This is a genomic window from Brachybacterium saurashtrense (assembly GCF_003355475.1).
GTDB lineage: Bacteria > Actinomycetota > Actinomycetes > Actinomycetales > Dermabacteraceae > Brachybacterium > Brachybacterium saurashtrense.
Genome location: NZ_CP031356.1, coordinates 789,546 through 845,257 on the forward strand (window position 1 = coordinate 789,546; position 55,712 = coordinate 845,257).

Below are 55,712 nucleotides of genomic sequence, written 5' to 3' on the forward strand. Positions count from 1 at the left end.
GCCGCCCGTGAACGGGGTGCGGGCCCGCAGCACCCCGTCGACCTCCCGCAGGCGCACCCCGCGCAGCGGCCGCCCGTCCACGGTCAGCACGCCGGTCTCCGCCGTGCCGTACACGTCGTGCACCCGGGCCCGGTAGCTGCGCGCGAGATCCGCGCGCAGCACGGGTGAGAGGGCGTCCGAGCCGGAGACGATCCGCTCGATCTGCAGGGGGCGGTCCCGGCCCGACCCCTGCTCCGCGCGCAGCAGCGCCTCCAGGTGCACGGGCAGGCCCGTGAGGAGAGCGGCCCGGCTGCGGTGCAGCAGGGCGACCTGCTCGGGGACGGGCAGGTGCGTGAGGTCCACCAGCGGCGCGCCCAGGCCGAGGGCCCCCAGGGCCACCAGCAGTCCGTGGCCGTGCACCCCGGGGGCGAGGCAGGCGATGCGACGCCCCGGGCGCAGCCCGATGCGGCGACCCAGGTCGCTGAGGGTGAGCAGCTGGGAGGGACTCAGCGCGCCGTGCCGGCGCAGACGCGGCGGTCCCGAGGCGCCGCCGGTGCGCAGGTCCAGCGGCCCGTCTGCGGCCAGGGCCGTGACCAGCACCTGGCGCAGCGGCGCGGTGGGCAGGAGGTCCGCGAGGCGCACCGCCCGGGAGCCGCGGCGGGTGCGCCGACGGTGCAGGCGCACCAGGTCCAGCAGATCGGCCGCGCGCAGCTCGCCGTACCGGTCCACGAGCACCAGGGCACGGGGGCGCAGGGCGAGGCGGGCACGCAGGCCGCGCGCCGACCTCAGCACCCTCATCGCCGCGCCCTCCGCGTCCGGCCGCTCACCACGCCCCGCGCCGGTAGGCGCCCGGGTACAGGCCGCCGTCGCGCACGCCGAGCTCATGGGCGGCGCGCTGAGGCCAACCGGCCTCCCGCAGCGCCACCCGACCCAGCGCCACGAAGTCCGCGTCGCCGCGGTCCAGCACGGCCTGCGCCCCGGCGGGCTCGGTGATCAGCCCCACCGCGGCCACCGGCATCGACACCGCCTCCCGCAGGGTGCGCGCGAACCCCACCTGGTACTCGGGACCCACCGCGATGTCCGCGATCACGGCGCCGCCGGTGGAGACGTGCAGCGCGTCCACCCCCACCTGCTCGAGCTCCCGGGCCAGCTCCACGGACTGGTCCACGTCCCAGCCTCCGTCGATCCAGTCGGTGGCGCTGATCCGCACCATCAGCGGGCGCTCGGCGGGCCAGCGCTCCCGCACGGCGGCTGCGATCTCCCGCGCCAGGCGGCGGCGGCCGGGCCCGTCCCCGCCGTACTCGTCGGTGCGGGTGTTCACCAGCGGCGAGAGGAACTCGTGCACCAGGTAGCCGTGGGCGAAGTGCAGCTCGAGGGCGTCGAAACCGGCGCGCTCGGCACGCTCGGCGGCGGCGACGAAATCCTCCACCACGGCCGCGATCTCCGACCAGCTGAGAGCATCCGGGGCGTCCAGACCCGGGAAGGGCTCCGGGGTGGGGCCGACGGTGCGCCAGCCCGCCGCGAACTCGGGGACGGTGCCGCGCCGCCCGCGGTACCGCGGCAGCGCCGGCCAGGTCGAGGCCTTGCGCCCGGCGTGGGCGAGCTGCACGGCGATCCGCGCGCCCTGGTCCCGGCAGAACCCCGTGATCCGCGACCAGGCCGCCACCTGCTCCTCGTTCCACAGCCCGGTGTCGCGGGGGCTGATCCGGCCCTCGGGGGAGACAGCGGTGGCCTCGGTGACGAGCAGGCCGAATCCGCCGGCGGCGCGGGCCCCGAGGTGCACCAGGTGCCAGTCGGTGGGCACGCCGTCCTGCGCCTCCACCATGTACTGGCACATGGGCGCCAGCCAGATGCGGTTGCGCAGCTCGAGGGCGCCGAGGCGGGCGGGGGAGAGCAGCGACGGGGAGGGCGCGGCGGGATCGGGGGCCATGGGACCCCACGGTAGTCGCGGTCGCCGGATCCGGCGGGCGTGCCCGCTCCGCGGGCCAGGGGCCGGGAGCGCCCCGTCCCGGCCTGGGCGGTGGGCGCGTGACGTGGGTCTCCTGCGATACGGTGGGCGACGTCCATCCGCCCCGGTCGCACCGGGGCCCGCGAAGCAGGAGCACTGATGTCCGACGACGCCCCCGGGATCGAGAACCTCTCCCAGGAGACCCGCACCTTCTCCCCTCCCACCGAGTTCGTGCAGAACGCGGTCGCCCGTCCCTCCCTGTACGAGGAGGCGGAGCGGGACCGCCTCGCCTTCTGGCGCTCGCGCGCGAGCCTGCTGAGCTGGGAGACGCCCTTCACCGAGACCCTGGACTGGTCGAGCCCGCCGTTCGCGCGCTGGTTCGCCGACGGCACGCTGAACGTGGCCTACAACTGCGTGGACCGCCACGTGGAGTCCGGCCACGGCGCGCAGGTCGCGCTGCTGGCCGAGTACGAGGACGGCTCCGACGCGACCTTCACCTACGCCGACGTCAAGGACGAGATCTCCCGGATGGCGAACGTCCTCGCCGATCTGGGGGTGCGGACCGGCGACCGAGTCGCGATCTACTTGCCGATGATCCCCGAGGCCGTGTTCGCGATGCTCGCCTGCGCCCGCCTGGGCGCCCCGCACTCGGTGGTGTTCGGCGGCTTCAGCGCCGAGGCGCTGCGCTCCCGCATCGAGGACGCCGAGGCGCGGGTGGTGATCACGGCCGACGGGCAGAACCGCCGCGGCAAGCAGCTGCCGCTCAAGCCCGCGGTGGACGAGGCGCTCGCCGCCGGCGGCGAGAGCGTCGAGAAGGTGCTCGTGGTGCGCCGCACCGGCGGCGACGTCGAGTGGACCGAGGGACGCGACGTGTGGTGGCACGAGGCGCGCGAGGGCGCCTCGACCGAGCACGCGCCGGTGCCGGTGGAGGCGGAGCATCCGCTGTTCATCCTCTACACCTCCGGCACCACCGGGAAGCCCAAGGGGATCGTCCACACCACCGGCGGCTACCTCACCCAGGCCGCCTACACCCACCGCAACGTCTTCGACCTCAAGCCCTCCAGCGACGTCTACTGGTGCACGGCGGACGTCGGCTGGATCACCGGCCACACCTACGTGGTCTACGGGCCGATGGCCAACCGCGCCACCCAGGTGATCTACGAGGGCACCCCGGACACCCCGCACCAGGGGCGCTGGTGGGAGATCGTCGCCAAGCACAAGGTCTCGCTGTTCTACTCCTCGCCCACCGCGATCCGCACCGCGATGAAGTGGGGCGAGGACATCCCCGCGCAGCACGACCTCTCCTCGCTGCGCCTGCTGGGTAGCGTGGGCGAGGCCATCAACCCCGAGGCGTGGATGTGGTACCGCCGCGTGATCGGCGGGGACCGCTGCCCGATCGTGGACACCTGGTGGCAGACCGAGACCGGCGGCATCATGATCTCCCCGCTGCCGGGCATCACCGACACCAAGCCGGGCTCCGCGCAGGTCCCGCTGCCGGGCATCAGCGCGGACGTGGTGAGCGACGCGGGCGAGTCCGTCGCGAACGGGCAGGGCGGCTACCTGGTGCTCGACAAGCCGTGGCCGGGCATGCTGCGCGGCATCTGGGGCGACCCGGAGCGCTTCCGGGAGACGTACTGGTCCCGCTTCGAGGGGCTGTACTTCGCCGGAGACGGCGCCAAGCGGGACGAGGACGGCGACATCTGGCTGCTGGGCCGCGTGGACGACGTCATGAACGTCTCCGGGCACCGGCTGTCCACCATGGAGATCGAGTCCGCGCTGGTCAGCCACGACTGGGTGGCGGAGGCCGCGGTGGTGGGCGCCGAGGACGCCACCACCGGCCAGGCCCCGGTCGCCTTCGTGATCCTGCGCGGCGACAGCGAGGAGGAGGTCGCCGCCGCCGGCGGGGAGGACGAGGTCTCCGCGCTGCTGCGCGCCCATGTGGGCAAGGAGATCGGCCCGATCGCGAAGCCGAAGAAGGTGCTGCTGGTCACCGAGCTGCCCAAGACCCGCTCCGGCAAGATCATGCGCCGTCTGCTGCGGGACGTCGCCGAGAACCGTCAGGTGGGCGACACCCAGACCCTCGCCGACGCCTCCGTGATGGACCTGATCCAGCAGGGGCTGACCGGCCGCCGCTGACGCGGACCGCACGCCGCGCGGGCGCCCCGGCCGATGGCCGGGGCGCCCGCGTCGTCCGGGGCCGGATCCGGGGCCTGTGCTGGTGCCGGTGACGGGGTCGGGGGCGGCGTCCGGTCAGCGGGTCACGCTGACGTCGCCCAGCTCGGTGGTCACCGTCAGCGTGCCGGGCTCCCCGGCCCCGTCGCGCAGCATCGGGTCGATCTGCGTCTCGCCCAGCTCGGAGAAGGCGTCCACCTGCCAGCGGGTGTCCCCCGGCGCCGCCACCGCCACGTCCCCGAACTCCGCGTCGATCACCACCTCCGCGGCGGCGTCCGGCGGGAGCTGCAGGCGCACGGAGCCCAGCGCGGCGTCCAGGCGCACCGTGGCCGGCGCGGGATCGTCGAGCTCGACCTCCACGTCGCCCACCTCTGCCGCGGCGGTGAGCTCGCCGGACGCCGTGAGCGGTCCCAGTCGCAGGTCCCCCACCTCGCTGCGGACGTCGACGGCGCTGAACGCCCCCTCCACACGCACGTCGCCGACCCCGGTGGCGACCTCCAGCGAGAGCTCCCGCCCCGCGGGGACCAGCAGCAGCACCTCCCGGTACCCACCCGTCCAGGGCACGCCCATGCCGAGATCGGGCTGCTCGACCGTCACCGAGGCGGCGCCGTCGCCGTCGCGGCGCACGATCCTCGCCCGCACCTGCTGGCCCGCGGCGGGGAGCGTCCGCTGGCCCGGGCGCACCAGGGCCAGCGTCACCTGCTGCACCTCCGGGGAGGGGAGCACGTGCACGGAGGCCTGGTCGGTGGAGACGCTCAGCGCCTTCGGGTCGCCGAGCTCCGTCACCGCGGGGATCTCGGTGAAGCTCCGGCCGGAGAGCCAGGTCGCGGTGGTGCTCGCGCCCATGGCCAGCACCAGCAGCGTCACCGTCACCCCGCCGATCAGGGTGATCAGCACCCGCCAGGGACGATCCCGGCCGGGGGAGGGGTGCAGTCGCTGGCCCGGCTCGACCAGCGGAGCGGGGCGCGCCGACGGTGTCTCCATCGTCATCGCTCCTCGGACTCCAGGTACCGCAGCACGGCCATCACGCGCCGGTTCTCGCCGTCCACCGGAGGCAGGTCCAGCTTCGTCAGCAGGGAGGAGATGTGCTTCTCGACGCTGCCCGCGGAGACGAACAGGGCGTCGGCGATGGCCTGGTTGGAGCGGCCCTGGGCCATCAGGGAGAGCACCTCCCGCTCGCGCGGGGTGAGCGCCTCCAGGGTGCGGCGCCGGCGCGAGCGCACGAAGATCTGCTGCACCACCTCCGGATCCAGCCAGGTGCCGCCGGCGCCGACGTCCGCCACGACGCCCAGGAAGTCCTCGACGTCGGCTACCCTGTCCTTGAGCACGTAGCCGAGGCCGTGCGGGGAATCCGCGATCAGATCGGAGGCGTAGCGCTCCTCGACGTACTGCGACAGCACCAGCAGGGCGACCTCCGGATCCTGGCGGCGGATCAGCATGGCCGCGCGCACGCCCTCGTCGGTGAAGGTGGGCGGCATGCGCACGTCCACCAGCGCGAGATCGGGGCGGTGCCGGCTCACGGCGGCGAGCAGCGCGGAGGCATCGCCGACGGCGGCGACCACCTCGTGGCCCGCCTCGGTGAGCAGGTGCTCGAGGCCGGCGCGCAGCAGCACGGCGTCGTCGGCGATCACGATCCTCATCAGCGGGTCTCCTGGGGGGTGCGAGGGAGGGCGGGGCGCGGGTGCAGTGCGGTGCCGCGCAGGGGGAGGGTGGCTTCGAGGACGGTGCCGACGTCGGGCGGGCTGGCCACCGTGAGCACGCCGCCGGTGGCCCGCACGCGGTCCGTGAGCCCGGCCAGCCCCGTGGAGGGGCCGTCGCGGTGCACCCGGGCGCCGCCGCGCCCGTCGTCCTCGACCCGCACGCGCAGCGCCTCCGGATCGCGGGTGACCGTCACCGCGGCCCGGGAGGCCCCGGCGTGCCGGGCCACGTTGGTGAGCGCCTCGGCGACCACGAAGTACGCCACCGCCTCGTGCTCGCGGTCCAGCGGGGGGAGGTCGCGATCCTGCGAGGAGCCCAGGGCGACCTCGAGGTCCACCGGGATGCGCGAGCGGGCCGCCAGGGCGGAGAGCGCCGCGTCCAGGCCCCGGTCGGTGAGCACGGCCGGATGGATGCCGCGGGCCAGCTGCCGCAGATCGGTCATCGCGGACTTCGCCTCCGCATGCGCCTCGGCCACCAGGCGCTCCGCGCGCTCGGGGTCGGTGCGGATGGTGCTCCGGGCCAGGCCCAGCGTCATCGCGAGGTTCACCAGGCGCGGCTGGACGCCGTCATGCAGGTCGCGCTCGATCCGCAGCCGCTCCTGCGCGGCGGCGTCGACAGCGCCCTGGCGGCGCTCGGCGAGCTCGGCGACCTGCTCGCGCAGCTCGTCCTCCGAGCCGGAGATCAGCCCGCGGGAGAGTCCGCGGTCCGCGAGGGCGCCCAGCACGAGCATGGCGGCGGAGAGCACCAGGCTCACCGCGGCGATCGCGGCCAGCCCGCCGCGGGAGACCGTGAGCGACCCCAGCTCGACCGGCCCGTGCGACAGCGCGAGGCCGGTGCTGGTCCACGAGACCCACAGCAGCGCCGCGAAGGCGAGGAAGAACAGCCCCGAGACCAGGATCGCGAGGTGATGGTGCAGCACCCCGCGCCAGAACGCGCCGGTGCCCAGCTCGAACCAGCGGTTCTGCAGCCACCCCGCGACGCCGTGCCGTCGCGAGCGGCGCCGTGCCGGCAGGATCACGCTCAGCCCGTGGATCGCGACGGCGCGCCGCCGCTCCACCCGCACCGCCAGCTGCATCGCCAGCAGCCAGGGGACCAGCAGCAGCAGGCCGCTGCCCAGTGCGGGCAGCGAGCTCAGGCCGATGCCGAACAGGGCCAGGCTGATCCAGAACCAGGTGCACAGCAGCAGGCCGCCCACCACCACCGAGGCGAGGGCGGCGGGGGCCAGCCGGGGCCCCGCGGGCGCCGTGCGCCGAGGTGAGGTGGTCTCCATACCCCGACAGTAGGCCGCGCGGCGGTGTCGCGCCCACCGTGTCGCCCCACGGCGCCGGGCGGGGGAAAACCCCCGCCCGGCGATGCGCCGTGTCGCACATCGAGGGCCATCGGCCCGGCCCGCCGCCCCGGATGCGGTTCAATGGGGGCATGAGCAGTGACGCCACTTCTTCGGACGAGACCATCGACGCCGGCGGCGAGACCGCGGGCGCCCAGGCCCCGGGCGGCGCCGCGCCCTCGGGCGGGCAGGACCGCGGCACCCTGCGGGACGTCGCGAACTCGCTGGGCATCTCCAGCGCCGTCGCGCTGCGCGCCCTGCGCGGCGCCGACGAGATCAAGCCGGTGATGGCGCGCCGCGTGCGCGAGGCGGCCGAGCGCCTCCACTTCCCGCTCGAGGAGCTCAGCGATGCCACGGAGCACCGCGGCGTGGTCGCGGTGCTGGTCAACACGATGCGCAACACCTGGATCTCGGATCTGGTGCGCGCGATCCGCATCGAGCTGGCGGCCACCGGCCGCACCGCCGTGGTGGTCCCCACGCGGCGCCGCCTCCCCGAGTACCCGGTCGCCGCGGACATCGACGCGATCGAGGACCTGGTGCACCTGGGCGTGGACGGCTTCCTGATGGTCTCGGACCTCGCCGACATGGACCGGGTGCTGGAGGCGACCGGAAATCGCCCCTTCGTGGGCATCGGCTGCTCGCAGAGCTTCACCGGACGCTTCGACACCGTGCGCATCGACGACGAGGTGGGGCAGGGACTGCTGGTCGACCACCTGGTGAGCCTGGGGCATCGCGAGATCGCCCACGTCGGCGGCGTGGGCGCCGAGGTCGCACGGGAGCGTGCCGAGGCCTTCCGTGCGGCGATGGCGCGCCACGGCCTCTCCGAGCAGGCGCGGGTCGAGCCCGGCGACTTCACCGAGCAGGTGGGGCAGACCGCCGGGTCGATGCTGCTGCGCGGCAGCCGCGTGCCCACGGCCGTCACGTGCGCGAACGATGTCACCGCGGTGGGCGTGCTCGCCGCCGCCCGCGACGCCGGGTACTCGGTCCCCGAGCAGCTGGCCGTGGCTGGCTACGGCAACACCTCCCTGGCCGCCTCCGGCGTCTCGCAGCTCACCAGCGTGGATCCGAACTCGGACCGGCTGGGGGCGCTCGCCGCGCAGTTCCTCGTCGAGCGCGTCTCCGGCCACGAGGGGCCCACCCGCGACGTCGCCGTCGCGCCGTCGATCGTGGCCCGTCGCACCACCTCCGCGGGCCCGCGGCCCGAGACCGCCGCGCGCAAGCGGATCTCCGTGGACTGACCCACCCGCCCCGACCTGCGAGCACCCACCCCCTGCGATAGGCTCCGACCATGATCAACACCACGAACGACCCGAGCACGCCGCCCACCCAGCGGTCCATCGGTGAGCTCGTCCAGTCCATCCGCGACGAGCTCCTCGGTGTCGTCCACCACGAGATCGACATCGCGAAGAAGGAGATCACCGCCCTCGCGATCAAGGTCGGCATCATCGCCGCCTGCGCCGCGGTGCTGCTGTTCCTCCTGCTCTCCGCCTGGGTGATGCTGCTGTTCTCGGCGGCCACCGGCCTCGAGGCGCTGGGGCTGCCGTACTGGGCCTCGTTCCTCATCGTCGCCGGGGTGTTCGTCCTGCTCGGGGCGATCGCGGGCCTGATCGCGTTCCTGGTCTCCAAGAGGCTCGGCGCACCGGAGACCACGATCGAGACCGCCCAGTCCGCGGTCCAGGCCGTCCAGGGCAAGCGGCGCCGCAGCGCCGTCTCCTACGACGACACCTTCGAGGAGCTGTACGGCAAGCAGGTCAGCGCCCGCACCGAGTGACGCGCACCGGGGCCCGCGCACCGGGGACGCCGCGCGCGCGGCGCGTCCTCACCCGCGCCGACGGGCAAGTACGCTGGGGCACGTGACTCTGAACCTGCACGACACCGCCACCCGCCAGACCGCACCGCTGGGCCCGGTGCAGCCGGGGGCGGTGTCGCTGTACGTGTGCGGCCCCACCACGCAGGGCGCCCCGCACCTGGGCCATCTGCGCACCTTCCTCGCCTTCGACGTGCTGGTGCGCTGGTTGGAGCGCAGCGGGTACGAGGTCACCCACGTCCGCAACGTCACCGACATCGACGACAAGATCCTGGTGAAGTCGGCGGAGGCGGGCGCGCCGTGGTGGGCGTGGTCCCTGCGCTTCGAGCGCGAGTTCCAGGACACCCTGGACCGGATCGGCAACCGCCGCCCCACCTACGAGCCGCGCGCCACCGGGCACGTCACCGAGATGATCGCCCTCATGGAGCGGCTGATCGAGCGCGGCCACGCCTATCCGGACGGCGCCGGCTCGGTGTACTTCGACGTGGCCTCCCACGAGGGCTACGGCTCCCTGACCCGCCAGTCGCTCGAGGACATGCAGGACGCGGGCGAGGAGGCCGAGCCCGGCAAGCGCGACCGTCGCGACTTCGCGCTGTGGAAGGCCGCCAAGCCCACCGAGCCGGAGACCGCCTCCTGGGACACGCCCTTCGGTCGCGGCCGGCCGGGCTGGCACCTGGAGTGCTCCGCGATGAGCCGCAAGTACCTGGGGGAGACCTTCGACATCCATGCCGGGGGCCTGGATCTGCGGTTCCCGCACCACGAGAACGAGCAGGCGCAGTCCCACGCCGCGGGCTACGGCTTCGCGCGCCGCTGGATGCACTCCGGGGTGCTCACGGTGGACGGCCTGAAGATGGGCAAGAGCCTGGACAACTTCGTCACGGCCGCCCGCGCGCTCGCCGACCACCCCACCCCGGCGGTGCGCCTGGCGCTGGTGAGCGGCCACTACCGCGCCACCGTCGAGTACAACGCCACTGCGATGCGCGAGGCGGAGACCGTGTGGGAGCGACTGCGCGCCACGGCGGTGCGCGCGGCGGAGCGGGTGGGGGCGGATCCTCTCGCCGCGACGGAGGCGCCGCTGGCGGAGGTGGAGCTCCCGGCGGACTTCGTCGCCGCGATGGACGACGACCTCGCGGTGCCGGAGGCGCTCGCGGTGCTCCATCGCGAACAGGCGGCGCTGAACACGCTGCTGGGCGCGCGCGACGAGGCGGGGACCCACGCGATCGCCGCCTCGCTGGGGCGGCTGCGCGCGATGCTGGACGTGCTCGGTCTGGACCCGCTCGGCGCGCAGTGGCGCGGCGAGGGCGGGACCGCCACGGCAGAGCACGCCGCGCTGGACGCCCTGATCTCCGCCCAGCTGGCGGCGCGGGAGGCGGCACGTGCGGAGAAGGACTGGGCCCGTGCCGATGCGCTGCGCGATGCGCTGACCGCGGCGGGGATCCGTATCGAGGACGGCCGGGCCGGTGCCCGGTGGACCCTCGAGAACCGAGACTGAGCAGGACTGAGGAGACGTCGATGGCAGGCAACAGCTCGCGCCGCGGAGCGGTGCGCAAGGGCAAGAAGGGCGCGACCGTCGGCTCCGGCGGCGTGCGCCGCCGAGGGCTCGAGGGGAAGGGACCGACGCCGAAGGCGCAGGACCGTCCCGCCCACAAGGCGTTCACGGGATCCTCCTCGCAGTCCGGCGGGGCCCGCCGGGGCGGCGGGAAGGGAGCCCGCAAGGCGCCGGGCAGCGATCAGGTGGCCGGGCGCAACGCCGTGCTGGAGGCGCTGCGGGAAGAGGTGCCCGCCACCCAGCTGACGGTGATGATCCGGCTGGACACCGACGAGCGGGTGCGGGAGATCATGCGCCTCGCGGCCGCGCGCGGCCTCCCGGTGGCCGAGGCGTCCCGCACGGACCTGGACCGGATGACCGATCACGCCGTGCACCAGGGCGTCGCCCTGACCATCCCGCCGTACGAGTACGCGGACGTGCAGGACCTGCTGCGGATCGCCGAGGAGCGCTTCGAGCCGCCGCTGCTGATCGCGCTGGACGGCATCACCGACCCGCGGAACCTGGGCGCGATCCTGCGCTCGGCCGATGCGTTCGGCGCCCACGGCGTGATCCTGCCGGAGCGGCGCAGCGTGTCGATGACCGCGAGCGTGTGGAAGGTCGCCGCCGGGGCCGCGGGCCGTGTGCGCGTCGCCCAGGTCACCAATCTGAACCGGTCGCTCACCGCACTCAAGGCGGCGGGCGTGTTCGTGCTGGGGCTGGATGCCGACGGCGATGTCACCACGCGCGGGCTCGAGCTCGGCACGCAGCCGGCCGCGCTGGTGGTGGGCGCCGAGGGCAAGGGACTGTCGCGGCTGGCCCGGGAGATCAGCGACCAGGTGGTCTCGATCCCGATGAACGGGCCCGCGGAGTCGTTGAACGCCTCGGTGGCCGCGGCGATCGCCCTCTACGAGATCTCCGGGGTACGGGAGTCCCAGGGCCTGCGCTGAGCCGTGGGGGAGCCGGCCGGGGGCGCGGCGTCGGCCGGCTCCCGGCGGGTGCTCAGCGCCCCGAGGGGGCGTCCGGGAGCGTGGCGGGGTCGGCGCCGCCCGCAGGGTCCGGGAGCGGCCGGTCCCCGATCGAGCGCACGGGGTGGATCACGTGCGGCAGGGTCAGCTGGATGATCGGGCCCAGCCCGAGCGCGTAGACCACGGTGCCCACGCCGAGCGGCCCGCCGAGCGCCCAGCCGGTGAGCAGCACCAGCACCTCGAGCGCGATCCGCACCGGGCCGACGGGACGCGACAGCACGCTTCCCAGGCCGGTCATCAGACCGTCGCGGGGCCCGGCCCCGAGCTGAGCACCGATGTAGACGGCACCGCTGACCCCGTTGAGCACCACGGCCGCCAGCATCATCCCGACGGCGAGGGGCAGGCCGTCCGCCGCCGGGAGCACCAGCATGCCCAGGTCGATGCAGATCCCCACCCAGAGGGCGTTCGCGACGGTGCCGATCCCGATCCGTTCGCGCAGCGGGAGCCACGCCAGCAGCAGCAGGAAGCTCACGCCGATGCTCACCGACCCCACGGTGAGACCGAGCCGCTCCGCGAGCGCCGCGTGCAGCACGTCCCACGGCGCACCGCCCAGACCCGATTCGAGCAGCAGGGCCAGCGAGACGCCGAACCCGCTCAGACCGAGCATCATCTGTGCCAGTCGCAGCCCCAGCCGGTCCACCCGCAGCTGCGCGCGCAGCGGCAGATTGTCCAGGCGGGCCGGGGGTCGCCGTCGAGCACTGGCCATCTCGCGCGGGCCCTCAGCTCTCGAAGATCGGCAGCGCCGAGGTCTCGGTGGTCACCAGCGACTTCTCGTCCGGGCGGTGGATCAGCACCGTGAGGATGTAGTCCCGCACGGTGTCGTCGAGGCTCACGTCCCGCCCGGCCTGCTCGGACAGGAACCACTTGTGCTCGAGGATCTCGTGGAAGAACTCGGGCGGCTCGAGCTTGGAGCGCATCGAGCGCGGCACGGCCCGCACCACGGGCTCGTACTGACGCTGCAGCCACTCGTGGGCCACGAACTCCTCGTCCTCCATCTGCTGCTCGGTGTCCGCCCGGTACTGGTCGAGGTCGTTGAGCAGCCGGCGCGCCTGGTTCTCCTGCGCGTCGATGCCGGTGAGGCGCATCAGGCGCCGGGCATGGTGGCCGGCGTCCACCACCTTCGGCATGATCGACAGGGTGGTGCCGTCGAGGTCCGTGGTGATCTCGAGCTCGCCCACGTCGAACCCCAGGGCGTTGAGCTTCTCGATCCGGGCCGAGACCCGCCAGCGCTCCTGCGCGGAGAAGCGCTCGCGGGAGGTGAGCGCGCGCCACAGCTCCTGGTAGCGGGAGACGAGGTCGTCGCCCACCTCCACCGGATCGGCCTCGGGGTCGAAGAGATCGCCGGCCTGCAGATCCATCAGCTCGCCGATGATGTTGGTGCGGGCGAGGTCGAGGTCGTACTGGCGCTGCCCGTCGGAGAGCTGTTCGTGCAGGGAGCCGGTCTCCACGTCCACCAGGTAGGCGGCGAAGGCTCCCGCATCACGGCGGAACAGCGTGTTCGACAGCGACACGTCCCCCCAGTAGAAGCCGTCCAGGTGCAGGCGCACCAGCAGCACCGCGAGCGCGTCGAGCAGCCGATGGGCGGTGTCCCGCCGGGCCACCTGGCTGAACACCGCGCGGTAGGGCAGGGAGAACTGCAGGTGGCGGGTGATGAGCACGGCGTCGAGCTCCTCCCCGGCGGGGGTGGTGCGCCCGGAGACGACGGCGAAGGGCTCCACGCAGGGCACGTCCATCCGCCCCAGCACCCGCAGCATCTCGTACTCCCGCTGGGCCAGGTTGCGGGAGATCTCCTTGAGGGCCAGGACCCGCCCCGAGACGCGCACGAAGCGCACCACGTGGCGGGAGATGCCGCGGGGGAGGGCCGCGAGGATCTCGTCGGGCCACTGCTCGAGCGGCGTCTCCCACGGCAGGTCCAGCAGGGCCGGATCCGCGCGGGAGGCGGTGATCTCCAAGGGTGACATGACGCCATTGTCTCCTGTGAGGGACGGCTTCGCCCAGCCGGGCCGGGAATTCACGTCATCTCGACGCGAAGGGCACCGCTCGTGCACCTCCCCGGCGCACGGCGACGGGCGCCCGGCCACAGCCGGACGCCCGTCGCGCGGAACCTCGGGGGATCAGTCGCCCAGGCGCTGCCCCGTCTTGGTGTCGAACAGGTGAGCGTGCTCCGGGGCGGGGCGGAAGTGCACCGTCTCACCCTTCTGCGGAGGACGACGGGCGTCGACACGCGCGATGAACGGCTTGGCCGTCTCGTCGCCGCCGGCACGGCGGCCGTAGATGAAGGCGTCCGCGCCGAGCTCCTCGACGAGGTCGATCTCCACGGCGAGCCCCTGGCCGTCGGTGGCGATCTCCAGGTCCTCGGGGCGCACACCCACGGTGACCGTCTTCTGATCGGTCTCCGAGAGGGTGGAGCGGTCCACCGGCACCACGGCCCCGCCGAACTCGACGCCGCGGTCGGTCAGCGGCGCCTCGAACAGGTTCATCGCCGGGGAGCCGATGAAGCCCGCGACGAAGACGTTGTTCGGGTGGTCGTACATGCGACGCGGGGAGTCGATCTGCTGGAGCACGCCGCGATCGAGCACCGCGACGCGGTCGCCCATCGTCATGGCCTCGGTCTGATCGTGCGTCACGTACACGGTGGTGACGCCCAGACGGCGCTGCAGGGAGGCGATCTGGGTACGGGTGGAGACGCGCAGCTTCGCATCGAGGTTCGAGAGCGGCTCGTCCATGAGGAACACCTGCGGGGAGCGGACGATCGCACGGCCCATCGCCACACGCTGGCGCTGACCGCCGGAGAGCGCCTTCGGCTTGCGGTCGAGGTACTCGGTGAGGTCCAGGATCGCGGCGGCGTCCTCGACCCGCTTGCGGATCTCGGCCTTCGGGGTGCCGGCGATCTTCAGGGCGAAGCCCATGTTGTCGGCCACCGTCATGTGCGGGTACAGCGCGTAGTTCTGGAACACCATCGCGATGTCGCGGTCCTTCGGCGGGACGTCGGTGACGTCGCGGTCGCCGATGAGGATGCGGCCCGCGTCGATCTCCTCGAGGCCGGCGAGCATGCGCAGGGAGGTCGACTTGCCGCAGCCCGAGGGGCCCACCAGCACGAGGAACTCGCCGTCGCCGATCTCGATGTTGAGGTTGTCGACGGCCGGGCGCTCCTGGCCCGGGTAGACGCGCGAGGCGTTGTCGAACGTCACTGTTGCCATGATGATTCTCCTTCACCGGCAGGTACGTGCCGGACGGTCCGTTGTGAAGTGATGTGTGGCCGGGTCGAGGTCGTTCTCTTCCGAATTGCTCATCCGAGGTGCGTCGTCGCACCGGCTCCCGGGAGTGTAGCCCATCTCTCACAGGGAGGACGACGCGGGCCACGCCCGTCTCGACGTGCGGGACTCTCGCGCACGGGCGCCTGCGGGAAGGTGAGCCCGCGGGAAGGGGACAGGACTGCGGGATACTGGCGCGGTGGACATCAGCGACCTGACCCGGAAGATCCTCGACCGCCGTGAGGGGGAGGGGAGCCCGCTGCGGATCGTGCAGGCCGGGCACCCGGCCCTGCGCCGCCGTGCAGTGCGGGCGGCCGAACGGCTCCCCGCCGAGCTCCTGCGCGAGCTCGTCGACGCCATGGCCGTGACGATGCGGCGGGCGCCCGGGGTGGGGCTGGCGGCCCCGCAGGTGGGCCTGCCGCTGAGCCTCTACGTGGTCGAGGACTCCTTCGCGAGCGAGCCGGGCGAGGACCCGGACGACGACCTGCTCGAGCGCCGCCCGCTACCGCTGCGCGCGCTGCTCGACCCGGTGCTCGAGCCGCTCGGCGACCAGCGCGTGTACGCCTTCGAGGGGTGCCTGTCCGTGGACGGCTGGCAGTCGATCGTGCCGCGCTCGCGCCGGGTGCGGCTGCGCGCCGCGGAGCTGCTGGACGACGGCACCCTGCGCGAGGTGGACGAGGAGCACGGGGGCTGGACCGCCCGCATCCTGCAGCACGAGACCGACCACCTGGCCGGGACCCTCTGCCACGACGTGGCCGTGCCCCGCTCCTTCATCGACGCCTCCTATGCGCCGCACTACACCGACCTCGGCGAGGCGGTGCGCCGGCTGGGGCTGAGCGGCGAGATCGCCGAGCTCGGTCCCGGCGAGGTGATGACCCGCTGACCCCGCCGGGGCGCCGGGCCCCTGCGGGCCTCGGTCCCGACCCCGCCGGACGCGGTAGCGTGACCCCTGTTCACGACCCCACAGAACGGAGCACACGGTGGCCCAGAGCGACCCCACCACCCCGCCGCGAGGAGAGCACGCCCCGCACGAGGACCTCAGCGCCGGGGAGCAGATCGACGAGCGCTGGCTGTCGGTCGTCGACGGCGCCCTGAAGGCGCAGGCGCCGCTGGCCCGCAGCTACGTCACCCGGCTGCGCGCGGCGCATCCCGAGGAGACCGAGCGCCAGCTGCTCCAGCGCGTCACCTCGCGCTTCGTCGCCGTGACCATGGTGACGGGGGCCGGCATCGGCGGCGTGGCCGCGCTGCCCGGACTCGGCACCGCGGCCGCGCTGGGTCTCACCGTGGGCGAGGGCGTGACCTTCGCGGAGGCCTGCGCCTTCCTCACCCTGTCCGCGGCGGAGATCCACGGCGTGGACATGGCCGATCGCAGCACCCGCCGCCTCGTGCTGATGGCGGTGCTCAGCGGCGAGCGGGGCACGGAGATCATCGCCAAGGCGATGGGCACGCACGGCCTGCAGTGGAACGCGGTGCTCGGGGGCGGCGGAGGCTTCCTGCCCGGGCTGATCAGCAAGCAGGTCTCCCGCTACGTGCGGCGGCGCGTTGTCTCCCGGACGGGGAAGCTCTGGTTCGCCCGCCTGCTGCCCTTCGGGATCGGCGCGGTGATCGGCGCCGTGGGCGCCCGCGTGGTCGCGCGCTCGGTGGTCGAGGCGATGGAGGAGATCTTCTCCCACCGCACCGTGCTCGAGGGCGCCCCGCGTGGCGGCGCGCTCGAGGGCTGAGCGCGCCCGCTCCCCACGAGAGACCAGGAGGGCCGGCCCCGCGGGGCCGGCCCTCCTGGTCTCTCGTCCGAGAGGAGGTCCCGGCGCAGGGGCCTCCCGGAGGAGGCCCGGCGCGGAGGACCCGGGGGTGAGGCGGGCCCGCGGTGCGGGCCCGGCGGCTCACACCTCCTGGGTGAACTCGTTGGCGTGCTCGGTGCCGGCGGCGCGCTGGTAGGAGCGACGGATCTCCGCCTCCGCATCGCTGCGGCCCTCCCAGTGGGCGCCCTCGACGCTCTTGCCGGGCTCGAGGTCCTTGTAGACCTCGAAGAAGTGCTGGATCTCGAGCCGGTGGAACTCGGAGACGTCGGTGAGCTCCTGGCGGCGCACCTGGCGCCGATCGCCGACGGGCACGGCCACGATCTTGTCGTCGCCGCCGGCCTCGTCGCGCATGCGGAACATGCCCAGGGCGCGGCAGCGGATCAGGCAGCCGGGGAAGGTGGGCTCCTCGAGCAGCACCAGGCAGTCCAGCGGGTCGCCGTCCTCGCCCAGCGTCCCCTCGATGAAGCCGTAGTCATCCGGGTAGCGGGTGGCGGTGAACAGCATCCGGTCCAGCCGGATGCGCCCGTTGTGGTGGTCCACCTCGTACTTGTTGCGATTTCCGCGAGGGATCTCGATGGTCACGTCGAATTCCACGACAGCCGCTCCATTGCTCCGGCCCCGTAGGCCACTTGTACAGACCGGGACACCATATCGTGGGGACCATGAGGGGGAGAGCACTCGAGAGGATCTGGCGCATCACCGCGATCGTGATGTGCGCGGCGGTGCCGGTGAGCTTCTATGCCCTGGGCGATCTCACCGACGCCTTCCCGGGGGTGCTCACGCTCCGCACCGAGGAGCCTGCCCTCACCTTCGGGCCGCGCGCCTCCGCCGAGGACTGGGGCCGCCCGGAGAACGAGGAGCTGCTGCCCGCCTCCGGTGCGGTCGGCACCCCCGTCGATCCCGCTGACCTCGACGAACGGATGTCCGCGCTCGCGGAGCTCCCGGTGGTGGACGGAGGCCTAGCCTTCAGCGTGGTGGAGGCCGGCACCGGGACCACGCTCGCCTCCCGGGAGGCGGCCACCGCCCTGGTGCCCGCCTCCACGCTGAAGCTCCTCACCGCCGCCGCGGTGCTGCGGGAGTACGAGGGCGACGAGGTGCTCACCACCCGGGCGGTGGTGCAGGACGGCGTGATCACCCTGGTGGGCGGGGGTGACATGACTCTCAGCGAGGAGGACCTCCGCGCCCTCGCGGAGGACGCCGCCGCGCTCGCCGTCTCGCAGGGCGCCGAGGAGGTGTCGCTCGTGCTCGACGACGGCCTCCTCGTGGGCGGCCCCAACCCGGCGTGGGGCGACAACGGCACCGCCGGCGGGTGGGTGACCCCCACCGCCTCTCTCGCGCTGGACGAGGGCTGGCTCGACGGCGAGCAGTACGGACCGAAGTCCACCGATCCCGCCGGGGACGCCGCCGAGCGCTTCGCCGCCCTGCTCCGTGAGGCCGGCCTCACGGTGACCGGGGGGATCGAGGAGGGAGAGGCCCCCGTCGGCGCGCCCGCGGCGGAGGTCCGCTCCGCCCCGCTGGCCGAGCTGGTGCGGCACACCCTGCTGATCTCCGACAACACCACCGCCGAGCTGCTCGCGCACCTGGTGGCGCTCTCCCGCGGCGAGGAGACCACGCCCGCCGGCGCGGCCGCCGCCGTGGAGGCGGAGGTGAGGGAGCTGGCGGCCGCCGCCGGCATGCCCGAGTCGACGCTCGCGCAGCTCGAGATCCGCGACGGCTCGGGACTGTCGCGGCAGAACCGGGTGCCGTCCGCGCTGCTCGCCGCGGTGCTGGCGGAGGCGGCCTCCGGCACGCTGCCCGCCCTGGAGCAGATCCTGTTCGACATCCCCGTCGCCGGACTCTCCGGCACCCTCGCCGACCGCTTCGACGCCGACGGCGCCGAGGACGCCGCCGGCCTCGTGCGCGGCAAGACCGGCTACCTGGGCGGCGCGGCCACCCTCGCGGGCGTCGCCGTGCTGCCCGACGGGCGCACCGTCGGCTACTCGATCGCCGTGCACGGCTTCGACGGGGCCGACGCCCCCGCGGCCCGCGCCGCGGTGGACCGGGTCGCGGCCGAGATCGTGCAGGAGGACTGATGGCCGGCCCGCCGCCCGTCGTCGCCCGCGCTCGCACCGCCGTGCGGGTCGCCCTCGCCTCCCGCCTGGAGGACCTCGCCGATGCGACCGCCGTGGGCGACCTCGCCCCGCGCCTGGTGGTGGGGGTCAGCGGGGGAGCGGACTCCCTCGCCCTGCTGGCCACGACCGTGTGGGTGGGCGCACGGATGGGCCTGGGGACCGAAGCCGCGATCGTCGACCACGGCCTGCAGGAGGGGTCGGACAGGATCGCCGACCGCGCCCGGCTGCAGGCCGAACGACTCGGCGCCGAGGCGCAGGTGCTGCGGGTGACGGTGGACGAGGGCGCCCCGGGAGGGCTCGAGAACGCCGCCCGCGCCGCCCGGCACGAGGCGCTCGAGACGCTGCGCGCCGAGCGGGGCGCGCTCGCCGTGCTGCTCGGTCACACCCTCGACGACCAGGCCGAACAGGTGCTGATGGGCCTCGCGCGCGGAGCCGGCCCCCGAGCCCTCGCAGGGATCCCGCGCGCCCGCGGGGCGGTGCTGCGCCCCTTCCTGGGCAGCGGGCGGGACGAGACCACCGCGCTGCGGCGCGCGGACACCGAGGAGATCTGCCTCCTGCACGACCTCGACTGGTGGCAGGACCCGATGAATGCCGACGAGACGATGCTCCGCTCCCGGGTGCGCCACCGCGCCCTGCCGCTGCTGCGGGAGATCCTCGGCGCGCAGATCGACGAGAACCTCGCCCGCACCGCGGACCTCGTCGGCCCCGACGTCGACCACCTCGACGCCGAGGCGCGCGAGCTGCTCGAGGCGCTGCGGCGCGAGGGCGGGGAGCTGCGCGAGGAGCGCGACGTGCTGCTGCTGGACGTGCACGCCCTGGCGCGTGCGGCCGCCCCGCTGCGCACCCGCATCCTGCGGGACGCGACGCGTTCCGCTGAGCGCGCAATCCGCCCCGACGGCGGCGCAGGAGCCACGAAGTCCCTGCTTCGACGCCAGGTGCTCGCCGTGGACGCCCTGGTGGTCTCATGGCACGGTCAGGCAGCCGTGCAGGTTCCGGGTAGGATCGAGGTCGCTCGCCGCGACGGCCTGTTGGTGTGGCGCCGCATCGATTCGTGACCCGCGGCTCGCGCACCCACCACGTTCCATGGAGGAGATCCGCGTGCCCCAGACGCACCCCCACCCCGATGTCGACCGCGTGCTGCTGGACGAGCAGCAGATCAGCGACCGGCTCGCAGAGATCGGCGCGCAGATCGCCGCGGACTACGCGGACGAGCCGCCGATCCTCGTGGGCGTCCTCAAGGGCGCCGTGATGGTGATGGCGGATCTCGCGCGTCAGATCGACCTCTCCGTCGAGATGGACTGGATGGCCGTCTCTTCCTACGGCTCCGGCACGAAGTCCTCCGGGGTGGTGCGGATCCTCAAGGACCTCTCCGGGGACATCACCGGCCGGAACGTGCTGATCGTCGAGGACATCATCGACTCGGGGCTCACCCTGAAGTGGCTGCTGTCGAACCTGCGCTCGCGCGGCCCCAAGAGCGTGGAGATCGCGACCCTGCTGCGCAAGCCGGAGGCCGCGCGGGTGGAGATCGACGTGAAGTACGTCGGCTTCGACATCCCCAACGAGTTCGTCATCGGCTACGGCCTCGACTTCGCCGAGAACTATCGCAACCTTCCCTACGTGGGCGTGCTCGAGCGCTCCGTGTACGAGGACTGATCACGTGGCAGATTCCGCCAAGAGCTCCAGCGGCAAGAAGCGCCGCCCCTTCACCAGCATCGCGCTGTGGATCGTCGTCGCCCTGCTGCTGGGCATGGCGATGTTCTCCCTGTTCGGCCGCGACGGCTACCAGCAGATCGACACCGAGCAGGGCCTCGAGCTGCTGCAGGGCGACACCGTCGAGCAGGCCAAGATCATCGGCGGCAACCAGCAGCGGGTGGACCTGGTGCTGTCCGAGGACTTCACCGACGGCGACGAGAACAAGGGCACCCAGGTGCGCTTCTCCTACGTCGACGCGCGTGCGGAGTCCATCGTCCAGGCGGTCGAGGAGGCCGCCCCGGCGGATGGCTACACCGACGAGATCGCCAGCAGCTCCTGGTGGTCCACGCTGCTGCTGTCCTTCCTCCCGCTGCTGATCTTCATCGGCCTGTTCTGGTTCCTCATCATGAACGCCCAGGGCGGCGGCCGGGCGATGCAGTTCGGCAAGTCGAAGGCCAAGCTGTTCAACAAGGAGTCCCCGGACGTCACCTTCGCGGACGTCGCCGGCGCCGAGGAGGCCGTCGAGGAACTCGACGAGATCAAGCAGTTCCTCGTGGACCCGGCCCGCTACCAGGCCGTGGGGGCGAAGATCCCCAAGGGCGTGCTGCTGTACGGCCCTCCCGGCACCGGCAAGACGCTGCTGGCCAAGGCCGTGGCGGGCGAGGCGAACGTGCCCTTCTACTCGATCTCCGGCTCGGACTTCGTGGAGATGTTCGTGGGCGTGGGCGCGAGCCGAGTGCGCGACCTGTTCAACACCGCGAAGGAGAACGCCCCGGCGATCATCTTCATCGACGAGATCGACGCCGTGGGCCGCCACCGCGGCGCCGGCATGGGCGGCGGGCACGACGAGCGCGAGCAGACCCTGAACCAGATGCTGGTGGAGATGGACGGCTTCGAGGAGAACCAGAACGTCATCCTCATCGCCGCCACCAACCGCGTGGACATCCTCGACCCGGCGCTGCTGCGCCCGGGCCGCTTCGACCGGCAGATCGGTGTGGAGGCCCCGGACCTCAAGGGCCGCCTGCACATCCTCAGCGTGCACGCCAAGGGCAAGCCCCTGGCGCACGACGTCGACCTCGAGGCGGTCGCCAAGCGCACCATCGGGATGAGCGGCGCGGACCTCGCCAACGTGCTCAACGAGGCGGCGCTGCTCACGGCACGCTCCGGCAACCAGATCATCGACAACCGCGCCCTGGACGAGGCGATCGACCGCGTCTCCATGGGCCCGCAGCGGTACTCGAAGGTGATGACGGAGCGCGAGCGCCAGATGACGGCCTACCACGAGGGCGGTCACGCCCTCGTCGCCGCGGCCATGAACAACTCCGCGCCGGTCACGAAGGTGACGATCCTGCCGCGCGGCCGAGCGGGCGGCTACACGATGGTGGTCCCCACCCAGGACCGCAACTACCAGTCCCGCAACGAGCTGCTGGACCGCCTCGCCTACGCGATGGGAGGCTACGCGGTGGAGGAGAGCATCTTCCACGACGTCACCACCGGTCCCAGCTCCGATCTGCAGAACGCCACCAAGATCGCCCGCACCATGGTGATGCAGCTGGGCATGAGCGGCACCGTGGGTCAGGTCGCCCTCTCCGGCGACCAGGACGAGGTGTTCGTGGGCATGCAGCAGGGCCAGGCGCCGCGCTTCGGCGCGGAGACCGCGAGCCTGGTGGACCAGGAGGTGCGGGCGCTGCTCGACACCGCGCTGGACGAGGCGTGGTCGGTGATCGTGGAGAACCGCCACGTGCTGGACCGCCTGGTCGAGGAGCTGCTGGAGAAGGAGACCCTGAACGAGCACGAGCTCGCCGAGGTGTTCCGGGACGTGAAGAAGCAGCCGCCGCGTGCGGTGTGGGTCTCCAGCGAGGAGCGTCCTTCGCTGGACGCCCCCTCCGTGGGCGGCACCACCACCGGCACCGGCACGGAGTCCCACGACGCCGGCGAGCCGCTGCAGCCGAACCCGCCGGAGCTGCCCCATCCGGGCGGCGACGGGCCGCAGATCCCGGGCGCCCCCCACGGCGGCGCTCCCGGGCAGGGCGGCGGTCCGGGGCAGGGCCCCGGGTACGGCTACGACGGCACCGGGCACGGCGGCACCGGGTACGGGTACGGCGGCACCGGCGTCGACGGCCCCGGAACCTCCGGCACCGAGTCGACGGAGCGCTGAGATGGCGGTCGACCAGCCCCGCATCGAGGCCGCCGTCCGGGAGATCCTCGCCGCGATCGGCGAGGACCCGGAGCGAGACGGCCTGCTGGAGACCCCGGGCCGCGTGGCACGGATGTACGGCGAGGTGTTCGAGGGCCTCGATCAGGACGCGCGCGAGCCGCTGGCGACCACGTTCGACATCGAGCACCAGGAGTTGGTGCTGGTGCGCGACATCGCGTTCTACTCGATGTGCGAGCACCATCTGCTGCCCTTCCACGGCACCGCGCACGTGGGATACATCCCCGGCGGCGGCACCGTCACGGGGCTGAGCAAGCTCGCCCGCCTGGTGAACGTCTACGCCCGCCGGCCCCAGGTGCAGGAGCGCCTCACCTTCCAGATCGCCGACGCGCTGATGGACGAGCTGAACGCCGCCGGCGCGATCGTCGTGATCGAGGCGGAGCACATGTGCATGTCGATGCGCGGGGTGCGGGCCGCGGGCGCGCGCACCGTCACCAGTGCGGTGCGGGGCATGCTGCGGGACAGCGCCTCCACCCGCGGCGAGGCCATGGCGCTGATCCACCGGAGGTGAGGGGAGTGGAGACGACCGCTCGACGGCCCGAGGGGCTGCCTGCCCGACTCGGCGGGGACGACACCCTGGTCATGGGCGTGCTCAACGTGACCCCGGACTCGTTCTCCGACGGCGGTGCGCACGCGGACGCCCCCGCCGCGCTCGCCCACGGTCGTCGACTGGTGGCCGAGGGCGCGGCGATCGTGGACGTGGGCGGCGAATCGACCCGTCCCGGGGCGCCCCGGGTGGACGAGGACGAGGAGCTGCGCCGCGTCATCCCGGTGGTCTCCGCCCTCGCCGCCGAGGACGTGGTGGTGAGCGTGGACACCATGCGCGCCTCCGTGGCGGCCGCGAGCGTCGAGGCCGGGGCGCTGATCGTCAACGACGTCTCCGCGGGCCGGGCGGACGTGGACATGGGCCGGGAGGCGGCCCTCCTGCGCACCCGGCTGGGCACCCCGCCGGTGTTCATCGCGATGCACTGGCGCGGCCACAGCGACGTCATGAACGAGCTGGCCGTCTACGAGGACGTGGCCCGGCAGAGCACCGAGGAGCTCGCCGCCCGGCTGGACGCGCTGCGCGAGGCAGGGGTGGAGGACGACTTCCTGGTGGCGGATCCGGGCCTGGGCTTCTCCAAGACGGGGGAGCAGAACTGGGAGCTGCTGGCGCACTGGGACGCGATCGCCTCCCACGGGCTGCCCGTGCTCATCGGCGCCTCCCGCAAGCGCTTCGTGAGCGCGCTGGGGGCGGACCGCGATCTCGCCACCGCCGCGATCAGCGCGTACAGCGCCGAGCACGGGGCCTGGGCGGTGCGCGTGCACGAGATCGCACCGAGCCTCGCGGCGGTGCGCGTGGGGGACCGGCTGCGACGGAGCGGGCGACGATGAACGCGCCGCGCACGGGCGAGCCGCTGGACCGCATCGAGCTCACCGGGATCCGCGCCTGGGGCCACCACGGCGTGCTCGCCGAGGAGACCGCGCTGGGCCAGGAGTTCGTCGCCGATGTCACCCTGCACCTGTCGACCGCCCCCGCCGGCACCGCCGACGCGCTCGCCCGCACCGTGAACTATGCGGAGGTCGCCCACGCCGTGCACGAGGAGCTGCGCGGCGGCCCCCACGCCCTGGTCGAGACCCTCGCCGAGCGGATCGCCGCCCGCGTGCTCGGCGGAACCGCGCACCCGCTGGCACGGCGGGTCGAGGTGTCGGTGCACAAGCCCGCCGCGCCCGTCGGCCTGCCCGTCGGCGGCGTCGCCGTGCACATCGCGCGGGACGCCGCACCGGTGAGCGCCGTGCTCGCCCTCGGCACCAACCTGGGTGACCGCGGCCAGCACCTGCTCGACGCGCTCGCCCTGCTCGAGGAGACCGACGGGATCGCGGTGGAGTGGACCTCGCCGGTGCTCGAGACCGCGCCCGTGGGCGGACCGGACGGTCAGGGCGCGTACCTCAACGCCGTGCTGGGGGTGCGCACCGTGCTGGGCCCGTTCGCGCTGCTGGAGGCGGCGCAGCGGGCGGAGCGCGCCGCGCACCGCGAGCGGCGGGTGCGCTGGGGACCGCGCACCCTCGACGTGGACGTGATCACCTACGGGGACTGGACCAGTGAGGATCCCGCGCTGACGGTGCCCCATCCCCGCGCCCACGAGCGCGCCTTCGTGCTCGCGCCCTGGCACGCGGCGCGCCCGGAGGCGGAGCTTCCCGGCGCCGGGACCGTCGCCGCGCTGCTGGCGGTCGCACCGGATCGGGACGGACTGCGCCCCGGGCCCGCCCTGAAGGGGTTCGGGGAGTCGTGAAGCCGCTGAACATCCCCGTGTTGCTGCTGATCCTTCTGCTCGGCGCGGGGTTCGGCGCCCAGATGCTGGAGGCGATGGCGGCGCGCGGCCACTCCCTGCCGATCGCGGGCTGGCTCACCACCGCCGTGCTGCTGGTGCTGAGCGCGGTGCTGCTGGCCTACGGCATCCCGCTGCGGCGGTACATGCTCGAGAGCGCCGAACGCCGGGAACGGCCCAGCTTCGCGCCGCGCCGGCACCAGATCGACCTGCCCACCGCCTACCGCACCGTGCTGCTCGCCCGCGCCTGCGCCTACACCGGCGCGGTGGTGGGCGGCATCTTCACCGGCCAGGCGCTGTTCCTCCTGCTCACCGGCACCGGTGACCCCTTGCGGGCGATCCTGCCCACCGGCGCGGCGGCCGCGGCGGGGATCACGCTGGGCGTGCTGGGCGTGATGGTGGAGCGCTGGGGACAGCTGCCGCCCGAGGACGGCGACGGCGAGGCGGAGGGCGCCGGCGCCGGTGGCTGAGCGCCCGGGGTGGGGGTGCTCGGAGGGGTCAGCGCGCTCGGAGGGCTCGGAGCGTCGAGGGCGTCGGGAGCGCACCTGCGACCTTCGCCGATGCGGTCCGCGCCGTCCGTCGGAGGGCGCACCGGGTGTCGGGGTGACACGATGGTTCCCATGAGCACCCTCCCCGACCCCGCCTCCGCGCCCCTGGGGGCGCGGGCACAGGAGGACGGGCCCGCGCCCGCCGCCTCCAGCCTCCAGGACCCGCACCCCGCTCGCACGCTCGAGGACGACCCCGCGGGGCTGCTCGCCGCCGGCGCCCTGCGTCCCGTCTCGACCGCGCTGATCCCCGCCCGCTACGTCGCGGGCATCGTCGGCTATGTCCTCTGGGTGCTGATGATCGCCGGGGCGATCGTCGGCGCCGTGCTCACCTCCTGGTGGTGGCTCGCCCTGCTGGGCCTGCTGCCGCTGGCGCTCCTGGTGCAGAGCCTGCTGCTCACGCCGCGCCGGGTGCGCGCGATCGGCTATCTGGATGCCCAGGACGATCTCACGATCGCCCGGGGCATCATGTTCCGCACCGTGCACACGATCCCCTACGGCCGGGTCCAGTCCGTGAAGATCGACGAGGGCCCCGTGGATCGTCGGTACGGTCTCGCGAAGCTCACCGTCAGCACCGCGAGCGACGGCACCACAGTGGTCCTGCCGGGCCTGCCGAAGGAGGAGGCCGAGCGGCTGCGCGCCCTGCTCACCGCCCGCGGCATCGAGAACATGGCGGCACTGTGAACGCTCCGGAGCCGGGAGCCACCGCGGAGCGCCGCCGCACCCACCCGATCACTCCGCTGGTGACCGGCTGGAAGATCGTGGTCGGCGTGATCGCCGTGCTCACCGCGCAGAACATCGCCCGACTGGCGGAGGACTTCACCGTCCAGCGCGCGCTGATCGGGCTGGGGGTGCTGGCCGCCGCCGTCGTGATCGCGGTGGTGCTGTCCGCGGCCGGCTGGTGGTTCACCACCTATGCGGTCGACGACGCCGGGGTCTCCCTCCACCGCGGCATGATCAGCCGGTCGCGCGAGTACGCCCCGCGGGCCCGGATCGAGTCCGTCTCCGTGGAACGCCCTCTGCTGGCCCGGCTGCTGGGCCTGGCCAAGGTGCGGGTGGAGGTCGCCGGGGGCGGCGGATCCTATCTCGACATCGAGTACGTCCGCTCCGCCGACGCGGAGGAGCTGCGCCGCGGGATCCTCGCCCTCCCCGGCCGCGGTGAGGAGGCCCGCCCCGCGCACGCCGACCCTGCGGCCGACACCCCGACCTCCGCCCCCGCGGGATCGCCCGACCCGGCAGCCACCGCACCGGCCACGGACGCGGGCCGGCGCGGGCACGATCCGGCCGACGGGGGCGACGCGGCCGACGGGGCCGATCGGTCCAGCGGGTCGGTGGGCTCCGAGGGCACTGCCGGCCCCGGCGCCGACGTCGTGGCCGAGGAGCGGGCGGGGGAGCGCGCGCGACGCACCACGGCGAGCTCGCTGGACAGCTTCCTCCACGACGGTGTCACCGACGGGGAGCTGATCGCGCAGATCCCCACCGGGCGCCTGGTCCACTCCCTGCTGCGCGACCCCGGCTTCCTGCTCGCCGTGGCGATCGGCGTGCTGGGCCTGCCGGTGGCCGTCGGCCTCGCGATCTGGCAGGACGGGCTCTCCTTCGCGGTGATCATCGCGCTGCTGCCCACGATCGTGGCGCTGCCGAAGTACGTCTTCGGCCGTATCGAGTCCGGGTGGGGATTCGTCTCCCGCCTTACGGACAGCGGCCTGCGGATGCGACGGGGCCTGGCCAACACCCGCACGGACAACATCGCCGCCGGTCGCATCCAGCGTCTCGAGATGCGCCGTCCGCTGCTGTGGCGCAGCCCCGGCTGGACAGGCGTGACCGTCACCGTGGCCGGTATCGAGGACGCCGACGAGAACGGCGCCGAGAGCGTGCTGCCCGTCGGCACCCGCGAGGAGCTCGCCGCGACGCTGTCGCACCTGGCCTCGCCGCTGGGCACCGACGACGACCTGGCCGCCGTGGAACGGCTGCTCACCGCCCCCGCGCGAGAGATCGACGGGCTGCGCACCCGGATCCGCGCCTGCTGGATCGACCGCCGCACCACCGTGAGCGTCCTGCTGCCCGGAGCGCTCGTGCAGCGCCGCGGTGTCCTCGTGAAGCGTCTCGACATCATCCCTCGCGACCGCATCCAGGGACTGACCGTGGAGGACGGGCCGCTCGCCCGTTCCCTCGGGGTCCTGGACCTGCAGGTCGGCGTGGCAGGGCATACGCTGTCGCTGGCGAACCTGCCGCGCCCGGAGGTGCTCGCGCTCCATGCCGAGCTCGCGCACGACGCCGCGACGCTGCGCCGGTACCGCGACCGCGAGCGTTGGCCCCGGCCCGCGGCCGAGAGCCGGGGCGCCGTCGGGGCGACGCATGCAGGCCTCGGAGGTGGGCGATGACCGCGCCGCGCCTGGGCATCGGCGTGATCGGGGCGGGCCGGGTCGGCGCCGTGCTCGGTGCGGCCCTGCGCGCCGAGGGCCACGGGATCACCGGGGCGTACGCCGTCTCCGACGCCTCCCGCGAGCGCGCCGAGGACCTGCTGCCGGGCGTGCCGCTGCTGGACGTCCCCGCGCTCGTCGAGCGCAGCGAGATGCTGCTGCTGGCGGTGCCGGACGACCAGCTGGGCCCGCTGGCCGCCGGGATCGCCGCGACCGGTCTCGCGCCGGGAGGCCAGCTGATCGTGCACACCTCCGGTCGCTTCGGCACCGAGGTGCTCGCCCCGCTGGCGGAGGCGGGAAGCGCCACGATCGCCCTGCACCCCGCGATGACCTTCACCGGCACCCGCGCCGATCTCTCCCGCCTGATCGGCTGTCCGATGGGAATCACCGCCGCGCCCGAGCTGCTGCCGATCGCCGCGGCGCTGGTGGTGGAGCTGGGCGGCGAGGCGGAGGTGATCGCCGAGGGGGACCGCCCCCTCTACCACGCCTCCCTCGCCCACGCCGCGAATCACCTGGTGGTGCTCGTGGACCAGGCCCGCGAGTCCCTGAGCCGGATGGGCATCGACGAGCCCGGCGCGTATCTCCGCCCCCTGCTGGAGGCGGCGCTCGAGGAGTCCCTGCGCCGCGGGGCCAAGGCGCTGACCGGGCCCGTGGTGCGCGGCGACGCCGGCACCGTCGCCGCCCATCTCGAAGCGCTCGCGGACCTCGACGCCACCGGGGCGCCGGGGGAGCGCGGCGACGTGACCGACACCTACCGCGCGCTGGCCCGCGCCGCCCTCGCCCGTGCCAGACTCCCGGAGGACACCCGGTCCGCGCTCGATGCGCTGCTGCAGGACCGGCCGACCGGAGAGGACCACCCATGAGCCAGCACGCCCCGCTCCCCGCCCCCGGGCACCCCACCGCCCGGGACGGGGCCGACCGCAGCACCGCGCTGGTCACCACCCGCGCGGAGCTGACCGCACGGCGCGTGGCGATGACGGGCACGGTCGCCGCGGTGCTCACGATGGGCTCCCTGCACGACGGACATCTCGCCCTGGTGGCACGCGCCCGCGAGCTCGCCGACCACGTGATCCTCACCGACTTCGTCAACCCCCTGCAGTTCGGGCCCGGCGAGGACTACGAGGCCTACCCGCGCGACCTCGACGCCGACCTCGCCCTCGTGGAGGGCCTGGTGGACGTGGTCTTCGCCCCCGCGGTCCAGGAGATGTACCCGGTCCTCCCGCCCACGGTCTCGGTGAGCGCAGGCCGTGCGGGCACCCTCCTCGAGGGCGCCGCACGGCCCGGCCACTTCGACGGTGTGGTCACCGTGGTGACCAAGCTCCTGCATCTCACCGCCCCGCACCTGAGCGTCTTCGGCCGCAAGGACGCCCAGCAGCTCGCGATCATCCAGCGCCTGGTCGCGGACCTCGACCTGCCGGTGCGCATCGAGCCGGTCGAGATCCAGCGCGAACCCTCGGGGCTGGCCCGCTCCAGCCGCAACGCCTACCTCAGCCCGGCCGGTCGGGAGCAGGCGCTCGCCCTGTCCCGCACGATCCAGGCCGCGCTCGCCGCCGCGCCGTCCGTGCGGGGGATCCGGGCCGCCCTCGCCGACGCGCTGGAGCGGGCGGAGATCGACTGGGACTACGCCCACGCCCTGGACCCCGCGACCCTCGCCCCGATCGACGGCGAGCACCGCGGGGAGGTGCTGGTGGCGCTCGCCGGCGTGGTCGAGGGCACCCGCCTGCTGGACGCCGCTGTGGCGGTCGCGACAGCACCCTGAGCTCGACGGGCGCCCCCGCACCGGGTGATGAGACAATCGCCCCCATGAGCGAGAATCCCCCTGCCCCCGACACGACGGACACCTCCGACCAGGTCGCGGTCCGCAAGTCCAAGCGGGAGCGCCTGCTGGCGCGCGGGGAGGAGGCCTATCCCGTCTCCGTGCCGGTCACCACCACCATCGCCGCGGTGCGCGACGCCTACGGGCACCTCGAGGCGGGGGAGGAGACCGACGACGAGGTGGGCATCGCCGGCCGCGTGGTCTTCCAGCGCAACACCGGCAAGCTCGCCTTCGTCACGGTGCAGGACGGTGCCGGGCGCCGCCTGCAGATCATGGCCTCGCAGAAGGTCATCGGCGAGGAGCGCCTGGCCGCGCTCAAGGCGGACGTCGACCTCGGCGACCACGTGTTCTTCCACGGGCGCGTGGGCGCCTCCCGCCGCGGCGAGCTGAGCGTGTTCGCGGACTCCTGGCAGATGGCGGCCAAGGCGGTGCGCCCGCTGCCGGTGCTGCACGCGGAGCTCTCCGAGGAGTCGCGGGTGCGGCACCGCTACGTCGACCTCATCGTGCGCCAGGAGGCGCGGGACACGGTGCGCCGGCGTGCCGAGGTGATGCACTCGCTGCGAACCTCCTTCCACGAGCGGGACTTCGTGGAGATCGAGACGCCGATGCTGCAGGTGGTGCCCTCCGGCGCCGCCGCCCGCCCGTTCGTCACCCACATGAACGCCTTCGACCTCGACCTGTACCTGCGGATCGCCCCGGAGCTGTTCCTCAAGCGCGCTGCCGTGGGCGGGCTCGAGAAGGTGTTCGAGATCAACCGGAACTTCCGCAACGAAGGCGCTGATTCCACGCATTCGCCGGAGTTCGCGATGCTCGAGGCGTACGAGGCCTACGGCGACTACGACACCATCGGGGACCTCACCCGGCGCCTCGTGCAGGAGGCGGCGGAGCGCGCCACCGGATCGCAGATCGTCACGCTCGCCGACGGCACCGAGTACGACTTCTCCGGGGAATGGGCGAAGATCACCGTCTACGGGTCCCTCTCGGAATCCCTGGGCGAGGAGATCACCCCCGAGACCTCTCCGGACCATCTGCGGGCCATCGCCCGCTCGCTCGATCTGGATCTGGATCATCCGAAGTTCGGCCACGGAAAGCTCGTCGAGGAGCTGTTCGAGCATCGCGTGGGCGATCATCTGCACGAGCCCACGTTCGTGCGCGATTTCCCGGTGGAGACCAGCCCCCTGGTGCGCGCCCATCGCACGCAGCCCGGCGTGGTGGAGAAGTGGGACCTCTACGTGCGCGGCTTCGAACTGGGCACGGGCTACTCCGAGCTGGTGGATCCGGTGATCCAGCGCGAGCGCTTCGCCCAGCAGGCACGGCTCGCCGCGCAGGGCGACGACGAGGCGATGCGTATGGACGAGGACTTCCTGGAGGCGATGGAGTACGCGCTGCCGCCCACCGGCGGCATGGGAATGGGAATGGACCGTCTCCTCATGGCGCTCACGGGGCTCGGAATCCGCGAGACCATCCTCTTCCCGCTCGTGAAGCCGGAGGCCTGAGATGGATTCGGGGTTCTGGTTCGAGGCGGGGGCGCTGCTCCCGTCGCTCGGCGTGGGACTTCTGTTCTGGTTCGTGCTGCGATCCCTGCTGCGGGCGGATCGACGGGAACGGGAGGCCGAACGCCAGGCGGAACGCGAATACGACGATCGGCATGACAGCGATGAAGCGCGCCACGCCGAGTGAGCCGATTTCGCAATCAGATTGAAATCACGCCCTCCGCTATGGATACTGTGTGCAGAAGCGAGCTTGAATCGGGGCCGCTCATGTTTTCACCAACAGACCAGCGAGGGAGAACCCCCATGGCACGGAAGACCTACGTGGAGCTCGTCGACGATCTCAGCGGGGACAAGGCCGATGAGACGGTGAGCTTCGCCCTGGACGGCGTGGCCTACGAGATCGACCTGTCCGACGTCAACGCCTCCCGCCTGCGCGAGGAGCTCGGCACGTGGGTCGAGAAGGCCCGCCGTGTGGGAGGCCGCCGTACCCGTGGCACGTCCTCCGCCCGTCGCGGCTCCAACGACTCCGCGCGCATCCGCGAGTGGGCGCGCGAAGCCGGCTACGAGGTGCCGGATCGCGGTCGCATCTCCAGCACAATCCGCACCGCCTACGAGGAGGCGCACGGGAAGTGACCCGCGCCGATCCCGCGCGCGCCTCGGCGTGAACGGGATCCGCCCCCGGCATGATCACGGGTCCCCCACCGCACGGTGGGGGACCCGTCGTCGTGACGGGCGGGCCCGACCCGAGCTCCTCGTCGACGAGATGGCGCGGCGGAGGCCCGCCGCCCTCACCAGCCGGTCAGCGACCAGGAGGCGGAGTGCTCCGCCCCGGGGGCCAGGCGCACCACATCGGTGCCGCTGCGGAACGCATCGGGCGGGCAGGTCATCGGCTCCACCGCGAGCCCGCGTCGGTGATGCTCGGGCTCCGGCCGGTCCCCGGTGTGGATCTGCAGCCAGGGGCATTCCGTCCCGGCGGTGAGCTCCACACCGGTCCCGCCGGGCGCGGTGACGGTGACCCGCATCCGGCCCTCGCCGTCCCGCCCCAGATCGGTGAAGGCATGATCGATGAACAGGGAGCCGAGCGGTCGGGCGGAGCGGAAGTCGAAGGCGCCCCCCGGCTCCACCGAGCGGGTCCCGGTGGGCAGCAGCCTGTCCTCGGTGACCGTGAGCACGGTGCCCGCCTCCACCTGGAGCGACCACTGCTCCAGCGGCTCCTCGCCGGCCACCAGGTACGGGTGCGGGCACACCCCGTACGGGGCGTCCTGCCGGCCGAGGTTGCGGGCGGTCACGGTGGTGCGCAGCCCCTCCTGCGCCTCGAGCGTGTAGCGCACGGTGAGCAGCAGGTGGAAGGGGTAGCCGGGGGAGGGGAACAGCTCGGTGCGCAGCTCCAGCGCCTGGGCGGAGACCGAGGCGGGGGTGAAGGCCTGGAAGGAGACCAGGCCGTGGAGGGCGTTGCCGCGCTCCGGCTCGGTGAGGGCGGTGCGGAGCTCCTGCCCGTCCCACGTGTAGGTGCCGTCGCCGATGCGGTTCGGCCACGGCGCCACGATGGCGCCGCGATAGAAGAGCATCGGGCCGGTCTCGGGGCTGCGCAGCAGCAGGTCCCGTCCGTCCACGGTGAGCGACTCGAGCGTCGCCCCCACGGCGGAGACCTCCGCGCGGTATGCGCCGGCGGTCAGGGTGTACAGCTCGCCGCGATCGCGAGGGGAGGGACCGGACGCGGTCGGGACGGTGGGGGACTCTGTCATGCGGTCTGCTCCTGTGCTGTCTGCGCCGTCGTGGGGTCGGTCGGCTGTGCGGGGTCCTGCTCGGGCTCCGGCTCGATCAGCACCACCTCGAGGCGGCGCGGCCCGTGCACGCCCTCGACGCGGTCCAGCTCGATGTCGCTGGTCGCGCTGGGCCCGGAGATCATGGTCCAGGCGGCGGCCGGGTCCTCGGCCATCCGCTCGATCGCCTTGGGGACGCCGAGCACCACCTCCTCCGCCTCCACCACGACCACGTGGTGGTCGGGCACCAGGCTGATCGCGCGGCGGCCGCCGCGCCCGTCGCCGCGCAGCACCAGCGTGCCGGTGAGCGCGATCGCCGTGTGGCAGCCGGTGAGCACCGCGTCGATCGCGTCGAGCTCGCGCGGGGTCGCGGTGCCGTCGTCGAGCACCACGTCGGCGTCCACCTGCGCACGCCATGCCTCCGGCAGCGCGGGCGGGACCACCACCGAGCGGGCGCCGGCGAGCGCGGCGGCGATCACGGCCGGGGCCTCGGCCGCGGTGGTGCGGTGCACCGTCGCGGTGTAGTCCTCCAGCCGCTGCACCAGCACGCCCCGCACCTTCTCGGGGGCGGTGCGCACCTCCTGCTTGTCGTCGGCGCGCTGGTAGTCCCGGGGGACATCCGCGGCCTCGGTGACCTCGTCCCGGCGCGGCACCGCCAGGGCGGCGCGCACGCGGCCCAGGATCTCCTCCTTGGCGCTGAGGCCGGGGGTGCGGGTGGGACGCGCGTCCCGCTGCTCGTTCATGCCGTCTCCTCGTCCGTGCCGCGGTCCTTCTCGCGCTGATCCCACCAGGAGCGGAAGGACGTCCCGGGCTTGGGCAGGTCGCGGTGGTCGGTCCAGCCCGGCACCAGCGGCAGCACGCCGGGGAGGCGGCCGATGTTCGTGCCCCGCAGCACGGAGGTGAGCGGGCCCGCGGAGCGCACCGCGATGTCGTACGCGCGCGGCGAGGACATCAGCTTCCCGGCGCCCTGGAGGGCCACGTCCCAGGTGCCGTGGAAGTCGCCGCGGGTCTCGCGGCGACGGTCCACGTCCTTCGCGCGCAGGTGCACCAGGATCTCGGGGATGTTGATCTTCACCGGGCACACGTCGTAGCAGGCCCCGCACAGGCTCGAGGCGTAGGGGAGCGTGGAGTTCGGGTCGTCGTCGCCGTGCATGCCCGTCATCTGCGGGGAGAGGATCGCCCCGATCGGCCCGGGGTAGGTGGAGCCGTAGGCGTGGCCGCCGGTGCGGGCGTACACGGGGCACACGTTCAGGCAGGCGGAGCAGCGGATGCAGTGCAGGGCGCTGCGGCCCTCCGGATCCTCCAGCACCGCGGAGCGCCCGTTGTCCAGCAGCACCAGATGGAACTCCTCGGGGCCGTCGCCCTCGTGCACGCCGGTGAACAGCGTGGTGTAGGGGTTCATCCGCTCCCCGGTGGAGGAGCGCGGCAGCAGCTGCAGGAACACCTCGAGATCCTGGAAGGTGGGGACGATCTTCTCGATCCCCACCACCGAGATGAGGGTGCGCGGAAGGGTGAGGCACATCCGCCCGTTGCCCTCGGACTCCACCACCACCATCGTCCCGGTCTCGGCGACGGCGAAGTTCGCGCCGGAGATCGCCACCGAGCCCGGCATGTCCAGGAACTTCTCGCGCAGGTAGCGGCGCGCGGCCTCCGCGAGCGCGGCGGGCTCGTCCGTGATCGACGGGTCCAGGTCCGGCATCGCCTCGAGGAAGATCTCGCGGATCTCGGTGCGGTTGCGGTGGATCGCGGGCACCAGGATGTGCGAGGGGGTGTCCCCGGCGAGCTGCACGATGAGCTCGGCCAGATCGGACTCGATCGCCCGGATCCCGGCGTGCTCGAGCACCTCGTTGAGGCTGATCTCCTGGGTGGCCATCGACTTGACCTTCAGGATCTCCTCGGCACCGCGCTCGAGCGCGAGCGCCGCCACGATCTCGCCGGCCTCCTCCGCGTCGCGCGCCCAGTGCACCACGCCGCCGGCCGCCGTCACCGACTCCTCGAGCTGCTCCAGGAGCTCCGGAAGATGATCGGTGACCTGCCACTTCAATGCGCTGCCGGCGTTGCGCAGCTTCTGCCAGTCGCGCACCTCGCGCACCGCGGAGGCGCGCTTGGCCTGGATGGTGGAGGTGGCGTGGCGGAGGTTGCCGCGCAGGGTCTCGTCGCCGAGCTCCGCGCGTGCCGCGGCGGGGAAGCCCTGCGCGCCGCGCAGCGTCGAGCCCGGGGAGGCGTGCTGCGGGCGCACCGAGGGCATGCCCAGGTGCACGGTGGAGGTGCTCATCGTCCGGTCCTCTCGAGCGGGTGCCGCGCGGCGCGCGGACGGTGCGTGGTCATGACGCCCTCCCGAGGATGGTCTCCGACGGGACGAAGGGGTCCTCCTTCGTGGAGGCGAGGATCTGCGCGAGGTGGATCGACTGCGGGGCGGCCCCGGTGCGGCGCAGCTTCCCGCCGATGTTCATCAGGCACGAGGCGTCGCCGGCGACCACGAACTCCGCCCCGCTGCGCACCACGTTCGCGGCCTTGTCCGTCACCATCGCATCGCTGGTGGCGTCGTTCTTCACCGAGAAGGTGCCGCCGAACCCGCAGCAGGTGTCCGACTCCGGCAGGTTCTTCACCTCGATGCCCTCGACCGCGCGCAGCAGCTTCAGCGGCCGGGATCCCACCTTGAGGAACCGCATCGAGTGGCAGGTGGGGTGGTAGGTCACCGAGTGGGGGAAATAGGCGCCTACATCGGTCACCTTCAGCACGTCCACCAGCAGCTCGGAGAGCTCGTAGGTCTTCGCCGCGACCGCGGCGGCCCGCTGCTCGAGCCGCTCGTCGCCTTCATGCCGGGCCACCAGGGCGTGCTGGTCCCGCACGCAGCCCGTGCACGAGCCCGAGGGCATCACGATCGCGTCCACGCTCTCCAGCGCCGGCTCGAAGGTGTCCACGAAGGAGCGCACGACCGGCGCCGCCTCGGTGTAGTACCCGGAGTTGGTGTGCATCTGGCCGCAGCAGGTCTGGCGCTTGTCGAACACCACCTCGTGGCCCAGGCGCTCCAGCAGCATCACCGTGGCCCGGGCCACGTCCGGTGCCATCACGTCCACCAGGCAGGTCGTCATCAGCGAGATGCGCATCCGCAGTCCTCCGTCGTCGTCCCGCGCCGGTGGTGGGAGCCGTGGCGCGCCCCCGGGGCGGGGTCGGGGACGCGGAGCACTGCGGCGGGTCAGGTGTGGATCAGGCCCAGCGCATCGGCGGTGCGCTCCAGGGTGCGGTGCGCCTCGGCCCGGTCCTCGGAGAGCGAGCGCCCCCAGCTGGGCACCATCTGCGTGAGCATCGGCCGCCAGGCCTCGATCCGCTGCGGGAACATCCGCTCCAGCATGCCCAGCATGATGCTGGTGGCCGTGGACGCGCCGGGGGAGGCGCCGAGCATGCCGCCGATGGAGCCGTCGGCCGCGGTGATCAGCTGGGTGCCGAACTGCAGCACGCCGTGCTTCACGGCGTCCGGGGCGATCACCTGCACGCGCTGCCCGGCGGTGACCTCCTCCCAGTCCGACTCCCGCGCCGCGGGCATGTACTCCAGCAGCGCCTCGAAGCGCTGGTGGCGGGTGGCCGCGAGCTGCGAGCCGAGGTACACCATGAGATCCAGGTTCGGGGGCGCCACGGCCATCATCTGGGTGACGTTCGAGGGCTTCACCGACTCGAACAGATCCGTCCATCGACCGGTCTTGAGGAACTTCGGGGACCAGCCGGCGTACGGGCCGAACATCAGCGAGCGCTGCCCGCCCACGTAGCGCGTGTCGAGGTGCGGCACGCTCATCGGCGGCGCGCCCACGGCCGCCTTGCCGTACACCTTCGCGTCGTGGCGGGCGATGGTCTCCGGATCGGTGCACCGCAGCCACTGCCCGGAGATCGGGAAGCCGCCGAAGCCGCGGATCTCGTCGATCCCGGACTTCTGCAGCAGCGGCAGGGCGTACCCGCCGGCGCCGACGAACACGAACGGCGCGCGCACCACGCGCGTCGAGCCGTCGGCCGTGGAGCGTGCCATCACGCCCCAGTCCGTGCCCATGCGGCGCAGGTCCACCACCTCCGTGCCGGTGGAGACCGTGGTCCCGGCGCGGGAGGCGAAGGCGAGCATCTCGCGGGTGAGGGCGCCGAAGTCCACGTCGGTGCCGTCGGGGGAGCGGGTCGCGGCGATCGTCTCGGTGACCGGACGGCCCTCGGAGACCAGGGGAGCCCACTCGGCCAGCTGCGCATGCTCGGTGGAGAACTCCATCCGGTCGAACAGCGGGTTCGAGGCGAGCGCCTGGTGGCGCCGGCGCAGGTAGTCCACATTCTCCATGCCGTGCACGAAGCTCATGTGGGGCACGGTGTGGATGAAGGAGCTCGGGTCGCCGATGCGATCGTTCTCCACCAGGTGCGCCCAGAACTGGCGCGAGACCTGGAACTGCTCGTTGATCGAGATCGCCTTCGCGGGGCTCACCGAGCCGTCCACGTCCTGGGGGGTGTAGTTCAGCTCGCACAGGGCGCTGTGGCCGGTCCCGGCGTTGTTCCAGGCGTCGCTGGACTCCGCGCCCAGCGAGTCGAGGCGCTCGAGCACCACGATGTCCCAGCTCGGCTCGAGCTCCGTGAGCATCGCCGCGAGCGTCGCGCTGGCGACCCCGCCGCCGATCAGCACCGCGTCTGCGCGGGTCACGTCCAGGTCTGGCATGTCTCTCCGTTCCGGTGTGCACTTCTCGCCCGGCGGTGCGCGGTCCGGGCCCGGCCTCGGGCCCCGGCGTCCCCTGCGCATCGGCGGGCGGTCGTGCGTCCCAGCGTATCCCGTTCCGCCGGGGCGGGGACGCGCCGCCCGGGGCGATGGCGACTAGCCTCCCGCCGCCGCCCGATCGCTGATGGAATGGGGACATGGATCACGCACCGCGCGATGACGCGCAGACCTCCGCGCTCCCGATGTCCGATCCGGCCACGCCCGTCGGCCCGGCCGGCCCCGCCGGCCCCACCGGACCCATCGATGCGGCCGGCCCCGCCGATCCCGCCGAGGCATCGGGCCCGTCCGGGTGCGCGCCGCTGCGCCCCACCCCCGCGCAGCTGGCCTGGCAGCGCGACGGGCTCGGGGTGTTCTTCCACGTGGGCGTGAACACCTTCGCCGGGACGGAGTGGAGCGACGGCACCCTCTCCCCGGAGCTCTTCGACCCCTCGGACCTCGACACCGACGAGTGGGTGCGCACCGCGGCGCGGCTGGGGGCGCGGTACGTGGTGCTCACCGCCAAGCACCACGACGGCTTCTGCCTGTGGCCCACCGCGACCACCGACTACTCCGTCGCCTCCTCGCCGTGGAAGGGAGGCCGGGGGGACGTGGTGGGGGAGCTGGCCGCGTCCTGCGCCCGGTACGGGATGAAGCTGGGGCTGTACGCCTCGCCCTGGGACCGGCACGCGCCGCAGTACGAGGATCCCGCGGCCTATGACGAGTTCTATCTGGCCCAGCTGCGCGAGCTGCTCACCGACTACTGCCCCGTGCACGAGGTGTGGTTCGACGGGGCGGGATCCGCCGGCCGCGAGTACGCCTGGGACCGGATCGGTGCGCTCCTCGAGGAGCTCCAGCCGGAGGCGATGGTCTTCACCATGGGGCCGGCCACCATCCGCTGGATCGGCAACGAGGACGGCCTCGCCTCCGATCCGGTCGAGTACGTGACCACCTCCGCCGACCTGAACGCCTACGACGAGGACGTGCTCGAGACGGCCGCGCCCCGCTACCTCCCGCCCGAGTGCGACGTGTCCCTGCGCACCGGCTGGTTCTGGCACGAGGGCGAGGAGCCCAAGTCGCTCGCGCACCTGCTGGCGATCCACGACCGCTCGATCGGGCTGGGCGCGAACCTGCTGCTGAACATCCCGCCGGACCGGCGCGGGCGGATCGATCCCGCGGACGCCCGACGGGTCGAGGAGCTCGCCGTCGCGCTCGCGCGGCGCTTCGGCAGCCCCGTGCGGGCGCAGCTGGGGCCGGACGGCGCCCGGACGCACCTGGTGCTGCCCGAGGAGTCGGTGATCGACCACGTGGAGCTCGGGGAGTGCCTCGAGGACGGCCAGCGCGTCACCGCGCACCGGGTGCGCGCCCCCGACGGTGCGCTGCTCGCCGAGGGCGGGACGATCGGCGTGCGCCGGATCCACCGCCTGGCTGCGCCGGTCACCGCGCGCCGCCTGAGCGTCGAGCTGGAGGGCGAGGGCGCCGTGCTGGAACGGGCCTCCGTGCACCATGCGGCCGACGCCCCGGTCCCGGACCCGACGATCACGTCGCGCGGGCGTCTGGAGCGCCCCGAGGACGACGCCCGCGGCACCGCCGACTGACCCGCGCGCCCTCCGACCGGCCCGCGGAGCCGCGTGATGGCCCATGGAGCCTCCGACCGGTCCGCGGGGCCGCCGGCCGGCGTGAGCCCGGCCCGCTGACCCTCCGGTCGGCCTGAGCACCGGGGCCGCCCGGACGCACTGAGGGCCCCTCCCGCAGCGCCTCGACAGGCGGCGGCGGGGAGGGGTCCTCGGGCGGACGGGTCCGGTCTCAGACGCCCGCGGGAGGATCCCGGCGCTCGGAGACGGAGTGGCCGGGCGCGCTCTGCGTGTTCACCACGGTCTTGCGCGAGCGCAGCGCGAGCGCGAGGCCCACCAGGAACAGCACCACGCCGGCGACCATGAGGATGGTGCCGAGCACGGTGGAGTCGACGCCGGGGAGGTCGAACTCGAGGGCGAAGCGCGAGATGGCTCCGAGGACGAAGAGGATGATGCCGCCGACGATGGCGCCCATGGGGAACTCCTTGAGGAAAAGAGGGGCGTGCGGGTGAGCTGGCTCATGATAGTGGCGCGGAGATGCCGGGGCCCGCAGGCCGACCGAGGGGTCGGGACGGCGTGTCCGGCACGGGTCGCGACGGCCGGGCGTCGTCGCGGTCGGCGTCCCGGTGAGGTCACGATGTCACGCCCGCGGCGAACACATCGGGAATCGGCGCCGGATCCGCGTACTCTCGATCCATCACCACCACCGGACGGGGGAGGACCATGTTCGAACGCTTCACCGATCGCGCCCGTCGCGTCGTCGTCCTGGCGCAGGACGAGGCGCGCCTGCTGAACCACAACTACATCGGCACCGAGCACATCCTGCTGGGCCTGATCCACGAGAACGAGGGCGTGGGCGCCAAGGCCCTCGAGGCCCTCGGCGTCACGCTCGACGCCGTGCGCGAGCAGGTCCGCGACATCATCGGCGAGGGCAACCAGACCCCGTCGGGCCACATCCCCTTCACGCCCCGGGCGAAGAAGGTGCTGGAGCTGAGCCTGCGCGAGGCGCTCCAGCTGGGCCACAACTACATCGGCACCGAGCACATCCTGCTGGGCCTGCTGCGCGAGGGCGAGGGCACCGCGGTCAAGGTGCTCTCCCGCCTCAAGGCCGAGCCGTCGGCCGTCCGCCAGGAGGTCATCGAGCGCCTCTCCGGCTACCAGGGCAAGGAGCCGGCCAACGCCGGCGGCCCCGCCGAGGGGCAGCCCTCCGGCTCCCTGGTGCTGGACCAGTTCGGCCGCAACCTCACCCAGGCCGCCCGCGAGGGCAAGCTCGACCCGGTGATCGGGCGCGAGATGGAGGCCGAGCGCGTGATGCAGGTGCTCTCGCGCCGCACCAAGAACAACCCGGTGCTGATCGGCGAGCCGGGCGTGGGCAAGAGCGCCGTGGTCGAGGGCCTGGCGCAGTCCATCGTGGCCGGGGACGTCCCGGAGACGCTCAAGGACAAGCAGCTCTACACCCTCGACCTGGGCTCGCTGGTGGCGGGCTCCCGCTACCGCGGCGACTTCGAGGAGCGCCTGAAGAAGGTACTCAAGGAGATCCGCACCCGCGGCGACATCATCCTGTTCATCGACGAGATCCACACCCTGGTGGGTGCGGGGGCCGCCGAGGGCGCGATAGATGCCGCCAGCATCCTCAAGCCCATGCTGGCCCGTGGCGAGCTGCAGACCATCGGTGCGACCACGCTCGAGGAATACCGCAAGCACATCGAGAAGGATGCCGCGCTGGAGCGCCGCTTCCAGCCGATCCAGGTGGATCAGCCCTCCGTGGCCCACACCGTGGAGATCCTCAAGGGCCTGCGCGACCGCTACGAGGCGCACCACAAGGTGACGATCACCGATGCCGCGCTGGTGGCCGCCGCGAACCTCGCCGACCGCTACGTCAACGACCGCTTCCTGCCGGACAAGGCGATCGACCTGATCGACGAGGCCGGGGCGCGACTGCGCATCCGCCGCCTCACCGCGCCGCCGGAGCTCAAGGAGTTCGACGCCCGGATCGAGGAGACCCGGAAGAAGAAGGAGGAGGCGATCGACGGGCAGGACTTCGAGCTCGCCGCCTCCCTCCGGGACGAGGAGCAGAAGCTCAAGTCCGAGCGGGACGAGAAGGAGACCGCCTGGCGCCACGGCGAGTCCGACGCCGTGACCACGGTCTCCGAGGAGGTCGTCGCCGAGGTGCTCGCGGCCTCCACCGGCATCCCGATCGTGAAGCTCACCGAGGAGGAGTCCTCGCGGCTGCTCCATATGGAGCAGGAGCTGCATAAGCGGGTCATCGGTCAGGACGAGGCGATCAAGGCCGTCTCCCGGGCGATCCGCCGCACCCGCGCCGGTCTCAAGGACCCCAAGCGTCCCGGCGGCTCGTTCATCTTCGCCGGCCCCACCGGCGTGGGCAAGACGGAGCTGGCTAAGGCCCTGGCGGAGTTCCTGTTCGGCGACGAGGAGTCCCTCATCCAGCTGGACATGTCGGAGTTCGGCGAGAAGCACACGGCCTCGCGGCTGTTCGGCTCGCCCCCCGGCTACGTGGGCTACGACGAGGGCGGCCAGCTCACCGAGAAGGTGCGCCGCAAGCCCTTCTCCGTGGTGCTGTTCGACGAGGTGGAGAAGGCCCATGTGGACATCTTCAACTCGCTGCTGCAGATCCTCGAGGACGGACGCCTCACGGACTCCCAGGGCCGCCTGGTGGACTTCAAGAACACCATCATCATCATGACCACCAACCTCGGCACCCGGGACATCGCCAAGGGCGTCTCGCTCGGCTTCACCGCCGGCGGGGACCTCTCCACCGACTACGAGCGGATGAAGTCGAAGGTGCACGAGGAGCTCAAGCAGCACTTCAAGCCCGAGTTCCTCAACCGCGTGGACGACGTGGTGGTGTTCCCGCAGCTGTCCAAGCAGGAGATCGTCGAGATCGTGGATCTGGAGATCGCGAAGCTCGAGAAGCGCCTGCAGGACAAGGACATGTCCCTCTCGCTCACCGAGGCGGCGAAGAACCTCCTCGCCGAGCAGGGCTACGATCCCGTGCTCGGTGCCCGGCCGCTGCGCCGCACCATCCAGCGCGACATCGAGGACGGCCTCTCCGAGCGGATCCTCTTCGGGCAGGTCCAGGTGGGCGACGAGATCGTGGTCGACGCCGAGGGCGAGGGCCTGCTGGGCTCGCTCACCTTCGCGCGGCGCGGCGAGAGCGGCGAGCTCGAGGCGATCTCCGAGACGGTGGACGTCGAGTCGATGACGCAGGCCCGCGCCGAGGACGCGACCCACGCCGACGGCACCAGCGCCGACGACGCCGACGGGGCGGACACCCCGAGCGCCGACAGCGCGCACACCAGCGCTTCCTGAGCGCCCGGGCCGGTCCTGCTCGAACGAGCAGGGCCGGCCCTCTCGCTCCGCGGCACCTCTCCGGGGGCCGCGCGAGCGCCCCCGGAGCAGAGCACTTCCGCTCCGGACAACCGTCCCGACGCCCCTCGCCGCACCGAGGGGGAACCCGCCCGTGCCGGGCGGGGAGAGCGGGGCCTTCCACGGAGAGGACGCATGGGCGACACCATCGAATGGCTGCTGTCGCTGACAGGGCAGGCGGAGGAATGGATCCTCGGCGTCTCCGACGCCTGGTGGGTCCACCTCGTGGTCTACGTGTTCGCCGCCATGGACGGCTTCTTCCCCTCCGTGCCCAGCGAGTCGACGATCGTCACGCTCTCCTCGCTGTGGTCCAGCGCGGGCAGCCCCTCGATCATCCTCATCGGGCTCGCCGCCTGGATGGGTGCCTGGACCGGGGACAACCTCGGCTACCTGATCGGCAGCAAGATCGGCTGGGAGCGATTCCGGTTCCTGCGCGAGGGCCGCGGCCGACGGGCCGTCGAGGCGGCGGATGCGGGCCTGCAGAAGCGCGCGCTGGTCTTCCTGATGACGGCCCGCTACATCCCCTTCGGCCGCACCGCCGTGAACCTGGTCGCCGGCGCCGTCCACTATCCGCACCGCCACTTCTGGCCGCGTTCGCTGCTGTCCACCTTCGTGTGGGCGGTGTACTCGTGTGCGATCGGCGCGGTGGCGGGCGCCTGGTTCCAGGACCACCACCTCCTGGCCATCACCGTCGCGCTGATCGCGGCGGTGGTGATGGCCCTGCTGCTGGAGCGCGCGATCAGCGCCATGCACCGGATGCTGGACCGCCGCGCCGCACGCCGTGCGGCCGAGGAGGCCTCGCGGGCCGCCGCGGCGTCTGCCGCTCCGACGGCGCCTGCTGCCTCGGAGGAGCCCGCCGCTCGGGCGGGTGCGGAGGTGCCCGCCGCTCCGGCGGCCGAGGAGCAGCCTGCCGCTCCGACGGTGCCGGTCGCGGGCACGCCGTCGCCGACCAGTCCCGACCGCAGTGAGGAGACCACGGCATGAGCACCACCATCCGCCCCGCGCTCCCTGCCGACGTGCGCGGCATCAACCGCCTCGTCGAGCCGATGACCCACACCGGGATCCTGCTGGGCAAGGACCTCGTCTCCTACTACGAGTCCGTGCAGGAGTTCCTGGTCGCCTGTGACGATGACGGCCGTGTGGTGGGATGCGGCGCGCTGCACGTGATGTGGGAGGACCTCGCCGAGGTGCGCACCCTCGCGGTCCACGACGACCTGCGCGGCACCGGCCTGGGGCACCGCCTGCTGGACGCCCTGCTCGAGCGGGCGCTGCACCTGGGACTGCAGCGGGTGTTCTGCCTGACCTTCGAGGTGGAGTTCTTCTCCCGCCACGGCTTCGAGGTGATGAGCGAGGAGGTGGACCCCGATGTGTACAACCAGCTGCTGCGCTCCCCGGACGAGGGGATCGCGGAGTTCCTCGACCTCGCGCGGGTCAAGCCCAACACCCTCGGCAACACCAGGATGCTGAGGACCCTCCCCACGACGGACGACTGAGCGTCCGCTCGCGCCGTCGCGCCGTCGCGCAGTCGGGCAATCGAGCCGTCGCGCCGTCGTCGGGCTCAGGGGAGCCGCAGCCCCTCGCCCTCCCTGCCGCGCACGGCGAGCCCGTCGGCGAGCAGCGACTGCACGCAGCGGTGCACACGCGGGGCGTCCGTCGCGTCGAGAGTGAGGAGCGCGGCCTCGCCGGCCTCCCCGTCACGGCGCAGCAGCGCCATGATCTGCCCCCGCAGCTGCCGATCCGTGCCCTCGAAGGCCTGACGGCGCCGGGTGTCCTCCTCGGCGGCGGGGCGGCCCGCCGCGACCCAGGCGCAGCCCGCCGCGGCCAGCGGGCACTGGGCGCAGTCCGGTGAGCGGGCCGTGCAGACCAGGGCGCCGAGCTCCATCACCGCCTGGTTCCAGGCCACCGAGCGGGCCTCCTCGGCCGGCAGCGTCCGGGTGGCGAGGGAGCGCTCGGCGGCGGAGTAGGAACGATCGGGCAGGGCGCGGCCGCGCACCGCCCGGGCGAGGACGCGACGGATGTTGGTGTCCACCACCACCGCGCGGCGCCGATGGGCGAAGGCGGTGACGGCCGCGGCGGTGTACTCGCCGACCCCGGGCAGGGCACGCAGCGCCTCCTCCCCGTGCGGCACTCGCCCGCCGTGCTCGCGCACCAGGGCGCGGGCGCACTCCTGGAGGCGCAGGGCTCGTCGGGGATAGCCCAGCCGGTCCCAGCAGCGCAGCACCTCGGCGGTGGGGGCGTCGGCGAGATCCGCCGGCTCGGGCCAGCGGCGCATCCACTCCTCCCACCGGGGCACAACCCGCACCACCGGGGTCTGCTGGAGCATCACCTCGGAGACCAGGATCGCCCAGGCGGAGACTCCCTCGTGCCGCCAGGGGAGGTCGCGGCCGTTCTGCCCGAACCAGGCGATCAGCGCGTCGACGGACTCGGCGCCGAGCGCCTCCGCCCGTCCGGGGCCCGCCCGCCGTGACGCCGCGCCGTGTGGCTCGGCGCTGCGTGATGCCGCATCGTGCGACCCTCCACGCTGCGACCTTCCACGCTGCGGCGGGGCCTCGTGCGGCGGGGCCGGGCATGCGTCGCGGGCCGGAGCCGCTGGGCTCCGGCCCGCGCCGGGAGTGGGTGCCGGGGCACCGTTCATGGCAGTCAGACCTGCGAGGTGGTACCGCCGGTCGTGCGCGAGTCGCGCTGGGCGAGGAGGGCGTCGCGGATCTCTGTGAGCAGCACGACGTCCTCGGGGGCGGCGGTCTCCTCCTCCTCGGGCAGGCCGCGGCGCTTGCGGTCCATCTTGCGCGCGGAGGTGATCGGGAGGACGAACACGAAGTAGACCACCGCTGCGGTGATCAGGAAGGCGATGACGGCGGAGAGGATCGCGCCGATGTCGACCGTGGTCGACTCGTTGGTGATCGTGAAGGCGAGGCCGTTGACGTTGCTGCCGCCGAAGACGTTGATGACGGGCTGGATCAGGTTGTCGACGAATGCGGTGATGAGCGCGGTGAACGCACTGCCGATGACGACACCGACGGCGAGGTCGATGACGTTGCCCTTCATGATGAAGTCCTTGAAGCCCTTCATGGGTCATCCTTACGAAGTCCGGGGAACGGGAGGGAGGGGCCGCGACAGCGGTCCGAGCAGGACTCTAGCGGATCACGATCCGATCACGGAGACCATCACGTGCCCGGCGACGAGCGCGTGGGCGACATCGCTCGAGCGTTCCCGGGGCACGGCGACCACGGCCTCCGCGGCCGATGCGGGGGTGCCGAGCCCTCCCGCGGTGTCCGATGAGGGGACGATCTCGATCACCTCGGCGGTGATCGCGCTGCGGGCCGGCTGTGTCGGATCCGCCGGGATCAGCTCGATCCCGGTGCCCGGCCGCAGGTGCGCGTGCAGCGAGTCCGGCACCGGCAGGGCCATGAGGACGGACCCCTCCGGGACCGCCGGACCGTCCTCGGACGTGAGCAGGTCGGGCAGCAGCGGCGTGCCGGGGGTGATGTCCACCCGGGCCGTGCGTCCCTGCACCTGGTCGGCCGCGGCGACGGCTCCCTCGGGCAGCAGCTGCCCGGAGACGTGCACGGTGCGCAGGTGCTCGGCCTCGAGCACCGTGCCGGCCGGGATCGCGACGTCCGCGACCAGCACGTCCGCCCCGCGCGTGGACGGCGGCAGCACGGCCGGCAGCAGCGCGACGGTGAGCACCGCGACGGCGAGGAACGCCAGCAGTCGACGGCGGCGGCGCAGGGCACGTCGCCACAGGGGCAGGTGATGGTGGAGCCGGGAGAGCATGGCTCGACGCTAGAGCGGGGACGCGCACCTCGTCCCGACCGCACCGTGCGCGGTGCACGGAGGGCATGTGGGGAGGGGCAGTGCGGCGCGGGCCGGACGGTGCGCCGGTGCGGCGGGGCCCGGTGCCGGGCCCGCGACATGACCTCCGGACGTCAGGACGCGGCGGCCGCCGGCTGCGAGCTCGAGGCCGTGGAGTCGGAGCTCGGGGAGGCGGAGGTGCTGCTGCTCTCGGAGGAGCCGGTGCCGGAGCTGCTGCTCTCGGAGGAGGACGAGGAGGAGCTCGCGGTGGAGGCCCCCGCGGAGGAGGAGTCGGTGGAGTAGAAGCCCGGGCCCTTGAACACGATGCCCACGGAGTCGAACACCTTTCGCAGCGCGTCCTGGGTGCACTCGGGGCAGGTGCTCAGCGAGTCCTCGCTGAAGCTCTGGTACTGCTCGAAGCGGTGGGAGCAGTTCTTGCAGGCGTAGACGTACGTGGGCACGCGGGTCCTCCGGGGTTCTCGAAGCGCTCGGCCGCACCGGCGGCCGAGCAGAGTCTACGACCGGCGAGGGCTCACGCGCGCGCGGACGTGACCAGCGAGACGAGCCCGTCTGCCGTGAGCACCTCGGGGATCGGCACGTCGTGCACGCCCCGGGGCAGGGTGCCGGCGGGCAGCAGCTCCTCGGGATGGACGACGGCCACCACCCGGGTGCCCGGGCCGAGGCCGTCGAGCGCGCGGTCGTAGTAGCCGGCGCCGTGCCCGATCCTGGTGCAGGAGCGGTCCACCGCCACCGCCGGGGCGAGCACCAGCACGGCGCTCTGCAGTGCGCGGGGCCCCAGCCGCTCCCCGGCGGGCTCCTTCCCGAAGCCGCGGCCGGGGGAGTCCTGGAAGGGCGTGCTCCCGTCCCAGACGATCCACTCGAGCTCGTCGCCGGCGGCGGCCGGGAACGCCAGGCGTGCCCCGGCCTCGACCAGCCGGCGCGCCAGCGGCAGCACGTCGGCCTCCGTCGGCGTGGGGTGGAAGGCCGCCACCAGAGGGGCCGGGTCGCCGCGCCGGCCGGCCTCCGCCGCCGCCTGCTCCACCTCGGCGAGGAGCGGTGCGGCGTGCTCGAGCAGACGCTCCGCCTCTCGGGCGCGCAGCGCCGCCCCGTCCTCGCCGTGGGAGCGCGCGGTGCGCGCGGCCCGCAGCTGCCGGCGCAGCGCCTGCTTGCGCGTGGTCGTGGTCTCGTCGTCCATCTGCTCAGCCTGGCACAGCGGCCGGTGCGGCGCGCCCCGCCCGCGGCACCGGCGGCGGGCGCGTCTACGATGACGCGATGGTTCACGTCTGGCCGCTGACCCTGCGCGACGGGGAGATCGCCCTGCGCCCGCTGCGGCGCCGCGACCGCACGGCCTTCGACCGGCTCCGGCGGCGCAACGCGGGCTGGCTGCGCCCGTGGGACGCCACCGACCCGGAGGATCCGGGCCGGGTGCTCGACTTCGCCAGCCTGCGCCGCTGGAACCATCAGCAGGCGCGGCTGGGGACGTCCCTGCCGCTGGCGATCAGGGTGCACGGGGTGCTTGCCGGGCAGATCACGGCCGGGCCCATCCAGTACGGGGCGGTGCGCTCCGCCGTGCTCGGCTACTGGATCGATCGGGACACCGCCGGCCGCGGGGTGGTGCCGCGGGCGGCGGCGCTGCTCATCGACCACCTGTTCGCCGAGCTCGGGCTGCACCGGGTGGAGGCGACGGTGCGTCCCGAGAACGGGGCGAGCCTGCGGGTGGCGGAGAAGCTGCACCTGCGGTCGGAGGGGATGCGGCGCTCCGCGATTCACGTGGACGGGGCCTGGCGGGACCACCTCGTCTTCGCCCTCACCGCGGAGGAGGTGCCCACCGGCGAGGACGGCCGCGGCGTGCTGCGTCGGCTGCATCACGAGTTTCCGCACGACACGCCCGTGATGTGACCAGGGGAATCACATCGGTGTCACTAGGGTGTCGGTGTGGAGACGATCAACCTCGGAGCCGTGCTGTTCGGCATCCTGCTGCTGCTGTGGCTGGTGTACGCCCTGCCGCGCACCGCGAGCCGTCGTGACGTGATGGGCAGGGCCCATGCCGCCGACCGCGCCGAGATGACCTCCCAGGCGCGGGACCTCTCCGCGGCCGTCCACGCCCGCCGCACCACGTCCCAGGAGAACCCGCCCATGTCCCAGGATCGCCTGCTGCTGCGCCCCGCCGACCCGACCCGCCGCCCGCGCTTCGACGCCGATCCGGGCACCCGCATCGACCCGGTGCAGGAGCGGGCGCGCTCGCGCCGCCTGCTGGGCCTGGTGCTCGCCGGCCTGCTGGCCGTGACCGGCGTGCTCACCGCCCTCGCCGTCACGGGCGTGCTCGCCTGGTGGCTGCCGCTGATCGCCCTCGGCGGCGTGGCCGCGTACCTGGTGGGGCTGCGCCGCGCGGAGCTCGAGCGACGCGCCCGCCTGATCCGCGCCGCCACCCGGGCCCGCGAGGAGCGCAGCCGGGCCGAGGCCGCGCACCGCCGTGCCGCCGCGGGCCCCGCCGCCGCTCCCGCCACGAACTCGGCGGAGTCCCGGGCGCAGGCCGCGAGCACCGAGGGGGCGCCGCGCCCCGCCCTCGAGGCCACCGCCGAGCGCGCCGCGGAGCAGGTGGCCCGGCCGGGGGAGTGGACCCCCCGCCCGGTGCCGCGCCCCACCTACGCGCTGCGCGGCGAGGTGGACGACCTCGCCAGCCGGCATGCCGCGCACCGCGCGAGCCTCCTCGCCGCCCCGGTGCCGCTGGAGAGCGAGAGGGTGGAGGAGCTCGAGGCGATCGACGAGGGCTTCGCCCCCGCCCAGGACCTGCAGCTCGACGAGATCCTGGCCCGCCGCCGGGCCTGACATGCCCCTCCCGCGCGACCTCCGCCGCCTCGACGCGCTGCTGGTGCGGGAGGGCTGGTGCGAGCGTCCGATGGCGGTGCTCGACCTCGACGCGTTCGACGCGAACGCGGCGGACCTCGCCCGCCGCGCCGGCGGCACCCCGGTGCGCGTGGCCTCCAAGTCGCTCCGGGTGCGCGCCCTGCTCGAGCGGGCACTGGCCCGCCCGGGATTCGCCGGGATCCTCGCCTACACCCTCCCCGAGGCGCTCTGGCTGGTGCACCACGGCGCCCGGGACGTGGTGGTCGCCTATCCCACCGCGGAGCGCGGGGCGCTTCGCCGCCTCGCCGCTGATCCCGCCTGTCTGCGCGCGATCACCCTGATGGTCGACGAGATCGCGCAGCTGGACCTCCTCCTCGAGGCCACGGCGGATCTCGCTCCTCGCGCCGGGGATCTGCGCCTGCGCGTCGCGCTCGAGGTGGACGTCTCCTACGCCCCGCTGCCGGGCGTGCGCCTGGGCGCGCTGCGCTCCCCGCAGCGCAGTCCCGCCCAGGTCACGGCGCTCGCGCAGCAGGTGCTGTCCCGGCCGCGCCTGCACCTGGTGGGTTTGATGGCCTACGAGGGGCAGATCGCCGGGGTGGGGGATGCCGCCCGCAGTCCCCGGGGCGCGGCCGTCCGGGCGATGAAGCGGCTCTCGCGCGCGGACGTCGCGGCGCGCCGCGCAGAGGCGGTCGCGGCGGTGCAGGCGCTCACGGCGCTGGAGTTCGTCAACGGCGGCGGGACCGGGTCGGTGGAGTCCACCGTCGCCGAGGAGGCGGTCACCGAGGTCGCCGCGGGGTCCGGCCTGATCGGCCCGGGCCTGTTCGACCACTACCGCGGTGTCCGTCCGCGCCCGGCGCTGCACCTGGGCGTGAGCGTGGTGCGGCGGCCCGCCCCCGGCGTCGCGACCCTGCTGGGCGGCGGCTGGATCGCCAGCGGCGTGCCGGGGGCGGACCGCCTGCCCGCCCTCGCGCATCCTCCCGGTCTCGCCTACGCGCCGCAGGAGGCGGCCGGCGAGGTGCAGACCCCGGTGCGCGGTAGGGCCGCAGACGAGCTGCGAGTGGGGGACACCGTGTGGCTGCGCCATGCGAAGGCGGGGGAGCCGGCCGAGCACGTGAACCGCTACGTGCTGGTGCAGGGCGAGGAGGTGGTCGGCTCCGTCCCGACCTACCGCGGCGAGGGGGCGTCCTTCCTGTGAGCACGCCTCCGCGACGCCCCGCGCGCCACCGCACCTGGAGCGGGGCGGTGCGCTGGAGCCCGCAGCAGGTGCTGCGGCCCACCACGACCGACGGCGTGGTCGCCGCGGTGCGGACCGCGCGCGCCCGCGGCTGCGCCCTGCGGGTGCTGGGCGCCGGGCACTCCTTCTCCGCCCTCGCCGCGACCGACGGGATCACCCTCTCCCTCGACGGCCTCCAGGGACTCGTCCGCGCGGACCCGCGCACCGGGCTGGCCACCGTCCGCGGCGGCACCCGGCTGTGGGTGCTCGCGGACCTCCTGGCCCCGCACGGACTCGCGCTGTCGGTGATGGGGGACATCGACCGCCAGTCGCTCGCCGGCGCGATCCAGACCGGCACCCACGGCACCGGGGCGCGCTTCACCGGCTTCGCCGCGATGGTGCGCGCGCTGCGCCTGGTGCTCGCCGACGGCTCCGTGGTGGAGACCTCCCCGTCCCGCGACCCGCAGCTGTTCGAGGCCGCGCGGCTGGGGCTGGGCACGCTCGGGGTGGTGCTCGAGGTGACCGTGCAGTGCGTGCCCCGCTACCGTCTCGAACTGGTCGAGCGCACGGTGCCGTGGGACGCGGGGGTCGGCGGGTTCCTCGCGGACTCCGCGCGCGCCGACCACTACGAGCTGTTCTGGTTCCCCCGCACCGACCGCGTCACCGCCCGCACCATGCACCGCCTGCCGGCCGCCGCGCCCCGGGAGCGGCCCGCCCGCGCGCTCGAGCTCCTCCAGCAGGAGGTCCTGGGCAACGGGGTGTGGGAGGCGCTGTGCCGCGGCGCCGCGCTGGCCCCGCCGCTGTCACGGCCCGTCGCCGAGCTCGCCTCGCTCGTGTTCGCCGGGCCGCGGGTGGTGGACGACTCCGCCGCGGTGTACGTGGCCCCGCGCCGGGTGCGCTTCCACGAGTCCGAGTGGGCGCTGCCCGCGGAATGCGCCGAGGAGGCGCTGGCGGCGCTGCGGGAGCGCTTCGCAGCGGAACGGGTGCGCGTCACCTTCCCGCTCGAGATCCGCCGCGCCGCGGCCGACGACGTCTGGCTCTCCACCGCCCACGGCCGGGACACCGTCTACATCGCCGCGCACCGCTACCACCGCGAGGAGCCCGGGCCCTATCTCCTGCTCGTCCAGCGCACCCTCGCCCGCTTCGGCGCCCGGCCGCACTGGGGGAAGATGCACTGGCTGGGAGCGCGGGAGCTGTCGCAGCGGTATCCGCGCTTCGAGGAGTTCCGCGCCGTGCGCGCCGCGGCGGACCCGGACGGCGTGTTCATGACCCCGTACCTGCGCCACCTGCTGGGGTGAGGGGTCGGGGTGGTCCGGTCCTCGGTCCGCTCGCCACCCCGGCCCGACCCCATCACGTGGCCCGGTCCGCCGTCGGCCCGGTCCGCACCCCGGCCCGCGGCCCCCGGGCTGACCTGGCCCGACTAGCCTGGCGGGGTGAACACCTCCGCGCCCCGCCCCACGCCCGACGCCCCCTCGCACGCAGCCCCCGCCGTCCCCTCGCCCGCCGAGCTGCGGGACATCGCGCTCGCCGCTGCCCACGAGGCCGCCGAGTACCTGCGCGGCCTGGACCGCGACGGCATGGCCCGGGAGTACAAGACCTCCAGCCACGACATCGTCACCGAGCACGACCGCGCCAGCGAGGAGATCATCGTCGCCGCGCTCACGCGCCTGCTGCCCAGGGCCCGCATCGTCGGCGAGGAGGGCGGGGTGCGCCCCGCCGGGCAGGCCGCCGGCGAAGCGGGGGCGTCGGCGGCGGAGGGCGCCGAGGTCGGGCAGGACACCGCCCCGGGCGCGCCGGTGGTGAGCTTCTACGTGGATCCCATCGACGGCACCAGCAACTTCGCCGCCGGGCTGCCGCTGTTCTGCATCTCCATCGGCGTGGCCGTGGGCGATGAGCTGGTGGCCGGCGTGATCGACGCGCCGATCCTGGGGCAGGTGTTCGCCGCGGCCGACGGCGACGCCACCCTCAACGGCCGGGTGCTCGCCCCGCGCCCCACCCGGCCCGCGCCGGACGCCCTGGTGCTCTCCGGCTTCCCGGGCCAGCGCACCGGCTCCCAGCACCCGGAGTACGCGGCGCGCGGGGCGCGCCGCCTCGAGGACTCCGTCTCCGCGGTGCGGCACCTCGGCTCCGCCGCGCTGGAGCTCGCCTACGTCGCGGCCGGCTGGGCGGACGCCACCGCCCTCACCGCCATCAACTCCTGGGACGTGGCGGCCGGTTTCCATATCCTGCGCCGCGCAGGCGGGTCGCTGCGCACCTGGCCGGGCGCCGACGGCCTCGAGCGCCCGGACCACCTGCAGCCCGCCTACGTGGCGTGCACCGGGCAGGAGCGCCTCGAGGTGCTCGACGCGCTGCAGCAGGAGCTGCAGGAGCTGCGCAGCGCGACGCGCTGAGACGGGCGAGCCGCCCGCCGCGGCGGCGGGCGTCGCAGCGTCTGCTGCTGCGGCGGGCGCTGTGACCTTCGTCAAGGCGCCTGTCTCGATGCGACAGCACCGCTGCGCCGGTGCTAACCTGACGAGGTCGCCGAGCGACATGGGGCTATGGCGCAGTTGGTAGCGCGTCTCGTTCGCAATGAGAAGGTCGGGGGTTCGAATCCCCCTAGCTCCACGTAAGTTGAGAAAATCGCAACCTGCCCCGTCTGATGACGGGGCAGGTTCGTTTTTGCGTAGACGTCGCTGGTCACGACGGTGCCCGCGTGGGCGAGGACGCTGGCGACGGGCTCGTCGGGCGTGTAGCTGACGTGCTCGTCTTCGTCGATGATGATCTTGGTGAACAGTGCCCGGTTGAGCATGCGGCGTTCAGCGGGCTCGGCCTTGGCGTAGAGATCCCCGAGGTCGGTGAGGATGTCGGCGATCTGATCGAGCCCGGCGCGCGCGGCGGCGTAGGTGTCGGTGAGGCTGTCGAGCCGGTTATTGATCGCGTCGAGGCTGATGCGGATCCGGTCTTGCTCGCTCTTGAGGAGGTCGAGGGGGATCGCGTCGGCGTAGTGGGCCTGGACGATCTTGAGGCGCTCGGCTTCGACCTTGTCCCGCTGCGTTTCGAGGAGCTTGCGTTCGTCGTCGCTGGAGGATTCGAGCTCGTCGAACACCTGGTTCAACACGCTGCGCACCTGGTCGGCTTCTTCGGCGGTGAGGGCGCTGGTGTTGTAGGTAGATTCGATCTGCCGCTCGATGCGGTCGGCGAGGATCGCAGACCGAGTGCAGGCTGTGCGCTTACGGCGCCGTCCGGCGCAGGTGAAGTACTCGTACCGGTCGCCTTGCTTGTCGCGGGGTCGTTCGATCATGAGCTTGGCGCCGCAGGAGCAGTACAGGCTGCCCTTGAGGTAGTGGTCGTACTTCTGAGGCCGTTAACCTTTGGCGTTCGTCGCGTCGAGCTCGGTCTGCACCCGCAGCCAGGTCTCGGAGTCGACGAGTGGTTCGTGGGCGCCGTCGTAGGTGACACCGCGGAACGTGACCGTGCCCTGGTAGTAGGGGTTGGTGAGGATCTTGTGCAACCCGGTCGTCGTGACGGGCTTGGATGGCTGCGACGGCGTCGGTCGGGTCGTCAGCCCGCGGGTCTCGAGCTCGCGGGCGAGGGAGGACAGGGACCAGGCGCCGGTGGCGTAGGCGGTGAACGCGAACCGCACCAGGTCCGCCCGCTCAGGGTCGACTTTGATGTCGCGGACCTCGCGGCCTTTCGCATCGGCGGTGCGGACGTTGAGGTATCCGATCGGGGCCTTGGTGGGGGTGCCGCCGATGGTGGCCTTCTGGGTCATGCACTTGACGACTTCTTGGGCGAGGTTGAGGGAGTAGAACTCGGCCATCGAGGCGAGGATGCCGTGCATCAGCATCCCCGATGGGGTCTCGTCGATGTTCTCTGCGACCGAGACGAGCTGGATGTTCGCGCCGCGGAGGGTGGCGTGGATGATCGCGTCATCGAGACGGTTCCGGGCGAGCCGGTCGACCTTGTTGATGATGCAGGACCGGACCGGGTTTGCCGCGACGTACTCCAGCATCTCCTGCAGCGCGCGGCGGCGAGCGGTCTTCGCGGATTCGCCGGGTTCGATAAACTCCTTGACGATGACGGCGCCGAGCTGTTCGGCCTTCCGGGCCGCGGCTTCACGCTGAGCGGGGATGGACAGGCCTTCTTCTTGTCCGAACCGGGTGGCCTGGTCCTTGGTGGAGACCCGCAGGTAGGAGACCGCCGGCACCAGCCCGTCCGCCGCCTCGGCGGGAGCCGTGATGCTGTGGTTGCTGCCTGTGGCGAGGGATCGCAGTGTGGCGAGGTCGATCCCGTCGGGGAGGTCGAGGAGCGTCATGACGTGACCGCCTTTCGAAGGGCCCAACCCGTGGTTGGGCGGCTCGAGGCGCCGGGATGGCGGTCACGTCAGGAAGCGAAAGGAACACCCCGCGAGGGGTTTAGAAGTCGGGTGCCAGCGACGCCGATGTTTCGTCGTGGAACACGACTGATTCTATCGACGTGCCGTGAGCAGGTCACGGAGGTAGGCGCCGGCCTCGCCGGTCGGGGTGGTGTCGTTGGCGGAGCGGATGGCGATGCGGATGAGGACCTCGGCGATCTTCTCCGCGTCGATCTGCTCGCGGCGCTCGTAGCGGACACGGACCGGCCGGTCAGCTGCCGGCCGATCCGTCTTCCGCTGGTAGGTCCGTGCCACCGGGATCACCGCTCCTGCAGGCGCCGGTGATCCCGGAGCTCGCCGGTGGCTTCATCGAGGGTGGCGTAGAACGCGTCCTCGGCTTCCTGGCGTTGGCGGACCTGGTTGCGGACGAAGTCGACGAACTCCGCATCCCGGTCCGAGATGACCACGTCCTCCGCGGCGGGTGCAGGGTCTTCACCGGGCCAGGTGGTCTGCCGGGTGGGTCGGTCGCGGTCGAGCCGGGTGCCGGAGGCGGCGACCCAGTCCCGTAGCCGGGCGCGGGTGTCGGCGAAGTCGCGATGCCATCCGAGTGGGGCGGAGCCGTTCTGGTCGGGGTCGTAGGCGCACAGCCAGTGCAGGTGGAGTGCGGACAGTTCCCAGAGGAGCTCGGGGTGGTGGTGCCAGAACGGCGGGATCACCGAGGCGGGGAGGCCGTAGGTGTGGCGGAGCCAGTCGACCCACCGGTTCAGCTCCAGCCATTCTTGCTCCAGATCGTGCGCTGAGAGCAGGTTCCAGTTCACCGGATGCGGCGGCTCCCCAGGCACATCGTCCTGCGACGGGCCGAGGTCGTCTCCATCGAACTCGTCGTAGTCGTCGAGGTCGGCCTCGTCTGGATCGATGTCATCGGGCTCACCGGGCACGGGTGTCTGC

54 protein-coding genes, 1 tRNA gene and 1 pseudogene (2 of these 56 cut by a window edge) are annotated in these 55,712 nt (G+C 73.3%); 32 read left to right on the top strand and 24 right to left on the bottom strand.

Translation table 11 applies throughout. The features are described 5' to 3' along the window. Positions 1-777, bottom strand: partial view of an AMP-binding protein gene (locus DWV08_RS03565; protein ID WP_115412550.1) — the 5' portion only. The gene continues 330 nt to the left of window position 1, outside the view; 777 of the gene's 1,107 nt are visible here — the first part of the coding sequence; the start codon lies at positions 775-777; the stop codon falls past the left edge of the window. A gap of 25 nt (positions 778-802) precedes the next feature. Further along, on the bottom strand, positions 803-1,909 hold the full coding sequence (locus DWV08_RS03570; RefSeq protein WP_115412551.1) for an NADH:flavin oxidoreductase/NADH oxidase: 1,107 nt from the start codon (positions 1,907-1,909) through the stop codon (positions 803-805). Positions 1,910-2,086: 177 nt separating this feature from the next. Here DWV08_RS03570 and acs point away from each other — a divergent pair, with 177 nt between their 5' ends. Next, the gene (acs, locus tag DWV08_RS03575; protein WP_115412552.1) at positions 2,087-4,063 is read left to right on the top strand and encodes an acetate--CoA ligase; all 1,977 of its coding nucleotides are present in this window, start codon (positions 2,087-2,089) and stop codon (positions 4,061-4,063) included. A gap of 114 nt (positions 4,064-4,177) precedes the next feature. Here the strand turns inward: acs and DWV08_RS03580 are convergent, their stop codons facing one another. From DWV08_RS03580 to DWV08_RS03590, 3 genes are read right to left on the bottom strand one after another with little or no spacing between them, the layout of a single operon-like run. After that, a complete protein-coding gene (locus DWV08_RS03580; RefSeq protein ID WP_127097495.1) occupies positions 4,178-5,089 on the bottom strand; it encodes a DUF4097 family beta strand repeat-containing protein in 912 nt (303 codons plus the stop codon). Next, a complete protein-coding gene (locus DWV08_RS03585; RefSeq protein WP_115412554.1) occupies positions 5,086-5,739 on the bottom strand; it encodes a LuxR C-terminal-related transcriptional regulator in 654 nt (217 codons plus the stop codon). Before DWV08_RS03585 ends, DWV08_RS03580 begins: the two co-directional genes overlap by 4 nt. Then, positions 5,739-7,067 carry a sensor histidine kinase gene (locus DWV08_RS03590; protein ID WP_115412555.1) on the bottom strand — a complete coding sequence of 443 codons (1,329 nt, stop codon included), beginning with the start codon at positions 7,065-7,067 and terminating at the stop codon, positions 5,739-5,741. Before DWV08_RS03590 ends, DWV08_RS03585 begins: the two co-directional genes overlap by 1 nt. A 149-nt stretch (positions 7,068-7,216) precedes the next feature. Between DWV08_RS03590 and DWV08_RS03595 the strand changes: the two genes are divergently transcribed. The 4 genes from DWV08_RS03595 to rlmB all read left to right on the top strand — a co-directional run bounded on the left by DWV08_RS03595 (position 7,217) and on the right by rlmB (position 11,406). Continuing rightward, complete coding sequence (locus DWV08_RS03595) at positions 7,217-8,362, top strand: LacI family DNA-binding transcriptional regulator (protein WP_162801489.1); 1,146 nt, start codon at positions 7,217-7,219, stop codon at positions 8,360-8,362. A 50-nt stretch (positions 8,363-8,412) separates the two neighbouring features. Then, positions 8,413-8,895, top strand: a complete 483-nt coding sequence (locus tag DWV08_RS03600) for a phage holin family protein (protein ID WP_115412557.1) — start codon at positions 8,413-8,415, stop codon at positions 8,893-8,895. Between the two features lie 82 nt (positions 8,896-8,977). Further along, complete coding sequence (gene cysS, locus DWV08_RS03605) at positions 8,978-10,423, top strand: cysteine--tRNA ligase (protein WP_115412558.1); 1,446 nt, start codon at positions 8,978-8,980, stop codon at positions 10,421-10,423. A gap of 20 nt (positions 10,424-10,443) precedes the next feature. Further along, positions 10,444-11,406: a 23S rRNA (guanosine(2251)-2'-O)-methyltransferase RlmB gene (rlmB, locus tag DWV08_RS03610; protein WP_115412559.1), complete on the top strand. Its 963-nt coding sequence runs from the start codon at positions 10,444-10,446 to the stop codon at positions 11,404-11,406. A gap of 52 nt (positions 11,407-11,458) precedes the next feature. Here rlmB and yczE read toward each other — a convergent pair whose 3' ends face one another. The 3 genes from yczE to DWV08_RS03625 form a co-directional block, all read right to left on the bottom strand. Then, positions 11,459-12,190 (bottom strand): membrane protein YczE, encoded by a 732-nt coding sequence (yczE, locus tag DWV08_RS03615; protein ID WP_115412560.1) that lies wholly within the window; start codon positions 12,188-12,190, stop codon positions 11,459-11,461. Positions 12,191-12,203: 13 nt separating this feature from the next. Then, entirely contained in the window at positions 12,204-13,445 is a 1,242-nt protein-coding gene (locus DWV08_RS03620; protein WP_115412561.1) for a DUF4032 domain-containing protein, read from the bottom strand. 153 nt (positions 13,446-13,598) lie between these two features. Next, on the bottom strand, positions 13,599-14,684 hold the full coding sequence (locus tag DWV08_RS03625) for an ABC transporter ATP-binding protein (RefSeq protein ID WP_115412562.1): 1,086 nt from the start codon (positions 14,682-14,684) through the stop codon (positions 13,599-13,601). Between the two features lie 253 nt (positions 14,685-14,937). On the opposite strand from DWV08_RS03625, the gene DWV08_RS03630 reads away from it, so the two are divergent. Together DWV08_RS03630 and DWV08_RS03635 are read left to right on the top strand one after the other, a co-directional pair. Next, positions 14,938-15,621 (top strand): peptide deformylase, encoded by a 684-nt coding sequence (locus tag DWV08_RS03630; protein WP_162801490.1) that lies wholly within the window; start codon positions 14,938-14,940, stop codon positions 15,619-15,621. Between the two features lie 97 nt (positions 15,622-15,718). Continuing rightward, a complete protein-coding gene (locus DWV08_RS03635) occupies positions 15,719-16,459 on the top strand; it encodes a hypothetical protein (protein ID WP_115412564.1) in 741 nt (246 codons plus the stop codon). A gap of 159 nt (positions 16,460-16,618) precedes the next feature. Here DWV08_RS03635 and DWV08_RS03640 read toward each other — a convergent pair whose 3' ends face one another. Continuing rightward, positions 16,619-17,131: an inorganic diphosphatase gene (locus DWV08_RS03640; protein WP_115412565.1), complete on the bottom strand. Its 513-nt coding sequence runs from the start codon at positions 17,129-17,131 to the stop codon at positions 16,619-16,621. 68 nt (positions 17,132-17,199) lie between these two features. On the opposite strand from DWV08_RS03640, the gene DWV08_RS03645 reads away from it, so the two are divergent. From DWV08_RS03645 to DWV08_RS03715, 15 genes are all read left to right on the top strand, one after another. Further along, positions 17,200-18,609 (top strand): D-alanyl-D-alanine carboxypeptidase, encoded by a 1,410-nt coding sequence (locus DWV08_RS03645; RefSeq protein WP_115412566.1) that lies wholly within the window; start codon positions 17,200-17,202, stop codon positions 18,607-18,609. After that, entirely contained in the window at positions 18,609-19,703 is a 1,095-nt protein-coding gene (gene tilS, locus DWV08_RS03650) for a tRNA lysidine(34) synthetase TilS (protein ID WP_115412567.1), read from the top strand. Before DWV08_RS03645 ends, tilS begins: the two co-directional genes overlap by 1 nt. Positions 19,704-19,746: 43 nt before the next feature. Further along, complete coding sequence (gene hpt, locus DWV08_RS03655; RefSeq protein WP_115414893.1) at positions 19,747-20,301, top strand: hypoxanthine phosphoribosyltransferase; 555 nt, start codon at positions 19,747-19,749, stop codon at positions 20,299-20,301. Positions 20,302-20,305: 4 nt separating this feature from the next. Beyond that, positions 20,306-22,498: an ATP-dependent zinc metalloprotease FtsH gene (gene ftsH / locus DWV08_RS03660; RefSeq protein WP_241237449.1), complete on the top strand. Its 2,193-nt coding sequence runs from the start codon at positions 20,306-20,308 to the stop codon at positions 22,496-22,498. Between the two features lies 1 nt (position 22,499). After that, complete coding sequence (gene folE, locus DWV08_RS03665) at positions 22,500-23,066, top strand: GTP cyclohydrolase I FolE (protein WP_115412568.1); 567 nt, start codon at positions 22,500-22,502, stop codon at positions 23,064-23,066. Between the two features lie 5 nt (positions 23,067-23,071). Next, positions 23,072-23,929, top strand: coding sequence for a dihydropteroate synthase (folP, locus tag DWV08_RS03670; RefSeq protein ID WP_115412569.1), 858 nt, complete (start codon positions 23,072-23,074; stop codon positions 23,927-23,929). Beyond that, positions 23,926-24,828, top strand: coding sequence for a 2-amino-4-hydroxy-6-hydroxymethyldihydropteridine diphosphokinase (gene folK / locus DWV08_RS03675; protein ID WP_115412570.1), 903 nt, complete (start codon positions 23,926-23,928; stop codon positions 24,826-24,828). Before folP ends, folK begins: the two co-directional genes overlap by 4 nt. Beyond that, positions 24,825-25,334, top strand: coding sequence for a DUF3180 domain-containing protein (locus DWV08_RS03680; RefSeq protein WP_115412571.1), 510 nt, complete (start codon positions 24,825-24,827; stop codon positions 25,332-25,334). Before folK ends, DWV08_RS03680 begins: the two co-directional genes overlap by 4 nt. Before the next feature lie 150 nt (positions 25,335-25,484). Continuing rightward, positions 25,485-26,093, top strand: coding sequence for a PH domain-containing protein (locus DWV08_RS03685; protein WP_115412572.1), 609 nt, complete (start codon positions 25,485-25,487; stop codon positions 26,091-26,093). Then, positions 26,090-27,790 carry a PH domain-containing protein gene (locus DWV08_RS03690; protein WP_115412573.1) on the top strand — a complete coding sequence of 567 codons (1,701 nt, stop codon included), beginning with the start codon at positions 26,090-26,092 and terminating at the stop codon, positions 27,788-27,790. The genes DWV08_RS03685 and DWV08_RS03690 overlap by 4 nt, the downstream gene beginning before the upstream one ends. Beyond that, the gene (locus tag DWV08_RS03695; protein WP_115412574.1) at positions 27,787-28,692 is read left to right on the top strand and encodes a Rossmann-like and DUF2520 domain-containing protein; all 906 of its coding nucleotides are present in this window, start codon (positions 27,787-27,789) and stop codon (positions 28,690-28,692) included. The genes DWV08_RS03690 and DWV08_RS03695 overlap by 4 nt, the downstream gene beginning before the upstream one ends. Beyond that, positions 28,689-29,588, top strand: a complete 900-nt coding sequence (panC, locus tag DWV08_RS03700) for a pantoate--beta-alanine ligase (protein ID WP_115412575.1) — start codon at positions 28,689-28,691, stop codon at positions 29,586-29,588. The genes DWV08_RS03695 and panC overlap by 4 nt, the downstream gene beginning before the upstream one ends. Positions 29,589-29,632: 44 nt before the next feature. Then, on the top strand, positions 29,633-31,141 hold the full coding sequence (gene lysS / locus DWV08_RS03705; protein ID WP_115412576.1) for a lysine--tRNA ligase: 1,509 nt from the start codon (positions 29,633-29,635) through the stop codon (positions 31,139-31,141). 1 nt (position 31,142) lies between these two features. Further along, on the top strand, positions 31,143-31,325 hold the full coding sequence (locus DWV08_RS03710; protein ID WP_115412577.1) for a hypothetical protein: 183 nt from the start codon (positions 31,143-31,145) through the stop codon (positions 31,323-31,325). Positions 31,326-31,441: 116 nt separating this feature from the next. After that, positions 31,442-31,771 (top strand): histone-like nucleoid-structuring protein Lsr2, encoded by a 330-nt coding sequence (locus tag DWV08_RS03715; RefSeq protein ID WP_115412578.1) that lies wholly within the window; start codon positions 31,442-31,444, stop codon positions 31,769-31,771. A gap of 155 nt (positions 31,772-31,926) precedes the next feature. Here the strand turns inward: DWV08_RS03715 and DWV08_RS03720 are convergent, their stop codons facing one another. The 5 genes from DWV08_RS03720 to DWV08_RS03740 all read right to left on the bottom strand — a co-directional run bounded on the left by DWV08_RS03720 (position 31,927) and on the right by DWV08_RS03740 (position 37,585). Next, positions 31,927-32,883: an aldose 1-epimerase family protein gene (locus DWV08_RS03720; protein ID WP_115412579.1), complete on the bottom strand. Its 957-nt coding sequence runs from the start codon at positions 32,881-32,883 to the stop codon at positions 31,927-31,929. Then, positions 32,880-33,644: a LutC/YkgG family protein gene (locus DWV08_RS03725; RefSeq protein ID WP_115412580.1), complete on the bottom strand. Its 765-nt coding sequence runs from the start codon at positions 33,642-33,644 to the stop codon at positions 32,880-32,882. The genes DWV08_RS03720 and DWV08_RS03725 overlap by 4 nt, the downstream gene beginning before the upstream one ends. After that, a complete protein-coding gene (locus DWV08_RS03730; protein WP_115412581.1) occupies positions 33,641-35,176 on the bottom strand; it encodes a lactate utilization protein B in 1,536 nt (511 codons plus the stop codon). The genes DWV08_RS03725 and DWV08_RS03730 overlap by 4 nt, the downstream gene beginning before the upstream one ends. Before the next feature lie 49 nt (positions 35,177-35,225). After that, positions 35,226-36,011 (bottom strand): (Fe-S)-binding protein, encoded by a 786-nt coding sequence (locus tag DWV08_RS03735; protein ID WP_115412582.1) that lies wholly within the window; start codon positions 36,009-36,011, stop codon positions 35,226-35,228. An 89-nt stretch (positions 36,012-36,100) separates the two neighbouring features. Then, positions 36,101-37,585 carry a malate:quinone oxidoreductase gene (locus DWV08_RS03740; protein WP_115412583.1) on the bottom strand — a complete coding sequence of 495 codons (1,485 nt, stop codon included), beginning with the start codon at positions 37,583-37,585 and terminating at the stop codon, positions 36,101-36,103. Between the two features lie 194 nt (positions 37,586-37,779). Between DWV08_RS03740 and DWV08_RS03745 the strand changes: the two genes are divergently transcribed. After that, the gene (locus tag DWV08_RS03745) at positions 37,780-39,216 is read left to right on the top strand and encodes an alpha-L-fucosidase (protein ID WP_241237450.1); all 1,437 of its coding nucleotides are present in this window, start codon (positions 37,780-37,782) and stop codon (positions 39,214-39,216) included. Between the two features lie 208 nt (positions 39,217-39,424). Here the strand turns inward: DWV08_RS03745 and DWV08_RS03750 are convergent, their stop codons facing one another. Continuing rightward, positions 39,425-39,667: a DUF6458 family protein gene (locus DWV08_RS03750; RefSeq protein ID WP_115412584.1), complete on the bottom strand. Its 243-nt coding sequence runs from the start codon at positions 39,665-39,667 to the stop codon at positions 39,425-39,427. Between the two features lie 248 nt (positions 39,668-39,915). On the opposite strand from DWV08_RS03750, the gene DWV08_RS03755 reads away from it, so the two are divergent. The 3 genes from DWV08_RS03755 (at position 39,916) to DWV08_RS03765 (ending at position 44,072) form a co-directional block, all read left to right on the top strand. Next, the gene (locus DWV08_RS03755) at positions 39,916-42,522 is read left to right on the top strand and encodes an ATP-dependent Clp protease ATP-binding subunit (protein ID WP_115412585.1); all 2,607 of its coding nucleotides are present in this window, start codon (positions 39,916-39,918) and stop codon (positions 42,520-42,522) included. A 192-nt stretch (positions 42,523-42,714) separates the two neighbouring features. Continuing rightward, on the top strand, positions 42,715-43,563 hold the full coding sequence (locus DWV08_RS03760) for a DedA family protein (RefSeq protein WP_241237451.1): 849 nt from the start codon (positions 42,715-42,717) through the stop codon (positions 43,561-43,563). Continuing rightward, positions 43,560-44,072, top strand: coding sequence for an amino-acid N-acetyltransferase (locus DWV08_RS03765; RefSeq protein ID WP_115412586.1), 513 nt, complete (start codon positions 43,560-43,562; stop codon positions 44,070-44,072). Before DWV08_RS03760 ends, DWV08_RS03765 begins: the two co-directional genes overlap by 4 nt. Before the next feature lie 65 nt (positions 44,073-44,137). On the opposite strand, the gene DWV08_RS03770 is transcribed toward DWV08_RS03765, so the two are convergent. From DWV08_RS03770 to DWV08_RS03790, 5 genes are all read right to left on the bottom strand, one after another. After that, complete coding sequence (locus tag DWV08_RS03770; protein WP_420897522.1) at positions 44,138-44,902, bottom strand: HhH-GPD family protein; 765 nt, start codon at positions 44,900-44,902, stop codon at positions 44,138-44,140. Between the two features lie 317 nt (positions 44,903-45,219). Further along, positions 45,220-45,648 carry a large conductance mechanosensitive channel protein MscL gene (gene mscL, locus DWV08_RS03775; RefSeq protein ID WP_115412587.1) on the bottom strand — a complete coding sequence of 143 codons (429 nt, stop codon included), beginning with the start codon at positions 45,646-45,648 and terminating at the stop codon, positions 45,220-45,222. A 72-nt stretch (positions 45,649-45,720) separates the two neighbouring features. Next, positions 45,721-46,353 (bottom strand): SAF domain-containing protein, encoded by a 633-nt coding sequence (locus DWV08_RS03780; protein WP_115412588.1) that lies wholly within the window; start codon positions 46,351-46,353, stop codon positions 45,721-45,723. A 152-nt stretch (positions 46,354-46,505) separates the two neighbouring features. Then, entirely contained in the window at positions 46,506-46,832 is a 327-nt protein-coding gene (locus DWV08_RS03785) for an FmdB family zinc ribbon protein (protein WP_115412589.1), read from the bottom strand. Positions 46,833-46,903: 71 nt separating this feature from the next. Continuing rightward, complete coding sequence (locus DWV08_RS03790) at positions 46,904-47,566, bottom strand: 5-formyltetrahydrofolate cyclo-ligase (RefSeq protein ID WP_115412590.1); 663 nt, start codon at positions 47,564-47,566, stop codon at positions 46,904-46,906. A gap of 77 nt (positions 47,567-47,643) precedes the next feature. On the opposite strand from DWV08_RS03790, the gene DWV08_RS03795 reads away from it, so the two are divergent. The 6 genes from DWV08_RS03795 (at position 47,644) to DWV08_RS03820 (ending at position 53,035) form a co-directional block, all read left to right on the top strand. Beyond that, positions 47,644-48,270 (top strand): GNAT family N-acetyltransferase, encoded by a 627-nt coding sequence (locus DWV08_RS03795; RefSeq protein WP_115412591.1) that lies wholly within the window; start codon positions 47,644-47,646, stop codon positions 48,268-48,270. Between the two features lie 36 nt (positions 48,271-48,306). Then, positions 48,307-49,200 carry a hypothetical protein gene (locus DWV08_RS03800; protein WP_115412592.1) on the top strand — a complete coding sequence of 298 codons (894 nt, stop codon included), beginning with the start codon at positions 48,307-48,309 and terminating at the stop codon, positions 49,198-49,200. 1 nt (position 49,201) lies between these two features. Further along, positions 49,202-50,413 (top strand): alanine racemase, encoded by a 1,212-nt coding sequence (locus tag DWV08_RS03805; RefSeq protein WP_115412593.1) that lies wholly within the window; start codon positions 49,202-49,204, stop codon positions 50,411-50,413. Continuing rightward, positions 50,410-51,729 (top strand): D-arabinono-1,4-lactone oxidase, encoded by a 1,320-nt coding sequence (locus DWV08_RS03810; RefSeq protein WP_115412594.1) that lies wholly within the window; start codon positions 50,410-50,412, stop codon positions 51,727-51,729. The genes DWV08_RS03805 and DWV08_RS03810 overlap by 4 nt, the downstream gene beginning before the upstream one ends. Positions 51,730-51,864: 135 nt before the next feature. Continuing rightward, positions 51,865-52,821, top strand: coding sequence for an inositol monophosphatase family protein (locus DWV08_RS03815; RefSeq protein ID WP_115412595.1), 957 nt, complete (start codon positions 51,865-51,867; stop codon positions 52,819-52,821). 141 nt (positions 52,822-52,962) lie between these two features. Beyond that, positions 52,963-53,035, top strand: a tRNA-Ala gene (locus DWV08_RS03820). A gap of 553 nt (positions 53,036-53,588) precedes the next feature. Here the strand turns inward: DWV08_RS03820 and DWV08_RS17400 are convergent. The 4 genes and pseudogenes from DWV08_RS17400 to DWV08_RS03845 all read right to left on the bottom strand — a co-directional run. After that, positions 53,589-53,738: pseudogene (locus DWV08_RS17400) on the bottom strand (recombinase zinc beta ribbon domain-containing protein); the annotation flags it as partial. A 36-nt stretch (positions 53,739-53,774) separates the two neighbouring features. Then, positions 53,775-54,725, bottom strand: coding sequence for a recombinase family protein (locus DWV08_RS03835; protein WP_115412596.1), 951 nt, complete (start codon positions 54,723-54,725; stop codon positions 53,775-53,777). A 153-nt stretch (positions 54,726-54,878) separates the two neighbouring features. Then, positions 54,879-55,079, bottom strand: coding sequence for a hypothetical protein (locus DWV08_RS03840; RefSeq protein WP_115414896.1), 201 nt, complete (start codon positions 55,077-55,079; stop codon positions 54,879-54,881). 5 nt (positions 55,080-55,084) lie between these two features. Then, positions 55,085-55,712 carry the 3' portion of a hypothetical protein gene (locus tag DWV08_RS03845; protein WP_115412597.1) on the bottom strand. The gene runs 8 nt beyond the window's last position, so only the last 628 of its 636 coding nucleotides appear in the window; its start codon lies beyond the right edge, outside the window; the stop codon is at positions 55,085-55,087.

Coding starts and splice junctions, on each gene's coding strand:
- panC (WP_115412575.1), top strand. CDS start 28,689: ATGAGCCAGCACGCCCCGCTCCCCGCCCCCGGGCACCCCACCGCCCGG.
- DWV08_RS03755 (WP_115412585.1), top strand. CDS start 39,916: ATGTTCGAACGCTTCACCGATCGCGCCCGTCGCGTCGTCGTCCTGGCG.
- rlmB (WP_115412559.1), top strand. CDS start 10,444: ATGGCAGGCAACAGCTCGCGCCGCGGAGCGGTGCGCAAGGGCAAGAAG.
- lysS (WP_115412576.1), top strand. CDS start 29,633: ATGAGCGAGAATCCCCCTGCCCCCGACACGACGGACACCTCCGACCAG.
- DWV08_RS03585 (WP_115412554.1), bottom strand. CDS start 5,739: ATGAGGATCGTGATCGCCGACGACGCCGTGCTGCTGCGCGCCGGCCTC.
- DWV08_RS03725 (WP_115412580.1), bottom strand. CDS start 33,644: ATGAACGAGCAGCGGGACGCGCGTCCCACCCGCACCCCCGGCCTCAGC.
- DWV08_RS03770 (WP_420897522.1), bottom strand. CDS start 44,902: ATGCTCCAGCAGACCCCGGTGGTGCGGGTTGTGCCCCGGTGGGAGGAG.
- DWV08_RS03600 (WP_115412557.1), top strand. CDS start 8,413: ATGATCAACACCACGAACGACCCGAGCACGCCGCCCACCCAGCGGTCC.
- DWV08_RS03645 (WP_115412566.1), top strand. CDS start 17,200: ATGAGGGGGAGAGCACTCGAGAGGATCTGGCGCATCACCGCGATCGTG.
- DWV08_RS03735 (WP_115412582.1), bottom strand. CDS start 36,011: ATGCGCATCTCGCTGATGACGACCTGCCTGGTGGACGTGATGGCACCG.
- DWV08_RS03780 (WP_115412588.1), bottom strand. CDS start 46,353: ATGCTCTCCCGGCTCCACCATCACCTGCCCCTGTGGCGACGTGCCCTG.
- DWV08_RS03720 (WP_115412579.1), bottom strand. CDS start 32,883: ATGACAGAGTCCCCCACCGTCCCGACCGCGTCCGGTCCCTCCCCTCGC.
- DWV08_RS03805 (WP_115412593.1), top strand. CDS start 49,202: ATGCCCCTCCCGCGCGACCTCCGCCGCCTCGACGCGCTGCTGGTGCGG.
- DWV08_RS03625 (WP_115412562.1), bottom strand. CDS start 14,684: ATGGCAACAGTGACGTTCGACAACGCCTCGCGCGTCTACCCGGGCCAG.
- DWV08_RS03590 (WP_115412555.1), bottom strand. CDS start 7,067: ATGGAGACCACCTCACCTCGGCGCACGGCGCCCGCGGGGCCCCGGCTG.
- DWV08_RS03740 (WP_115412583.1), bottom strand. CDS start 37,585: ATGCCAGACCTGGACGTGACCCGCGCAGACGCGGTGCTGATCGGCGGC.
- DWV08_RS03580 (WP_127097495.1), bottom strand. CDS start 5,089: ATGACGATGGAGACACCGTCGGCGCGCCCCGCTCCGCTGGTCGAGCCG.
- folK (WP_115412570.1), top strand. CDS start 23,926: ATGAACGCGCCGCGCACGGGCGAGCCGCTGGACCGCATCGAGCTCACC.
- DWV08_RS03750 (WP_115412584.1), bottom strand. CDS start 39,667: ATGGGCGCCATCGTCGGCGGCATCATCCTCTTCGTCCTCGGAGCCATC.
- DWV08_RS03765 (WP_115412586.1), top strand. CDS start 43,560: ATGAGCACCACCATCCGCCCCGCGCTCCCTGCCGACGTGCGCGGCATC.
- yczE (WP_115412560.1), bottom strand. CDS start 12,190: ATGGCCAGTGCTCGACGGCGACCCCCGGCCCGCCTGGACAATCTGCCG.
- DWV08_RS03835 (WP_115412596.1), bottom strand. CDS start 54,725: ATGACGCTCCTCGACCTCCCCGACGGGATCGACCTCGCCACACTGCGA.
- DWV08_RS03790 (WP_115412590.1), bottom strand. CDS start 47,566: ATGGACGACGAGACCACGACCACGCGCAAGCAGGCGCTGCGCCGGCAG.
- mscL (WP_115412587.1), bottom strand. CDS start 45,648: ATGAAGGGCTTCAAGGACTTCATCATGAAGGGCAACGTCATCGACCTC.
- DWV08_RS03595 (WP_162801489.1), top strand. CDS start 7,217: ATGAGCAGTGACGCCACTTCTTCGGACGAGACCATCGACGCCGGCGGC.
- folE (WP_115412568.1), top strand. CDS start 22,500: ATGGCGGTCGACCAGCCCCGCATCGAGGCCGCCGTCCGGGAGATCCTC.
- DWV08_RS03745 (WP_241237450.1), top strand. CDS start 37,780: ATGGATCACGCACCGCGCGATGACGCGCAGACCTCCGCGCTCCCGATG.
- DWV08_RS03620 (WP_115412561.1), bottom strand. CDS start 13,445: ATGTCACCCTTGGAGATCACCGCCTCCCGCGCGGATCCGGCCCTGCTG.
- DWV08_RS03715 (WP_115412578.1), top strand. CDS start 31,442: ATGGCACGGAAGACCTACGTGGAGCTCGTCGACGATCTCAGCGGGGAC.
- DWV08_RS03695 (WP_115412574.1), top strand. CDS start 27,787: ATGACCGCGCCGCGCCTGGGCATCGGCGTGATCGGGGCGGGCCGGGTC.
- tilS (WP_115412567.1), top strand. CDS start 18,609: ATGGCCGGCCCGCCGCCCGTCGTCGCCCGCGCTCGCACCGCCGTGCGG.
- DWV08_RS03730 (WP_115412581.1), bottom strand. CDS start 35,176: ATGAGCACCTCCACCGTGCACCTGGGCATGCCCTCGGTGCGCCCGCAG.
- DWV08_RS03760 (WP_241237451.1), top strand. CDS start 42,715: ATGGGCGACACCATCGAATGGCTGCTGTCGCTGACAGGGCAGGCGGAG.
- acs (WP_115412552.1), top strand. CDS start 2,087: ATGTCCGACGACGCCCCCGGGATCGAGAACCTCTCCCAGGAGACCCGC.
- DWV08_RS03710 (WP_115412577.1), top strand. CDS start 31,143: ATGGATTCGGGGTTCTGGTTCGAGGCGGGGGCGCTGCTCCCGTCGCTC.
- DWV08_RS03795 (WP_115412591.1), top strand. CDS start 47,644: ATGGTTCACGTCTGGCCGCTGACCCTGCGCGACGGGGAGATCGCCCTG.
- DWV08_RS03685 (WP_115412572.1), top strand. CDS start 25,485: ATGAGCACCCTCCCCGACCCCGCCTCCGCGCCCCTGGGGGCGCGGGCA.
- DWV08_RS03570 (WP_115412551.1), bottom strand. CDS start 1,909: ATGGCCCCCGATCCCGCCGCGCCCTCCCCGTCGCTGCTCTCCCCCGCC.